This window comes from Mesorhizobium amorphae (assembly GCF_014843845.1).
Lineage (GTDB): Bacteria > Pseudomonadota > Alphaproteobacteria > Rhizobiales > Rhizobiaceae > Mesorhizobium > Mesorhizobium amorphae_A.
In genome coordinates, this window is record NZ_JHQS01000005.1 from 1 (window position 1) to 54,633 (window position 54,633).

General features: G+C 60.8%; 63 protein-coding genes, 2 tRNA genes and 4 pseudogenes (1 of these 69 only partly in view). 48 read left to right on the forward strand and 21 right to left on the reverse strand.

Annotation, left to right across the window (positions count from 1 at the left end; all coding sequences use genetic code 11):
* The 4 genes from DH08_RS00745 to DH08_RS00760 all read left to right on the forward strand — a co-directional run.
* On the forward strand, positions 1–911 hold a 911-nt coding region (locus DH08_RS00745), incomplete at its 5' end, for a catalase-related domain-containing protein (protein WP_282595002.1).
* Between the two features lie 39 nt (positions 912–950).
* Positions 951–1,553, forward strand: a complete 603-nt coding sequence (locus DH08_RS00750; protein WP_192177435.1) for a cupin domain-containing protein — start codon at positions 951–953, stop codon at positions 1,551–1,553.
* Positions 1,554–1,725: 172 nt separating this feature from the next.
* Complete coding sequence (locus DH08_RS00755) at positions 1,726–2,133, forward strand: DUF427 domain-containing protein (RefSeq protein ID WP_192177436.1); 408 nt, start codon at positions 1,726–1,728, stop codon at positions 2,131–2,133.
* A gap of 212 nt (positions 2,134–2,345) precedes the next feature.
* Positions 2,346–2,954, forward strand: a complete 609-nt coding sequence (locus DH08_RS00760; protein WP_192177437.1) for a cysteine hydrolase family protein — start codon at positions 2,346–2,348, stop codon at positions 2,952–2,954.
* A gap of 70 nt (positions 2,955–3,024) precedes the next feature.
* Here DH08_RS00760 and DH08_RS00765 read toward each other — a convergent pair whose 3' ends face one another.
* The gene (locus DH08_RS00765) at positions 3,025–3,354 is read right to left on the reverse strand and encodes a low affinity iron permease family protein (protein ID WP_192177438.1); all 330 of its coding nucleotides are present in this window, start codon (positions 3,352–3,354) and stop codon (positions 3,025–3,027) included.
* 443 nt (positions 3,355–3,797) lie between these two features.
* Between DH08_RS00765 and DH08_RS00770 the strand changes: the two genes are divergently transcribed.
* The 6 genes from DH08_RS00770 (at position 3,798) to DH08_RS35995 (ending at position 7,587) form a co-directional block, all read left to right on the forward strand.
* The gene (locus DH08_RS00770) at positions 3,798–4,712 is read left to right on the forward strand and encodes a hypothetical protein (protein WP_192177439.1); all 915 of its coding nucleotides are present in this window, start codon (positions 3,798–3,800) and stop codon (positions 4,710–4,712) included.
* 317 nt (positions 4,713–5,029) lie between these two features.
* Positions 5,030–5,230, forward strand: a complete 201-nt coding sequence (locus DH08_RS00775; protein WP_192177440.1) for a hypothetical protein — start codon at positions 5,030–5,032, stop codon at positions 5,228–5,230.
* 196 nt (positions 5,231–5,426) lie between these two features.
* Positions 5,427–5,873, forward strand: coding sequence for a GFA family protein (locus tag DH08_RS00780; RefSeq protein WP_192177441.1), 447 nt, complete (start codon positions 5,427–5,429; stop codon positions 5,871–5,873).
* A gap of 283 nt (positions 5,874–6,156) precedes the next feature.
* The gene (locus tag DH08_RS00785) at positions 6,157–7,245 is read left to right on the forward strand and encodes an AI-2E family transporter (protein WP_192177442.1); all 1,089 of its coding nucleotides are present in this window, start codon (positions 6,157–6,159) and stop codon (positions 7,243–7,245) included.
* A complete protein-coding gene (locus DH08_RS35990) occupies positions 7,235–7,420 on the forward strand; it encodes an ATP-dependent DNA ligase (RefSeq protein WP_246800639.1) in 186 nt (61 codons plus the stop codon). The genes DH08_RS00785 and DH08_RS35990 overlap by 11 nt, the downstream gene beginning before the upstream one ends.
* On the forward strand, positions 7,417–7,587 hold the full coding sequence (locus DH08_RS35995) for a hypothetical protein (protein WP_246800640.1): 171 nt from the start codon (positions 7,417–7,419) through the stop codon (positions 7,585–7,587). The genes DH08_RS35990 and DH08_RS35995 overlap by 4 nt, the downstream gene beginning before the upstream one ends.
* 163 nt (positions 7,588–7,750) lie before the next feature.
* Here DH08_RS35995 and DH08_RS00795 read toward each other — a convergent pair whose 3' ends face one another.
* Entirely contained in the window at positions 7,751–7,963 is a 213-nt protein-coding gene (locus DH08_RS00795; RefSeq protein ID WP_192177443.1) for an RNA-binding protein, read from the reverse strand.
* A 165-nt stretch (positions 7,964–8,128) separates the two neighbouring features.
* Here DH08_RS00795 and DH08_RS00800 point away from each other — a divergent pair, with 165 nt between their 5' ends.
* On the forward strand, positions 8,129–8,338 hold the full coding sequence (locus DH08_RS00800; protein ID WP_192177444.1) for a hypothetical protein: 210 nt from the start codon (positions 8,129–8,131) through the stop codon (positions 8,336–8,338).
* 3 nt (positions 8,339–8,341) lie between these two features.
* Positions 8,342–8,562, forward strand: a pseudogene (locus DH08_RS00805) (DUF768 domain-containing protein).
* Positions 8,563–8,942: 380 nt separating this feature from the next.
* On the opposite strand, the gene DH08_RS00810 reads toward DH08_RS00805, so the two are convergent.
* Complete coding sequence (locus DH08_RS00810) at positions 8,943–9,341, reverse strand: nuclear transport factor 2 family protein (RefSeq protein ID WP_192177445.1); 399 nt, start codon at positions 9,339–9,341, stop codon at positions 8,943–8,945.
* Between the two features lie 142 nt (positions 9,342–9,483).
* Here DH08_RS00810 and DH08_RS00815 point away from each other — a divergent pair.
* From DH08_RS00815 to DH08_RS00835, 5 genes and pseudogenes are all read left to right on the forward strand, one after another.
* Positions 9,484–10,337, forward strand: a pseudogene (locus DH08_RS00815) (ATP-dependent DNA ligase); the annotation flags it as partial.
* Between the two features lie 34 nt (positions 10,338–10,371).
* The gene (locus DH08_RS00820) at positions 10,372–10,587 is read left to right on the forward strand and encodes a DUF768 domain-containing protein (protein ID WP_192177446.1); all 216 of its coding nucleotides are present in this window, start codon (positions 10,372–10,374) and stop codon (positions 10,585–10,587) included.
* A gap of 23 nt (positions 10,588–10,610) precedes the next feature.
* Positions 10,611–10,862, forward strand: a complete 252-nt coding sequence (locus tag DH08_RS00825; protein ID WP_192177447.1) for a hypothetical protein — start codon at positions 10,611–10,613, stop codon at positions 10,860–10,862.
* Between the two features lie 459 nt (positions 10,863–11,321).
* Positions 11,322–11,621 (forward strand): DUF1236 domain-containing protein, encoded by a 300-nt coding sequence (locus DH08_RS00830; RefSeq protein ID WP_192177448.1) that lies wholly within the window; start codon positions 11,322–11,324, stop codon positions 11,619–11,621.
* 863 nt (positions 11,622–12,484) lie between these two features.
* The gene (locus DH08_RS00835; protein ID WP_192177449.1) at positions 12,485–12,760 is read left to right on the forward strand and encodes a hypothetical protein; all 276 of its coding nucleotides are present in this window, start codon (positions 12,485–12,487) and stop codon (positions 12,758–12,760) included.
* Between the two features lie 390 nt (positions 12,761–13,150).
* Here the strand turns inward: DH08_RS00835 and DH08_RS37035 are convergent, their stop codons facing one another.
* Positions 13,151–13,549 (reverse strand): helix-turn-helix domain-containing protein, encoded by a 399-nt coding sequence (locus DH08_RS37035; RefSeq protein ID WP_345892326.1) that lies wholly within the window; start codon positions 13,547–13,549, stop codon positions 13,151–13,153.
* Positions 13,550–13,675: 126 nt separating this feature from the next.
* Between DH08_RS37035 and DH08_RS36000 the strand changes: the two genes are divergently transcribed.
* Genes DH08_RS36000 through DH08_RS00850 form a run of 3 tightly spaced genes read left to right on the forward strand, consistent with a single transcriptional unit; the run spans position 13,676 to position 14,807 of the window.
* On the forward strand, positions 13,676–14,248 hold the full coding sequence (locus tag DH08_RS36000; protein WP_246800641.1) for an ATP-dependent DNA ligase: 573 nt from the start codon (positions 13,676–13,678) through the stop codon (positions 14,246–14,248).
* Positions 14,249–14,255: 7 nt separating this feature from the next.
* The gene (locus DH08_RS36005) at positions 14,256–14,561 is read left to right on the forward strand and encodes a hypothetical protein (RefSeq protein WP_246800642.1); all 306 of its coding nucleotides are present in this window, start codon (positions 14,256–14,258) and stop codon (positions 14,559–14,561) included.
* A gap of 24 nt (positions 14,562–14,585) precedes the next feature.
* A complete protein-coding gene (locus tag DH08_RS00850; RefSeq protein ID WP_192177450.1) occupies positions 14,586–14,807 on the forward strand; it encodes a DUF768 domain-containing protein in 222 nt (73 codons plus the stop codon).
* 58 nt (positions 14,808–14,865) lie between these two features.
* On the opposite strand, the gene DH08_RS00855 is transcribed toward DH08_RS00850, so the two are convergent.
* From DH08_RS00855 to DH08_RS00865, 3 genes are all read right to left on the reverse strand, one after another.
* On the reverse strand, positions 14,866–15,066 hold the full coding sequence (locus tag DH08_RS00855) for a hypothetical protein (protein ID WP_192177451.1): 201 nt from the start codon (positions 15,064–15,066) through the stop codon (positions 14,866–14,868).
* A gap of 305 nt (positions 15,067–15,371) precedes the next feature.
* The gene (locus DH08_RS00860) at positions 15,372–15,683 is read right to left on the reverse strand and encodes a hypothetical protein (protein WP_192177452.1); all 312 of its coding nucleotides are present in this window, start codon (positions 15,681–15,683) and stop codon (positions 15,372–15,374) included.
* 272 nt (positions 15,684–15,955) lie between these two features.
* Positions 15,956–16,354, reverse strand: coding sequence for a hypothetical protein (locus DH08_RS00865; RefSeq protein ID WP_192177453.1), 399 nt, complete (start codon positions 16,352–16,354; stop codon positions 15,956–15,958).
* Between the two features lie 815 nt (positions 16,355–17,169).
* Between DH08_RS00865 and DH08_RS00870 the strand changes: the two genes are divergently transcribed.
* Positions 17,170–17,370 (forward strand): hypothetical protein, encoded by a 201-nt coding sequence (locus DH08_RS00870; RefSeq protein WP_210328492.1) that lies wholly within the window; start codon positions 17,170–17,172, stop codon positions 17,368–17,370.
* A 284-nt stretch (positions 17,371–17,654) separates the two neighbouring features.
* Positions 17,655–18,613, forward strand: a pseudogene (locus tag DH08_RS00875) (IS1595 family transposase).
* A 153-nt stretch (positions 18,614–18,766) separates the two neighbouring features.
* Here DH08_RS00875 and DH08_RS00880 read toward each other — a convergent pair.
* Positions 18,767–19,579 (reverse strand): DUF3800 domain-containing protein, encoded by an 813-nt coding sequence (locus DH08_RS00880; protein WP_345892328.1) that lies wholly within the window; start codon positions 19,577–19,579, stop codon positions 18,767–18,769.
* Between the two features lie 180 nt (positions 19,580–19,759).
* Between DH08_RS00880 and DH08_RS00885 the strand changes: the two genes are divergently transcribed.
* Positions 19,760–20,029 carry a hypothetical protein gene (locus tag DH08_RS00885; RefSeq protein ID WP_192177455.1) on the forward strand — a complete coding sequence of 90 codons (270 nt, stop codon included), beginning with the start codon at positions 19,760–19,762 and terminating at the stop codon, positions 20,027–20,029.
* Here the strand turns inward: DH08_RS00885 and DH08_RS00890 are convergent.
* Positions 20,026–20,331, reverse strand: a complete 306-nt coding sequence (locus tag DH08_RS00890; protein WP_192177456.1) for a hypothetical protein — start codon at positions 20,329–20,331, stop codon at positions 20,026–20,028. The genes DH08_RS00885 and DH08_RS00890 overlap by 4 nt on opposite strands.
* A gap of 249 nt (positions 20,332–20,580) precedes the next feature.
* On the opposite strand from DH08_RS00890, the gene DH08_RS00895 reads away from it, so the two are divergent.
* A complete protein-coding gene (locus tag DH08_RS00895) occupies positions 20,581–20,871 on the forward strand; it encodes a hypothetical protein (protein ID WP_192177457.1) in 291 nt (96 codons plus the stop codon).
* A gap of 59 nt (positions 20,872–20,930) precedes the next feature.
* Here DH08_RS00895 and DH08_RS00900 read toward each other — a convergent pair whose 3' ends face one another.
* Together DH08_RS00900 and DH08_RS00905 are read right to left on the reverse strand one after the other, a co-directional pair.
* Complete coding sequence (locus DH08_RS00900; protein ID WP_192177490.1) at positions 20,931–21,113, reverse strand: hypothetical protein; 183 nt, start codon at positions 21,111–21,113, stop codon at positions 20,931–20,933.
* Between the two features lie 27 nt (positions 21,114–21,140).
* Positions 21,141–21,455 (reverse strand): hypothetical protein, encoded by a 315-nt coding sequence (locus DH08_RS00905; RefSeq protein ID WP_246800643.1) that lies wholly within the window; start codon positions 21,453–21,455, stop codon positions 21,141–21,143.
* A gap of 226 nt (positions 21,456–21,681) precedes the next feature.
* On the opposite strand from DH08_RS00905, the gene DH08_RS00910 reads away from it, so the two are divergent.
* Entirely contained in the window at positions 21,682–22,149 is a 468-nt protein-coding gene (locus DH08_RS00910; protein ID WP_192177458.1) for a hypothetical protein, read from the forward strand.
* A gap of 125 nt (positions 22,150–22,274) precedes the next feature.
* Here DH08_RS00910 and DH08_RS00915 read toward each other — a convergent pair whose 3' ends face one another.
* The 3 genes and pseudogenes from DH08_RS00915 to DH08_RS00920 form a co-directional block, all read right to left on the reverse strand.
* A complete protein-coding gene (locus DH08_RS00915; RefSeq protein WP_192177459.1) occupies positions 22,275–22,913 on the reverse strand; it encodes an outer-membrane lipoprotein carrier protein LolA in 639 nt (212 codons plus the stop codon).
* A 14-nt stretch (positions 22,914–22,927) separates the two neighbouring features.
* Positions 22,928–23,153, reverse strand: a pseudogene (locus tag DH08_RS36010) (hypothetical protein).
* A 174-nt stretch (positions 23,154–23,327) separates the two neighbouring features.
* The gene (locus DH08_RS00920; RefSeq protein WP_192177488.1) at positions 23,328–23,579 is read right to left on the reverse strand and encodes a GlsB/YeaQ/YmgE family stress response membrane protein; all 252 of its coding nucleotides are present in this window, start codon (positions 23,577–23,579) and stop codon (positions 23,328–23,330) included.
* A 342-nt stretch (positions 23,580–23,921) separates the two neighbouring features.
* On the opposite strand from DH08_RS00920, the gene DH08_RS00925 reads away from it, so the two are divergent.
* A complete protein-coding gene (locus DH08_RS00925; protein WP_192177460.1) occupies positions 23,922–24,785 on the forward strand; it encodes a PRC-barrel domain-containing protein in 864 nt (287 codons plus the stop codon).
* A 638-nt stretch (positions 24,786–25,423) separates the two neighbouring features.
* Here the strand turns inward: DH08_RS00925 and DH08_RS36750 are convergent.
* On the reverse strand, positions 25,424–25,972 hold the full coding sequence (locus DH08_RS36750) for an alpha-hydroxy-acid oxidizing protein (protein ID WP_345892327.1): 549 nt from the start codon (positions 25,970–25,972) through the stop codon (positions 25,424–25,426).
* Between DH08_RS36750 and DH08_RS00935 the strand changes: the two genes are divergently transcribed.
* The gene (locus DH08_RS00935) at positions 25,965–26,183 is read left to right on the forward strand and encodes a DUF768 domain-containing protein (RefSeq protein WP_192177461.1); all 219 of its coding nucleotides are present in this window, start codon (positions 25,965–25,967) and stop codon (positions 26,181–26,183) included. The two genes, DH08_RS36750 and DH08_RS00935, sit on opposite strands and share 8 nt — an antisense overlap.
* A 193-nt stretch (positions 26,184–26,376) precedes the next feature.
* Positions 26,377–26,568 (forward strand): hypothetical protein, encoded by a 192-nt coding sequence (locus tag DH08_RS00940; protein WP_192177462.1) that lies wholly within the window; start codon positions 26,377–26,379, stop codon positions 26,566–26,568.
* Between the two features lie 453 nt (positions 26,569–27,021).
* Here DH08_RS00940 and DH08_RS00945 read toward each other — a convergent pair whose 3' ends face one another.
* Together DH08_RS00945 and DH08_RS00950 are read right to left on the reverse strand one after the other, a co-directional pair.
* The gene (locus DH08_RS00945) at positions 27,022–27,165 is read right to left on the reverse strand and encodes a DUF1330 domain-containing protein (protein ID WP_192177463.1); all 144 of its coding nucleotides are present in this window, start codon (positions 27,163–27,165) and stop codon (positions 27,022–27,024) included.
* A 646-nt stretch (positions 27,166–27,811) separates the two neighbouring features.
* Positions 27,812–27,886: transfer RNA gene (locus tag DH08_RS00950), tRNA-Asn, on the reverse strand.
* Between the two features lie 220 nt (positions 27,887–28,106).
* Between DH08_RS00950 and DH08_RS00955 the strand changes: the two genes are divergently transcribed.
* From DH08_RS00955 to DH08_RS00995, 9 genes are all read left to right on the forward strand, one after another.
* Complete coding sequence (locus DH08_RS00955) at positions 28,107–28,364, forward strand: hypothetical protein (RefSeq protein ID WP_192177464.1); 258 nt, start codon at positions 28,107–28,109, stop codon at positions 28,362–28,364.
* Positions 28,365–28,501: 137 nt separating this feature from the next.
* Positions 28,502–28,575, forward strand: a tRNA-Cys gene (locus tag DH08_RS00960).
* 107 nt (positions 28,576–28,682) lie between these two features.
* Positions 28,683–29,354: a protein-L-isoaspartate O-methyltransferase family protein gene (locus DH08_RS00965; RefSeq protein WP_192177465.1), complete on the forward strand. Its 672-nt coding sequence runs from the start codon at positions 28,683–28,685 to the stop codon at positions 29,352–29,354.
* A 184-nt stretch (positions 29,355–29,538) separates the two neighbouring features.
* Positions 29,539–30,927, forward strand: coding sequence for a TolC family outer membrane protein (locus tag DH08_RS00970; protein ID WP_192177466.1), 1,389 nt, complete (start codon positions 29,539–29,541; stop codon positions 30,925–30,927).
* A 247-nt stretch (positions 30,928–31,174) separates the two neighbouring features.
* Complete coding sequence (locus tag DH08_RS00975) at positions 31,175–32,023, forward strand: PopZ family protein (RefSeq protein ID WP_192177467.1); 849 nt, start codon at positions 31,175–31,177, stop codon at positions 32,021–32,023.
* A 281-nt stretch (positions 32,024–32,304) separates the two neighbouring features.
* Positions 32,305–35,088, forward strand: coding sequence for a valine--tRNA ligase (locus tag DH08_RS00980; RefSeq protein WP_192177468.1), 2,784 nt, complete (start codon positions 32,305–32,307; stop codon positions 35,086–35,088).
* 361 nt (positions 35,089–35,449) lie between these two features.
* Positions 35,450–36,715, forward strand: coding sequence for an OmpP1/FadL family transporter (locus DH08_RS00985; RefSeq protein ID WP_192177469.1), 1,266 nt, complete (start codon positions 35,450–35,452; stop codon positions 36,713–36,715).
* A gap of 302 nt (positions 36,716–37,017) precedes the next feature.
* Entirely contained in the window at positions 37,018–38,742 is a 1,725-nt protein-coding gene (ilvD, locus tag DH08_RS00990; RefSeq protein WP_192177470.1) for a dihydroxy-acid dehydratase, read from the forward strand.
* On the forward strand, positions 38,729–39,553 hold the full coding sequence (locus DH08_RS00995) for a tetratricopeptide repeat protein (protein WP_192177471.1): 825 nt from the start codon (positions 38,729–38,731) through the stop codon (positions 39,551–39,553). The genes ilvD and DH08_RS00995 overlap by 14 nt, the downstream gene beginning before the upstream one ends.
* Before the next feature lie 46 nt (positions 39,554–39,599).
* On the opposite strand, the gene DH08_RS01000 is transcribed toward DH08_RS00995, so the two are convergent.
* The 4 genes from DH08_RS01000 to erpA all read right to left on the reverse strand — a co-directional run bounded on the left by DH08_RS01000 (position 39,600) and on the right by erpA (position 41,566).
* The gene (locus tag DH08_RS01000; protein ID WP_192177472.1) at positions 39,600–39,935 is read right to left on the reverse strand and encodes a hypothetical protein; all 336 of its coding nucleotides are present in this window, start codon (positions 39,933–39,935) and stop codon (positions 39,600–39,602) included.
* An 80-nt stretch (positions 39,936–40,015) separates the two neighbouring features.
* Positions 40,016–40,810, reverse strand: a complete 795-nt coding sequence (xth, locus tag DH08_RS01005; protein ID WP_192177473.1) for an exodeoxyribonuclease III — start codon at positions 40,808–40,810, stop codon at positions 40,016–40,018.
* 7 nt (positions 40,811–40,817) lie between these two features.
* Entirely contained in the window at positions 40,818–41,207 is a 390-nt protein-coding gene (locus tag DH08_RS01010) for a VOC family protein (RefSeq protein WP_192177474.1), read from the reverse strand.
* Between the two features lie 11 nt (positions 41,208–41,218).
* Positions 41,219–41,566, reverse strand: coding sequence for an iron-sulfur cluster insertion protein ErpA (gene erpA / locus DH08_RS01015; RefSeq protein WP_192177475.1), 348 nt, complete (start codon positions 41,564–41,566; stop codon positions 41,219–41,221).
* Between the two features lie 71 nt (positions 41,567–41,637).
* On the opposite strand from erpA, the gene DH08_RS01020 reads away from it, so the two are divergent.
* From DH08_RS01020 to surE, 11 genes are all read left to right on the forward strand, one after another.
* Entirely contained in the window at positions 41,638–42,864 is a 1,227-nt protein-coding gene (locus DH08_RS01020) for a deoxyguanosinetriphosphate triphosphohydrolase (protein WP_192177476.1), read from the forward strand.
* A gap of 62 nt (positions 42,865–42,926) precedes the next feature.
* Entirely contained in the window at positions 42,927–44,684 is a 1,758-nt protein-coding gene (gene argS / locus DH08_RS01025) for an arginine--tRNA ligase (RefSeq protein WP_192177477.1), read from the forward strand.
* A gap of 103 nt (positions 44,685–44,787) precedes the next feature.
* Complete coding sequence (locus DH08_RS01030; RefSeq protein ID WP_192177478.1) at positions 44,788–48,336, forward strand: SPOR domain-containing protein; 3,549 nt, start codon at positions 44,788–44,790, stop codon at positions 48,334–48,336.
* 134 nt (positions 48,337–48,470) lie between these two features.
* The gene (gene nagZ, locus DH08_RS01035) at positions 48,471–49,490 is read left to right on the forward strand and encodes a beta-N-acetylhexosaminidase (RefSeq protein ID WP_192177479.1); all 1,020 of its coding nucleotides are present in this window, start codon (positions 48,471–48,473) and stop codon (positions 49,488–49,490) included.
* 63 nt (positions 49,491–49,553) lie between these two features.
* Positions 49,554–50,354 (forward strand): segregation and condensation protein A, encoded by an 801-nt coding sequence (locus tag DH08_RS01040; RefSeq protein ID WP_192177489.1) that lies wholly within the window; start codon positions 49,554–49,556, stop codon positions 50,352–50,354.
* Entirely contained in the window at positions 50,351–51,106 is a 756-nt protein-coding gene (gene scpB / locus DH08_RS01045; RefSeq protein WP_192177480.1) for an SMC-Scp complex subunit ScpB, read from the forward strand. The genes DH08_RS01040 and scpB overlap by 4 nt, the downstream gene beginning before the upstream one ends.
* A 179-nt stretch (positions 51,107–51,285) precedes the next feature.
* Positions 51,286–51,507, forward strand: a complete 222-nt coding sequence (locus DH08_RS01050) for a twin-arginine translocase TatA/TatE family subunit (RefSeq protein ID WP_006203465.1) — start codon at positions 51,286–51,288, stop codon at positions 51,505–51,507.
* Positions 51,508–51,592: 85 nt separating this feature from the next.
* Positions 51,593–52,258 carry a Sec-independent protein translocase protein TatB gene (tatB, locus tag DH08_RS01055; RefSeq protein WP_192177481.1) on the forward strand — a complete coding sequence of 222 codons (666 nt, stop codon included), beginning with the start codon at positions 51,593–51,595 and terminating at the stop codon, positions 52,256–52,258.
* The gene (gene tatC, locus DH08_RS01060; RefSeq protein ID WP_192177482.1) at positions 52,255–53,130 is read left to right on the forward strand and encodes a twin-arginine translocase subunit TatC; all 876 of its coding nucleotides are present in this window, start codon (positions 52,255–52,257) and stop codon (positions 53,128–53,130) included. Before tatB ends, tatC begins: the two co-directional genes overlap by 4 nt.
* A gap of 87 nt (positions 53,131–53,217) precedes the next feature.
* Positions 53,218–54,522 (forward strand): serine--tRNA ligase, encoded by a 1,305-nt coding sequence (serS, locus tag DH08_RS01065; RefSeq protein ID WP_192177483.1) that lies wholly within the window; start codon positions 53,218–53,220, stop codon positions 54,520–54,522.
* On the forward strand, positions 54,522–54,633 hold the beginning of the coding sequence (surE, locus tag DH08_RS01070; protein ID WP_192177484.1) for a 5'/3'-nucleotidase SurE. It continues 647 nt past the right edge of the window; 112 of the gene's 759 nt are visible here — the first part of the coding sequence; the start codon lies at positions 54,522–54,524; its stop codon lies beyond the right edge, outside the window. The genes serS and surE overlap by 1 nt, the downstream gene beginning before the upstream one ends.

Below are 54,633 nucleotides of genomic sequence, written 5' to 3' on the forward strand. Positions count from 1 at the left end.
ATTTCCAGCAGGATGGCCACATGGCCATGCGCAATCCAGTCGGACGGGTGAACTACCAGCCGAATTCGTTCGGCGAAGGTCCAAGGGAGTCGCCGCAGCGCGGGTTTCGGTCGTTCGCTGATGCTGAGGACGGACAGAAGGTCCGGCTGCGCGCGGAAAGCTTTGCCGACCACTACAGCCAGGCGCGCCAATTCTTCAACAGCCAGACGCCGCCCGAGCAGCGCCATATCGCTATGGCATTGACCTTCGAGTTGAGCAAGGTGGAGACCCCGGTCATCCGCGAGCGGATGGTCGCGCATCTCCTCAACATCGATGAAGGTTTGGCTGTCACCGTCGCGGACAAGCTCGGCATCAAGAAATTGCCGTATCCGGCGGATGCTGCTGTCGCGCCAAGAGGCGATCTCGAACCGTCGCCAGCGCTCAGCATCATCGAGAATGGACCGGATAGCTTCGAGGGGCGCAAGGTCGGCGTGCTGGTCAGCGAGGGCACCGATGCAGCGCTGCTGAAGAAGCTGCAATCTGCGATCGAGACAGAAGGCGCAACGATGGAGGTGGTTGCCCCAAAGGTCGGTGGCGTCGAGGCCGCAGATGGAAGCTGGATCGAGGCCCGGCACATGATCGACGGAGGACCCTCAGTCCTGTTCGATGCCGTGGCTGTCCTGCTGTCGGAAGAGGGAGCGGACCGGCTCACTCAAGAGGCGGCAGCGCGAGATTTCGTCGCGGACGCTTTCGCGCATCTCAAGTTCATAGCGTTTGTGCCTTCGGCCTTCCCGCTCTTCGTCAAAGCCGGCGTTTCAGTTGATGCGGACGAGGGGCTGATACCGCTCGACGGGGCCGAGGGAGTAGACGCCTTCGTGCAATCCTGTCGGAAGCTACGGCTCTGGGCAAGAGAACCGGCGGTGAAGCTTTGAGATAAGTTTGAATATCTGGCACGACACAAAGGCTGCGTCATGAGCTTCCTGCAGAGTGTGAAGAAAGCTGTCGAGGAGGTCACCGGTGTCGCAAGCCCAGGGAGGCAAGAGGTCATCGATCTTGTAAGGCTGCGAAAACCGGATGAGTTCCACTTCAAAGGCGATGGGTTGGTGCCCAACCATCCGTTTTGGTCGCTTGTCGTCTACCGAGGCGCCGTGAAACTGCCCGAAGCATTCGATTCCGCGGCCGTGATGGAAGGGCTTTTTAACGCAAATGGCTGGGGTGATAGCTGGCGCAATGGCATCTACGAATACGTTCACTATCATTCGCGGATACACGAGGTGCTCGGCGTCGCACGCGGGACGGCCAAGGTCCGCTTTGGCGGAAACAAGGGGCGAACGCTTTCCCTGAAGGCCGGCGACGTCACGGTTCTTCCGGCCGGCACAGGTCACCAATGCATTACCGCATCCAGCGACTTTCTGGTCGTCGGCGCATATCCACCCTTCGGCACATATGACGAATGCACGACTGCCGAGCAGCATAAAGGCGCGCTGCTGACGATCCCCCAGGTTGACCGTCCAGGCAAGGATCCCGTCTATGGGAGCAAAGGCCCGCTTCTACAAAAATGGAAGAAGGTTTGAAGGGAGGCCGCCGACGCGGTGGCACGATACCCTCCATCTACCGGAGTTATTTCCGGTCAAGTGTCGATCATCCGACAATCCTTTCGAAAAGGTTTGCGCCAATTGCGCCCCCAGCCGGAACTGCCGTCGCTGCTCGACGTTTCCGAGAAACCTGCAGTCAAGGAGTACGAGAATGCAAACCTCTGCCGCAAGTTCCGCACCTCCTCCCGCCACCCTTGCCATCGTGCCCTTTGACGGCACGCTAACGGTCTGGTTTTCAGACGCCATCGTCGCGTCCAGCAGGCGGGCGAAGTTGCTCCATGAAGATGGGCGAGATCCGGTCTTCTACATCCCGTTCGAGGATATCTATTTCGAACTCTTCGAGAAGACGAACACAACCACAGACTCCCCATGGGGCACGGCCAGCTACTGGCGCGTTCATGCCGTCGGCGCATCGGCGGATGATTTCATGTGGGCCTATGAGACGCCTGAAACAGCCGCTTTGGCCATCGCCAAGCACGGCGCATTCGATCCTGATAAGGCGCGCATCGATGCCGACCCGGCTGAGGACAAGCGACATACGCCGCACGTGCCCGAATAGAGCAGCGGACGATGGAAGCGAGACCTCAACCCGCTAACTTCTTCGGCGGACGCGCAGACCTTCGTGATATTTCGACGTCGAGATCTGTGGGCCTGCCATAGTTGTCGGTAAATAGGAACGCTTCACCGGATCGAACGCATGCAAGGCAAGCTCAGCGTGGTCCCCGATTTCAGCCGTGGACGCGGGTAAGGGACCGGATCGATGAGGTCCTGATGTCAGCGCATGGATTGACCTACGGCCCGCTGGGCGACAGCTGCATCCATCTCTGTGTCGATATGCAGCGTCTGTTCGCAGAGCCGTCGCCTTGGGCTACGCCGTGGATAGCCCGGGTCCTTCCTTTGATAGAAGCGCTAGTCGAAAGGCGCGCCGCGCAAACCGTTTTTACCCGCTTCCTGCCTGCCCAGAGGCCGGGTCAGGGGGTGGGGACGTGGAAGCGCTATTATGAGCGGTGGGCTTCGATGACCTTGTCGGAACTCGAACCGGAGATGATTCAACTCCTGCCTTCTCTGATGCAGCATTCTCCTCCGGCAACTGTTATCGACAAGCACATCTATTCACCCTGGTTCGAGAGCGGGCTCAGGAGTTTTCTCTCGCAGCATGGCATTGACACGCTGGTGATCACCGGCGGCGAGACCGACGTCTGTGTGCTGGCGACGGTGCTGGGGGCGATCGACTTCGGCTACCGGGTGGTGCTGGTGACGGACGCGCTGTGCAGCACTTCGGATGCCACTCATGACGCGCTCCTGACGGTCTATCATCAACGGTTTGCGCAGCAGGTCGAGACCGTGGAGATGGACACTATTCTCTCGGAGTGGTCCTAGCTAGTCAGCCAGGGACGGTCACTGAGAAAACGCAGGATAGCGCTTGCCTTCAGCGCACCAGACAAATCCGCTAGCCTGCCTTTGCCTCGGCCTCGATCTCAGCGAGCTTCTCGTCGATTTCGTGCGGTTGGCCATGTTCCAGGCCAACGACGTCGTTTCTGGTCTCTTCAAGCGCAACAATGATCTCATCGAGCTTGGCGTGGATGGCCGAGGTGTCGCGATAGCCTTGGATCAGAACTACGCCGGTTATGATGATTGCGGCGACCGATAAGCCATAGGTCACGATGTTCGTCAGCCCGAACGGGACAAGCAACGTGCAAAGGACCATGGCCGCCAAAACGAAATAAAACCCCGGAGGGCGCGCCAAAAAATCGGCGATGAGAAAGAGGAACCGGTTCACCGGGAACCTCGCTGCCGGCGCCTGAAATCATCCAGTTTCCCCTCAACCGGATCGGCAGCTGTGGACGTCTCTGGCCGCGGCCGTCTGCCTAGCCTCGACCGCGGACAATTCTCGTAGCCGTGATTGCGGGCTCCGCAGCACAAACAGCACATGGTTGGATCGTTTAGCATCCACTGAAATGCACGGTTTGAAATCTGGTTGCAGCGGTCTCCACAAATCTGTTGCCGCAAACGTTGCGTTCGCTGCGGAACAAAGCTGACGGGTCAGGCTCTTGGGAGGCCAGCTTCGGAGCCAACGGAACAGAACCCCTCCCGCCACATTGTTAGTCAGTCACTACTAACAAACAGGAGGTTTCCATGGGTCGCGGTATCTTGCTCTGGCTGCTCGGTATCCCAATTCCGATCATCATTCTCATCATGCTGTTTGCGCGGTAGGGGGCTGACATGCAGGCAACACTTGTGACTTCCGAGGACTCTGCACCAACAGAATCCTCATCTTCAGCCGTGAGCTGGGGGCCGATCGTTGCGGGCGCATTCGCGGCTTCGACGCTTACATTCATCCTAATGTTGCTGGGCTCCGGGCTTGGTCTCAGCATGGTCTCGCCCTGGTCCGGCGCCGGCGCATCGGCCACGACCTTTGCGGTGACCACCGCCGTCTGGCTGGTGATTGTGCAATGGCTTTCATCAGGCGTGGGTGGCTATCTCACCGGTCGACTCCGCACCAAATGGGTCGGGGTTCATACCGATGAAACTTACTTCCGCGACACGGCCCACGGTTTCCTGGCGTGGGCGCTTGCTACTCTTCTTGTTGCGGGCGTCCTCGGTTCCGCGCTTTCCGCGGCACTGAGTACTGGAGTGCAGGCCGTTTCGACCGTAGCCGCAGGGGCCGCGACAGGCGCTTCGGCTGGCGCCGCGACCAAGGATGGTGGAGCATTCGACAGCACGTCCTATTACGTGGATGCGCTGTTTCGCCCTGCCGACCCAACCAAGCTTGCCGCCGCCAATACCGATAGCGATGCGGCGGCAACGGCGCAGGCTTCGCGCATCCTGCTCGCCAGCGCGGCGAACGGGGGCGAATTCACGGCCGACGACAGCGCCTATCTCGCGCAACTTGTGGCCGCTCGCACCGGGCTTTCGCAAGCCGATGCCAAGGCGCGGGTCGATACCATGATCGCCAAAGTGAAGGACGCGAAGGTCAAGGCTCAGCAAGCTGCCGACACCGCCAGGAAGGCCAGCGCGACTTTTGCCCTGCTCGGTGCATTATCTTTGGTCGTCGGTGCCTTTATCGCCAGTGTAGCAGCCGCATTAGGGGGCAGGCAGCGGGACGACGAGGAAGCGATCTTTCTTACTGGCCAATAAGGCTGCCAATTCCCGACGTCCGATTTAACAGAGGCCCGCCGTTCTATGGCGGGCATTTCTTTTTGTCGGCGCACACTGAGGTAACGCCATCGCCCGTTGGATGCCCTTGGCGCCCAAAACTTGGTGTCGCGCCGTGGCGACAGGCGGGACAACGCAAATTCTCCTTGGCAAAATCGAGAACCGGAACCTCACGTTCACCGGCCACCCGAAGTCACCAGGAGCGGCGCCAGTCCAGACGGACGCCGCAAATCAGAAGGCTGCAAGGTGGAGAGGAACGTTAGGCACTTCTAGCGGTTCTATCTCGATGGAGTGCCCCAATGAAACAAGAACTGATCGATCAAGCGATTGGCTTCCTGGCACAATATCGCGACACGCTGGTCGCCAGCTATTCATCGATAGGGCAGGATGGAAAATTCCGCCTGATGAGCATGGAAGAATGCCGTGATGACTTGGACGTGGTCGCGGTAAAGGACATTGCTTCGCTAAATGGCCTCATTGCCAAAATGACCGCCGGGTAGGTTCCTTTCTTTACGCATGCGCGTAAGCTTCGCCCCCAATGGGCGCGCTTCACGATTTTAGTAGGAGGCCGCTGCCTCAATGCTAGTGGATACCGCCTAACATAAGAGTCCGATTTGGGATTCCGCTTTGCGAGTGCTCGTGCGAGTCTGGCGCATGCGTGCAGGAACAAGCGCGCACTTGGCTGGAGGAACCGGGATGTCGCTCACTGGAGGCTGTTTATGTGGCAACGTGCGCTACAAAACCAATGCCGAGCCTTTGTGGCTCTGTCATTGCCACTGCAATAGGTGTCGCAAACATACCGGATCGCCGATCGGCACGTGGGTCGGCTTCCCCGCCGGTACGGTGACATGGCTTGCCGCCGAGCCAACCCGTTATCGTTCGTCAAGGGACGTAGAGCGTAGCTTTTGTGCGGTCTGCGGAAGCTCAATCGGCTTCCATCGAGTGCACGAAACCAGTTTGCTAGTAGGCAGTTTTGATGCGCCTGAAGCCCTTCCTGTCGCGGATATCTGGACCGTGCATGTTTGGTTCAAGGACCATATACCGTGGTTCGACACCGCTGATGATTGGACTCGTTTCGCGGAATTCCCGCCCCAAAGGGCTGAAGAGTTGAACGCGTTGAGCGGTCGGCAGATCGAAGGCTGACACGCCCCAGCGGGCTAAATGGCAACGGCCACTCCCCACCTTGAGGGACTTCCGAATCCGGTACCAAACGTCAGATTCTGACCACTAGGTATCGCGTGCAATGCTGTCCACCTCGCGAAATGGTGCTCGGCAAGGTCTTTCCTAGACTTTATGCGGAGCTGTATACCCGCACCCCTGTCGGCGGCTCCGTTGTTGCCTAGTTATGGGCCACGGGCCGAGGTGAACTGGAACCGCCACGGACTATGCGCGGGCAATACACCGTCCGACTCGAGGCTGATTGGTCATGATACCCCTCGGCAAGCCAATTGAGCAGATCCTTGGGATCGGCGCCCTCCTGCTGCTGTCGATTGGTTGCGCCATTGTGCTTTGGCCCTTCCTGTCGTCCCTGTTGTGGGCGGCGGTCATATGCTACTCCACGTGGCCCGTCTACACGTGGTGCGAGCGGGCCCTGGGCGGCCACAGAGGGCTGGCGGCTGCTCTGATGACATTGTCGGTGGCCCTTGTTCTGGTCGCTCCCTTCGCCTTCGTAGTGGCCACACTGGCGGACAGCGTAAGCAACCTGATCACGGCGGCGGGCCGCATGCTCGAGCAGGGGCCCCCGGCGCCACCGTATTGGGTGGCAGGGCTCCCGGTGGTTGGCGAGAGCCTCGCCGCCTATTGGGAAAGGTTGGCCCACAACGCGCCCGCCTTCATGATTGAGCTCAAGAAGCTGATCGGACCCGCCGCCGGAATGGCCGTCGCCAGCGGGACTGTGCTCGGCATCGGCCTTCTCGAACTCGGTCTGAGTGTATTCATCGCCTTCTTCTTCTACCGTCACGGCCGGCAGATGGCAGCGTACGTGCGCGAGAGCGCCGAACGATTCGCTGGGTCGCGCGCTCGGCACCTGCTCACGGTCGTGGGCGCGACCGTGCACGGCGTTGTTTACGGCTTGATCGGCACAGCACTCGTCCAGGCTCTATTGGCTGGCATTGGTTTCTGGATCGCCGGTGTGTCTCAGGCGCTATTGCTCGGCTTTCTTACGTTTGTCCTGTCGTTCGTGCCGGCGGGTCCGCCACTAGTGTGGGGCTCGGTGGCGCTGTGGCTATTTGTCCAGGGAGCCGTCTGGTGGGGTATCTTCGTCGCGGTTTGGGGCTTGCTCCTCGTCAGCAGCATTGACAACGTCCTCAGGCCTTATGTCCTCAGCAAGTCCAACAGCTTGCCCGTGGTACTCGGGTTCTTTGGATTCCTCGGCGGCATTCTCGCCTTCGGTTTCATTGGCGTGTTCCTAGGCCCAACGCTGTTGGCGGTCGGCTACAGCCTCTTCCTCGAGTGGCACGCGGCCGAGCTTGAGGACCGCAGGGACTCCAAGTCGGAGCCTGCGGATGCCGCTTGAATTCCGCGCGTTCCTTGGGTGTAAGCAGCCCATTTATTTCGTCGCCTTCGATCTTCTCCACCTAAACGGCTTCGACTTGCGAGATATGCCGCTGGAGGATCGCCGCGAGATCCTGGCCGAGATGATCCCGGAAGGCGGTCGCATCCAATTCAGTCAGGCGCTGCAGCCTGGTTGAAGACAAAGGCTTACAGCATCGATGAATACGATCTGCTCGGCGTCGAGCGCGAACCGGGCAAGCCAGCTTTTGCCCTCATGGCCGAGCGCGGCACCGGGCGCTATGTCGGATCGGCCTTCATCAACTCAAGCCGCGCGATCCGCGAACGCCTCTGGCAGCACGTCTAGGAGCATGCCGGGCCGCCGCCGAAGGGCATGAAGCGGCCGGCCACGCAATGGGTCAAGCCGGGGCTGATCGGCCGTGTGAAGCACCTACCCGGCGAGGAAGACTTGCGCCATGCCTCGCTGCAGGATTTCCGCGAGGAGTGACAAAACGGCGGTCGAAACGGGCCTAGGCCCTGCGGCGCTTAGAAAGCGCCTGCAATAGGTCCGCTTCGTCGACGATCCCGTTGCGGAAAGCGCTGACGATTTCCTCGGCAAGGTCTTCCCTCTGTTCCTTGTCTTTTTGGGCTAGGCGGCGCTCGTCGCACAGTCGGTCGAATACTCGCTGGAGCAAATCCAGATCAGCGGGCTCGAATACTCCGCTGTAGCGTCGCAGTGGCATTTGCCGTCCCTCAAACACGGCTGACACGGGACTATCTCACAAACGACGAATGACAGCTACCAGCGGCCCAGCGGCCGGGCGGGCTTTTTTTGTTTTCTGCTGGAACATCGGTTCGAACGCGCCGTTGCTTTTTCCAGGTCTTACAATGGATAACGGACGCGCCCTATGTTGCTCTTTAGATCATTGCATGAAATTGCCGCAGCGCGCGGCGATGGCTTGCACCCCGCTTTATTGAAGATGATGACGCGGTCGAAAGCCTGGGTCGATATTGAAAGCGCGCTACAACCCGCTCCGGCTTACAGGCCTTCAGACATTGATTTCCCTGCCAACGATGCCGTGCCTAAGGGTGTTGCGTTTCGGGCCGACGAGCGCTGAGGGGTGAGCACACGCGGCGTCGACTTCCTGCACAAGTGGATTTCAACAACGTCCCGGAGACAGTCGGCGCCGACATCATCTCCGTCGCTGAATTGACCCAAAAGCTATTTGCAGACGCCAAAGCGATCGGGATCGGCAGCGTCGAGATCGAGGAAGACACTGGGAGCGTCTATGAGGTGATCCTCGACGCGATCGTTCATCAAGAGGCCGGCGTGGCGGATTGATCCGCCCTAACCAAGATGACAGTGAGCGATGAAAACCCTCAGCTCTCATACGTGGTCTATAGCCCCCCTACTTCTATAGCCCGCCTACTTCCCGTTCCTCGCCGTCATTCTCGCATCTGATGGTACGTCGGCTACCGCCCGTCCGTTCGATACGGCTGAGGAGGCCGCTGCATTCAACAGACAGATGGCTGCGGCTGGGCATCCCGGTAAGGTCAGGAATTGACCGCCCAAGGTCGCCAGGACGCGCGCGGGACGCTTCGGTGGCGTAGGACAGCGGCCAGCCGAAACGCGCGCTGGTGGGCTTGCCAGGGCCTCTGAGTCAACAGGCGGCCCGGCTACCTCGTCGTCGGGACTAGCCAGCTCTGGGTCGCTTTCGAGGCTTATGCCCAGAAATTGTCCCAGGCGTAGAGGTCGTAGAAGTGGTCCCTGGCGTCCATCAACTTGCCGTTCTTGATGTCGAAGACGATGCAACAGAGCACGTCCAGCCGTTTGCCGTTGCGCTCCCCGGTATTCTGATGGACGCCCACCACGAGCCCGTCCTCGCTCTCCGTCACGTGCAAAAGTTTGGCCTTGAAGGTCCCGTGGGTTTCGCTGCCCAACTGGCCGAACTGGCCAAAGATTGCTTCGTGGCCTTTATGGTCTCCGGCCACGGGACTCTTGCCCGGAGTATGCCACGTGCAGGTCTCGTCGATGATTAGCGCCAGCGTGTCCATGTCGCCAGTATTGAACGCGGCATAACCGCGCCGAACGATCTCGGAGTTCTGATTCACGTCTGCCATAACTTCCTCCCTAGCGGGCGAACGGGGTAGGTTTGCCGGCTGGTAAATTATAGGCCGTTCATTCGAATATTCAATTTTGCTAAAATGCTTCGGAACTAAGGTTAGGCGCCACGCCTTGAATCGCGTTCCGTGAGCTCTGTGCATGCGTTTGAAGTTCATCCCTCCGCTGATGCCGATCTTGGTGGAGAAGCCGCCCGAGGGCGATGGCTGGATTCACGAGGTCAAGTTCGATGGCTACCGTTCCCAGATCGTCAGGGATATCGACGGCGTGCGCATCTTCACCCGCCGCGGACTGGACTGGACGTCGAAATACCGTGACCTCGCAGCCGCCGCGGCCTCGCTCGAGGTGGAAAGCGCCATCATTGACGGCGAGATCATCGTCACCAACGAGGCGGGGATCTCCGACTTCGCAGCACTTCGGAAAGCGATCACCCGGCGCCAGCATGATCTGTACTTCGTCGCCTTCGATCTGCTGCACCTTAATGGCCACGATCTGTGCGACATGGTTCTAGAAGACCGTCGCGAGATCCTAGCCGAAATGATCCCGGAAGGCGGGCGCATTCAATACAGCCGGGCGTTGCCGGGCGATGCCAAGGCGATTTTCCATCTCGTCGACCAGGCCGGCCTCGAAGGCGTCGTCTCGAAGCGGAAGGAGAGCAAGTATCGATCCGGCCCATCCACAAACTGGCTAAAGGCGAAATGCTACAGCATTGACGAATACGAACTGCTCGGCGTCGAGCGAGAGGCCGGCAAGCCAGCTTTCGCTCTGATGGCCGAGCGGGGCACAGGCCGCTATGTCGGATCTGCGTTCATCACCCTGAACCGGGAAATGCGGAAACGGCTCTGGGAGCGCGTCCGGGACCATGTAGGGCCACCGCCGAAGGGCATAAGGCGGCCGGCGACACAATGGGTCAAGCCGGGTCTGATAGGCCGTGTGAAGACCTACGCGGCGAGGAGGATCTGCGGCATGCGTCGCTGCAGGATTTTCGGGAGGAAAGGAACTTAATGCCACTCGCCAGCTTATGGCGAGATGAGCACCCGCGGCGTCAACTTCCTGCACAAGTGGATTGCCAACAACGTCCCCGAGACCGTGGGCGCGGAGGTGATTTCAGTCGCCGAGTTGACGCAACAGCTATTCGCCGATGCCAAGGCGGTAGGAATTAGCAGCGTCGAGATCGAGGAAGATACCGGCAGCGTCTACGAGGTGATCCTGGACGTCATAGTTCATCACGGCTTCACGGATTGAGGTAGTGAGAGAGGGCTGACAAAATGGATGCCCTCAAGCGAACATATCGTCTGCAGATCATGGTCAATGCCGAGGAACTCGCTGTCCTGGATGCTTGGCGATTTGAGAAAAGACTTCCGAACCGTGCTGAGGCAGTGCGGGCGTTGCTTCAACGCGGTCTCATGGCCAAGGGCTATGAGACAGATCGGGGCGCACGTTCGGTCGAATTCGGCGTTCTTCATCTTACCATTCGCACTATCGGCGGCCCCAAACCAATAGGCTTAAAAGGGAAGTGAAAAGAAGTAGCCGGCTAGCTACGTCCAGCCGTAGCGACACGCGACCCCCGTTGCCGGCTGTTTGCGAGGTCAGCCGGATGATTAGGTGCCCGCCGCCGCGAGAACAGTAGCGGGCACCTAGGTTTGCCGCCGATGAAGGGACTTTGCTCGGCAGCCCGATACCAATGTGTAGTCAACGCCTTGGTTGCCCCATCGGTCCTCTGCCTTTGATGCTTGGACTTCGGTCCGGCGCCCTATCGGACCATGGCCCATCGGGGGAACGAACCCATTGTGGCCTCGTTGTGCACCAGTGAAGTCGGCATGAGGAGCAAGGAAATGGACGATCGAGATAACAGCGTTATGGAGGCTGGATGGCTTCTTGCTGTCCCCGCTTCGCTTGCCCTTACCGTCCTTTTGGCTGGCCTCTTGCTAACGTAACCAGCCCAAGTTTTGGCTCACAGCCCAACACAGGAGAAAACTATGAGAAGGCATCTTACCGCAGCTGCTGCAGGGTTTTTGCTGGTTGCCGGCATTGGTGCGGCCGCAGCCGACACTGTGGTCATCCAACCGGAACAGGAAACGGTCATTAGGGAATATGTGAAGAAACAGCCTCTGGCGTCAGTGAAGCTTCCTGGTGTGGAACTCAACATCGGAACGGCTCTCCCCGATACGGTCGAGCTTCATGAAGTTCCCAATGTGAAATACCGGTACACTGTGATCGACAACCGCACAGTCGTCGTGGATCCGGACACCCGTACGGTCATCAAAGTCTACGACTGAACCAAGAGCTTCGGCTGAAGGCCCGCCGCCCCGAAATGGGTGGCGGGCTTACAAACAAAAGCAGGGACGTCGCAAATGAAAAAGGGCTACCAAAAGCCCACGCTTGTGAAGCGCGAGAAGCTCGGCGACTTGACGGTCAGATTGCTATTTCGGGCCGAAACTATGTCAGTGATTCTGAAATCGAGATGGCCCCTGTCACGTCATCCATCTCATTGCCTGCCTTATATGACCCCTGGAATTTGCCCTTCAAGCACTGAACCGACTGAATTGCCGATAGCTGCTTCCAGCGGCCCAGCGGCCGGGGCTGCTGGGGGCGGGGTTCGGCCGCCGGGCCTAACCGGAAAACGGAGAGATGGTTCGCCGGCTGGCAAGATCATAAGCCGGTATAACGCGATATAGAATGGACCTCCTTCCGTTCCCGAAACGTGCAAGCGACGTTCTTTACGTTAGGTAATGCTAAACAACTGCGGTGGCGGCCTAAAGCCCATGCGGCGCTTAGAAAGGGCCAGCAATAGGTCCGTTTCGTCCATGATCCCGCTCTGGAAAACACCCGCGCCCGCTGGATGACGACGAACGGCTACATATATCTTGTCGCTGGGCGCGCCGCGCTAGCGGAACATTCGCGATTTCTAGCGGTTTAACTAGGCGATGCCGCTTCCTCGGTGTCCGGCGCAGGCTGCGCCGGCTCAAGGTTTGATGCTGGTGGCGCACTAGTAAGTTCCTAGGGCGCCGCCTCGGTTTGCTGGGATACGCGCGAAAAGGGCAGCAATCTCGCGATGCCAAACGTTGGAACTTTTCACCACTTCGCACCTTCTTTGAGCAGGTCGTTGCTGCAACGACTTGTGAATCAGGAGGAACTTTCTATGAAGCTCAAGATGCTATGCATGGGCGCGATGGCGCTTTCGATGATGACCGCTGCGGCACTTGCAGGGGCACTCGACGATCCGGCGAAAATGTCGCCCTTCTTCACCGATGCCGGTATGAAAACGATGAGGTCGGCCGACGAGTTCAAGGCCGCCTGGATGGCGATGAAGGAAGAAGATCGCGCCGCGATGATGAAGGAATGCGGCGACGAGGCCATTGCCAAGGAGCACGACAATTTCTGCAAGATGACCAAACAGCTCGGCGGCGCCAACTGAGCAGACACTACTCTCAATCTTGCGAGAGCCCGCGGAGGCCGCGGGCTCCTAAAGACTTAATTGACGATCAGACGCTGCTTGTCCCGGTCGCGCTGCGGCGGGGGACGATGCGCGCGCACACTGGCTTTTAGATCCCGATGCCTACCATGGGTGCGGGCCTTTCTGGTTTCAGCTGGAACAATCCGCCCGCCTCAACATTTTGATGCTGGTGGCGCACAAATCTTTGCGCGCCGCCTCGGGTCGCACAACCCGACAATAGAGCCCGCTCCGGCCCCTCACCGGAGCGGGCTTTTTACCAACGTCCCCGAGACGGCGGGTGCCAACGACCAAAAACTGTTCGCGGGTGCCAAGGTACTCTCCCGATGGAACAGGCATACATGACGCAGGGCGCTACATTTGGCTGCTGCCGATTATTCCGACTTCACCCTCCGAGAGGTTAGTCCGCGACGGTCCCGCGGCCGTGAACACGACACCAGCTGATTCAAGCACATCACATACGGCGGCCAGCTTCGCGGGACGCAAGGTCCTAAGCCCGTTTTCGAAGTCGCGTATTGTCCCCTCGCTAAAACCGCACTTGGCAGCGAGCCGCACCTGAGACCAGTTCAATAGCGCCCGTGCCGCCCGCGACTGCTCTGGTGTCATCACCAACCTGCAAGCGCTTTCGCCTCGCGCTCTAGCGTCGCGCTGGTCGATGCCATGGTTCCTGATGAAATCGGCGACCTCATATTCCTTGTCGCCCGACACCCGGTCGCGGTCGCGGAAATCTCGTTTGGTGTTGTCGTCGGACATCGCTGCTACCTCCTGTTAGAGAACCGCGGCTGGCAGCGATTGTTCCGCCTTGCTTATTAAGTGTCTGCTAATGGAACGGAAACAGCTCTGCGATATTGAATCAAATTCGAGTTGCGGGGAGTTCCGATGCGTAACGGGGCCGGCGAAGCCAGGCTGAAGTTCATCAAGCCGCTCGAGCCGGTCCTGGTGCTCGAGCCGCCGGTTAGCGACGACTGGCTGCACGAAATCAAATTCGACGGATTCCGCGTCCAACTCATCCTCGACTGGGCCGGCGCTCGTGCCTTCACCAAGAACGGGCACGATTGGTCGAAGCGTTTTTGGCCAGTGATCGGCGCGGCCGAAAAGCTGCCGGCCAAATCGTTCATCCTCGATGGCAAAATGATAGCGCCTGATCCGGACGGCAGGCCTAATTTCCATCAGATGCACTCACGCATGGCCTGGAACGCGGAGTTGCTCGCCTTTGTGGCCTTCGACATCCTGCACCTTGACGGTTGGGATTTGCGGTCGCTGCCGGCGATCGAGCGCAAGGCTATGCTTTGGGATCTCGTGAAGCCTGCCGATGGCATCATCAATATAGCCAACACGTCGAAGGTGGTGGCGCCGAGTTCTATGCAGCCATCGACAAGATGGGACTGGAGGGCATGGTGTCGAAGCGACGCGGCAGCCCGTACCCCAGCGGTCCGTCCGACATTTGGGTGAAGACCAAGTGTTGGGAGAGGTCGGCGACTTCGAACTGCTGGGCATCAGGCGGGAGCCTGGCAAGCCGCCGCAGGGCATTATGGCGCGCGGCGGGAAATATGCCGGCTCGGCCACGGTCGCCCTGACCAAGGAGATGCGCGAGCGTCTATGGCACCGAGTGCGCAAGGGACGGGCGCCACCACCAGGGCTGCCGAAAGCCATATCGAAGGCGGAGTGGCTGAATCCCGGCATCACCGCCCGCGTTAGATATCTTCGCGGCGAGCCGAAGCTGCGCCATGCCTCGCTACAGGATTTCAGCGACGAAGGAACCTAATGCCCGGCCGGCGCTTGTCGCGAGATGAGCACCCACGGCATCAACTTCCTGGACAAATGGATGGCAGAGCATCTGCCGAACGCGATCACCGACGATCCGTTGGCCATCATCTATTTGACAGAGGAAGCCATCAAGGCCGCTGAGCGTGAAGGCATCCCGCACGAGGAGATCAGCGAGGAGGTCGGCAGCCTGTTTGAGGTGATCCTCCAGGCGATGCAGCACAGGGAAGGCGGATTGGCGGATTGAGGCCATGTCGAAGCAATCTACAGGCGGGCCGCTGCTGACCTTTACGTCCGGTTCGGTTTTAGGGCTTCTTCCGCTTCTTTAGGAGGGTTACTAGCACGGTCCGCATTGATGAATGCTCTGGGCTATCGAGTTCCACGTCCCAATCACCGTTAAGCTGGTGCTGCCAGGGGAACTGCGCGTCTCCCAAAGCCCGTCGAAACGCTTTCGGATCAACGCCCACCGACCGGGCCATTTCTGCGGCGCTTGTCAGCTTGGTCATGACGCCTCCTATGCTTTCCGCTAAAGCATACAGGAGTCTATACCGTCGCGCGACCGTCGCCGTAGGCAACGACCGGTGCAGCGGGGTATCACTTCGGGGTACTGCACCGGTCGGTGGTGGCAACCATTCTCCCGCGATGCCTAAGTTATAGGCACATTAGAAATCGCTCAACTACGACTGAGGGCCTAAATCGCTCGGGGGGATGGCCGATGACCTCATTCCGAAGCTGAAATGCGCCAAGTGCGGCAGCAAGCGAGTCGCGGTGATCTATACGCCAGACACCAGACCGAATGCCTACGGGAAGTCTAAGGGCAACTAGTCGGACGCAGCCGCGTCCTACGCTTTGGCGACCGGTATGTTTCCACCAGCCTGACCTTGTCGAGTGCGACGGTCACAAGCGGACCTAGGGCGATTGTAACAGTCTCGTTATCGATGCGTGTGACCTCACCGGTAAGCTCGACCTGCTGGCCGCGCATTCTCATTTTCGACGAATCGCGGATCGAATAGGGAAAGTTGTAGCCGGGGATGGCAACGCTGACATGACTTTGATTGATCCGCCAGCGCACGGTCACGGTTACCGCCACCCGATCTCCAACGCCAATTTTTCCCGTCGCCATGCGGAAGATTTCTGGAGCGAGCGCGGGCTTATTCAAGAGGTTGCTAATATATTCGAATGACGCGGGAACAAATGTTCACCTCCCTCGTTAAAAATGCTGGCCGGATACCCTTTCGCCCCACACCCTTTCCGGCCAAGCCTTGAAGATAGGCCCGCTGCTTTTCCCGGCAGCGGGCCATTTAGCGAAACAACAAGTAGGCGCCAAAGCCGGCCATCAGCAGGCAAGCGGCCATGCCGATCATGTCACGCTGCCGGAAGCGCGCTCCGGGACCTTTAGTGACGAGTCTTCGGGTCCGCCAACTTCGCAGCCTCGTCGATCTGTTCGCGCAGTCTGACAAGGTCCTTTGCCTGGAATTCGAGTGGCAGTTCAGCGCCGGTTTCCAATCTCAACAGAATGGTGACGGTGCCGTCGTCTTTCATCGCCAACTGCGTCCCGGTCCCACGGATGCCCTGCAGGATTGGCGTCTCATCTGCCGGGAGCTTAGCAACCAGTTTTCCCATCTCGGCCGCAAGGGCAGCGATCGCCAGCGGCACACATCTGGGAGAGAAATCGAGTTGGAATTTCTTTTTGTCAACGGAGCCAAAAGTCACCGAAATCGTGCCCGCAGATTCGTCAACTGCCGACGCCAGAACTACCTCCAAAACAGGCGCTTTCATTACGACCTCCGGCATGGCTCCTCTCCTTCATGACGGGAGGCAGCAAATCACTGTCGCAGCGCCGGCACAAGGACTCGCCAGGACGCGCGGGGCGGTTCGGCGGTGTAGGACAGCGGCCAGCCGAAACGCGCGCTGGCGAGGCTCTTAAGCGCGATAGTCCAATCATCCAAGTTGAAGACTAGCGATTTCTAACTATTCTGCCTGAGCGGCAGGCATCGCCCTCCGATGTTTGCCGAAGATCGGGCCTCCGATCGGCCCGCGCTCACCGGCAAAGTGGCGCGGGGCTTCTTACCGGCCTGGCGGAAACGCGCTGTTAACCTCTCCAGCAAGTCCATCGGGAACCTGTCAGGCGTGCACGCCATTGATTTGTGGAACGAGGCACGAGTTAATGGACAATCAGCACAACAGCATTTTGGAAGCTCGTTGGCTTCTTGCTGTACCCCTCTCACTTATCCTGACGGTCCTTTTGGCCGGCTTCGTCCTTACCTGAATGGACCCGCACGGCCGGCCCGGCGATCAAATTCGTGTGACTCGCGAAATGCGCAAGTGAGCGTATAATTCCCAAGCCGTCCGTATTGAATTGAGGGCATTGCGGGCGCTCGGAAGATGACAGCGCTTCCGCCCTTGAGGCAGGAGGCTGAAAGCCAAGGTGTTGGCCTTTGATGGGGAAATCCTAAAGAGCACCTTTCACAAAGCGGTGCTCGAAGACGAAATCCCCGAAGATCGATGGCGGGACTGCGCCGCGCGATTGATCAGAGACTTCACCGGTAGCTCGAACGTCGATCCCGAGTTGTTGGAGTGGATCGTGCGGAAGTAGAGGAGTTCACATCGTGAAAGCGGCCAAGAGGCAGGCGATTGCCGACACGCTCACGCGTGTTGTGACGCCAGCGATGACCCCCAAGCAATTGATCAGGGCGGCGCGGAAAAAGCACCCGAACGCGTCAAAGAAAAACATCGCCCGCGCGGCGCTCTTTTCGATCATCGCCGACGCTGATCAGGATCACGACAAAACCTCCAAGCGTTCACGATAACCGAGCGTTGAGCGAATTCTCCGAGCACAGTTCCTGTGTCCCATTCCGGGAAGCAAATCCTGGCATCCATCTTGCAGCCGCCAGCTTGCCGGTTGATCCCGGTCCTGATCGCATACTCTGATCAGGTTAGGCTCGCCGCGCTCGAGGTGGTTGGGGTCTTCGCCCGGCGAGTTTCCATCGCAATATGCCTTGCCAGCACCCTCGATATCAGGAATATAATCCGCATATTATACTTGACGTACCCAAACAATCGGAATAGGTTGATTCCATAAGGAGTTAGACCGATGTCCGTGCTTTCAGACCGCCACTTTCACGACGAAGCAGCCGCCTACAAGTTCGTAGAAGCCAGGATTTGGCCGAACGGCCCTGTTTGCCCACATTGCGGCGGCTTTGAGCGCATCTCGAAGATGGAAGGCAAGAGCACCCGCATTGGCACCTACAAGTGCTACCAGTGCCGCAAGCCCTTTACCGTGAAGATCGGCACCATCTTCGAAGCCAGTCACGTCAAGCTCAACCATTGGCTACAGGCGATCTTCCTTATCGCTTCGTCCAAGAAGGGCATTTCGAGCAACCAGCTTCACCGCACCCTTGGCGTGACCCTGAAAACCGCTTGGTTCATCTCGCATCGCATCCGTGAAGCTATGCGCGACGGCAAGCTTGGCCCGCTCGGCGGCAACGGCATGATCGTAGAGGCAGATGAGACCTACTACGGCCCGACCAAAGAGAAGCGCACCCTGACCACCAAGGGACGGCCCTTCACCAAGAGCGGAAGACTGGCCCGTCGAACAAGCGCGCCATCCTTGGTCTTGTCGAGCGCGGCGGTTCGGTTCGCACCTTCCATGTAGTGCAGGCGACCAAAGTCAACGTTGCGGCGCTGGTGACTGAGAACGTCCACCACGAAAGCACCCTCTACACCGACGAGAGCAAGCTCTACGGCGGGATGATCGATCACTTCGCGGCACATGAGAGCGTCAAGCACACTGGCGGCGAATACGTTCGCTACGAAGCCGGCGCTGTCATCCATTCGAACACCATCGAAAGCTATTTCAGCGTCTTCAAGCGCGGCATGCGCGGTACCTACCAGCATTGCGCAGAGAAGCACCTTCACCGCTACCTTGCCGAATTTGACTTCCGCCATAATTCGCGCGTAGCCCTTGGCGTGAACGATGAAGCGCGGGCCGGTCGCATCCTTGATGGTGTCGTCGGTAAGCGCCTCACCTATGAAACAACTAAAGCAAGGTGAGGCACCCTATGGCGTCTGGCGACCGTCCAAATACCGCCCGAAAGCCAAGCGGCAAAAAGGCGACAAAGCTTAGTCAGAAAGAGCAATCCGAGCGGTTCAAGGAAGCCGCTCGGGATATTGAGGCTGACGAAAGCGGGCAAGCATTCGAGCGTGCTATTTCCTCAATTTTGTCCGAAGCTCACGGAAGTCCCAAGCGTCGTCAGGAATAGCGTCCCGAAGGTGAATATCCGTTGGGTCTGCTTCCCAAATCTGCCGGATGTATTCGCGCTTAACGTCCAATAGGCGACGCTTTATCGTCCCTTCTCCAGCCATGACCACGAAGGACTCGAAAGTGCGCTTTGGTTTCCATGGGTAGGGATAATTCATATCCCCCTTGGCGCCGTCCTTTTCAAGCCAGAGCCGGCGCAACCACCAAGCTGACAGGTCGGCCGCCTGCAACGGTAACTCGTCCTCATCCGTCTCGAAACGAGGAAGGCTCCCCACCCGGTCGCGCAGCCCCTCTGGGATGGTATCGCGATACTCTGGCCACCCGACAGTTATGGCGTCTTCAATGCCGCTCTGCTTGTCGAAGATTATATCGATCGGATCCATCAATCCCATTCGGTCCTGGATTTGGAGCAAGCCATCCATGACCAGAGAATGAACCATGTAATACGGATTCTTGTGGAACGCCGGCATCTGCAAATCGTCTACGACTTTCGCCAAAAGTCTTTCGTCTATCGCGACGGCGAACCAGCCCTGTACGTGCTTCTCTGCAATACGGTAGAACCATTCTGCTTGTTCAGTCGCTATCGATTGGCCCTTAGTCCATTGCTTGGACATTTTGAAAACAGGCAGTTCAAGGCGCTGGAGAAGCGCATGCCATTCATCCGAGTGAGATAGCCAGCTTTCGACGTTGGAAATGAAGCCAGACATGAACAGCACCTTGCCGTCCGTTCTGCTGTCATCAAGGAAGGCTTGCAGCACCAATAGAAGACGCCTTTCGCGAACGGCCTTGGGCCGACCGCTCACGAACTTCAGTATGTGCTCAGCGTATGGAGGTAGTGAGCCGGTCACGGTTCACCTACCACACTGGGTACGCGAAGTACAATATGCGGAATATAATCCTTCGTTGCGGCGACCCCTTCAACGGAGATCGCCTTTCCCATGACCATGAAATATCCCTTTGTCGAGGACACGCTCGGCAAGAAAGTCGCGATCGGTTCGGGCCTATCGGTCGATTGCATGACGTGCCGCCATCGTGCCGTGCTCGACGTCGCAGCGCTGGCTCGACGCCTGGGCGATGACTACGGCTGCATGCACTGGGATCTGATCAAAGTGCTGTATTGCCAGCCCTGCCGCGATGCCGGCCGCCCTGATCGCAACCTTCATTTCACAAACCACGCTGTCACACCGGAGAAGAGGCGAAAGGACTAGTCGGCCTTGTCGATGAGGGGCTTCTTTCTCATTGGCGGCACGTAGCTGGTGACGAGCCTCACCGCGCCGATGTCCACCGTCACCGGTGGCGACAAGTTCACAGTAACCGTCTTCTCATCGACACGTAGGACATCGCCAGTCAGTTCGATCGACTGCCCCTTCTTCAGGGTTGACGTCCTATCCACTATCGAATGTGGAAAGCCATAGCTCGGAATCGAGACGCTGACCCGATCTTCGGTCACGCGTTGACGAACCGTCGCCATGATCGCCACCTCGTCACCAACTTTGATGCCCTTCGCCATGCCCTTGATTCTGGCGCGGCGGCGGCTGTCGTCAAGCGACTGCTAATATTCGAAAACGGCGCGGGAACAAAAATTCGGCACCCTCGTTGGAAACGCTGGCCGGATGCCTTCTGTCCCCATATCCCTCAACCGGCCTGCCTTGAAGGCCCGCTGCTGTCCCCTCGGCAGCGGGCCAATTTGCGCCGTCGCCTTGCCAGCATATGAATATATTCCTAAGTTGAGGCGAACCCGTCAACGGAGGATCGCGTCGTGCCCCAAAAGACCCTCGCCGACACCCTTGCCGCCAATGAAAACCTCTATGTCAATTGCGCGCATCCGATGTGCGGCAGATCCACAAGGCTAGATATCCAGACGCTTATCGACAGGCTCGGCACCGAGCACGGCTCAATGCATGACGATGTGGTCGGCCTCTTTGGCTGCTCGAAATGCAAGGCCGAAGGCCGCAACCGCAGCCCGGTTTTCTTCACATGCATACCCGACTACGAAGGTCAGCAGCGGGCCCGCAACCGCGACTGGAAACCGACTTTCGAGAAGCGTTAGCGAAACAGGGAACGTTAGCTTAGGTTACTTCTTCGGCAATCCGTAGCAGGCTGGTGGGGTCATCGGTCCCTCCGTCGCGCGGGCTTTTTTTCGTCTTCAGACAACTGGTCGCTGGCCTCCAGATAGGCCATGTCGATCAGGTACGTCAGCAAATCTTCGCCATCCTCGTTCATCCGACGGCGGAGAGCGCTCAGCAGATCTGCAATAACGCGCAGGTTCTCCAGCTTGCTCGGCGAATCCATGACACGCCTCCTAAGTAGACGATTCGCCTAGAATATTAGCGTACTCTTGCGAGAACCATCGTATGGAATTGCCTTTGGGCGGGAGGCCTTTTTGTTAAGAGCAAATTTACTGATCGGCGGCATCCTGTCTGCGCGGATTTGGTTAGATAGTACCGCCAACAAGAGCCCGAACCCGCCTCGGCACGCCGGGGCGGGCTTTTGCTGCGCCAGAGGCTGTTTCTTCACATATTCCCTAATGACCGTTTCCTGTTCCGGTTGGATGACCACAGTGTCGGCTGCGGCCGCACCAATGCCGGCAACCAGCAAAAACCCTGCAGCAGCTGCGGTGAGATGCATTCTCATAGTTTCCTCCTAGTGGTGTCAGTTGCGTCGCCGGGCCTAACCGGAAAACGGAGAGATGGTTCGCCGGCTGGCGAGGTATAGGCCGGCTCGCGCCGCTGCTCCCGGCCAGCGGGCCGCTTCTTTCGGGCACGAGGCTGACATCAGCGACAAGTCGTCTGCGACTTTTTCTTTGTCGCCAATCTTGTCCGGTCTGGACGGTATGTGACGCAACGCTAATCTAATGCCAATGGCACGTTTTCTGTTGAGCCTCGTTTCGATTTTATTTTGCAGCACGCTTCTCCAAGCGCAAGCGTGGCAGCCTTTCGGCGTCAGGCAGTTTGGCTTTATATTCAATGTTCCCCCTGGCTTTGTCCTGACGCAGCGTTCGGACCAGGGCGCGCAATTTCGGGGCGAAAACGATGCCCTTCTTACCGTGTGGGGCACAAGGCTCGGCAAGCACAGTTTTCGCGCCGAGATCGAGCACCGCATGGTCGAGGATGAAAAGGACGGCTGGAAGCTGACCTATAGGCGCGTCATGCCTAGATGGGCCAGCTTCTCGGGTATCAAGGACGAACAGATCCGATATGTCCGCGCCATTGCGGTCTGCAACGACCGTGCCGCACTCTTTACCATCAATTACAGCAGCGACGAAAAAATCCAGTACGACCCGGTTGTGGTGCGTATGGTGCGATCCCTGAGGGCGGAAGGCTGCTGAAACCGTAAACAGCCCATCCATCTGAAACCCGGAGCGCAAGGTCATGGCGCTTTCCGCGGTCGCTTCGAAGCCACAGATCCACCACCTACGGACGCGATCTGCGCCAGCGATTCAAAACTACGGCTTCAACGCGGCTTAGTGGTGTTGTACTCCCGGTTTGCCGCGTAATCGATAGTGAAGGTTCCCCCAGCAACGCGAACGCCCTGCTTCACGTTGAAAATAGTAACCGTTGTGGTCAGTCCTTTCTCGTCGGTAAGGCTCCATTTGCGTAAATCGAGCGTTTTCCTGTCGAACATCATAGAAATATTTGAATTGCCGAAGGCTGACTTGTCAGCTAGCTTAATAATTACGAGATCGCCTTGTTCTCTGATGCTTTTGAGGCGGCTGCCAGAGAAGTCGACCTTATTGTCGAGTAGCACCTTGAGCGGTGTCTTCGAGAGCGAATAAAGCCGCGATGTCTTAAGCTTCTTGTTATGAACGACTAGCGATTTGCCATCGGCAATTACGCTGAGCCCTGATTGGCCGGCATAGTTGAATCTGATCTTTCCCGGGCGTTGTAGAAAAAACCTGCCGCTAGACTTTTCCGCCTTCGGGCCGGACTGAACGAAGTCCCCGGACATGGATTTTACCGATGAGAAGTGATCGGCAATCGTCTGCGCTTCCATAGGTGCGGCCGAAAGCGAGGGCGAAAGTTCGACACTTGTCGCGACAGCGCTGACGAGGACCAGCCAAAAACCAAGCAGTCTTTTCGCCCTAGAGACCATACAATTATCCTTGCTCAATAGCCGTCCGGGCACCGTGCAATGTAAACGCGGCCATGACGATCGCGATACCTGCATGGGCCGGCCTCGCTGGCGTGCCCGATCACCGCACTGGCTATGCGCCGACTGCACCGCCAACAACAGCCCCTTGCACCGGATCGCCGGCCACTGCAGCTCCTATTGCTGGCCTTGTTCGGTGCGAGAGCATGCCCCGAGCGGGATGAGCAAGCTCAAAATGAGCAGTGTTCTTTCATTAGTTCTCTCCTGAGGCCGTTATTAGCCGGAGAATAAATGCGCCACTGAGTTTTTCGATCCGATGATGCCAACTGCCATTCCGGGGGGCTGCCGAAGCGATTGGCTACTGAACCCTCGTCAGTCCGAGGGTTCAGCTTGAGTGAGGTAACAGAAGTTCGCTGCTCAGCGTTTAATTAGTCGGGCCACTGCAATCAAAATACACGCGCCAATGAAGCCGGCGACCAGATAGCCGAGCCAGCCAGCCAACGATATGCCAAGCAGCCCAAGGAGGAGGTTGGCAACAATGGCGCCCACAATCCCCAATACGATGTTCATGAGCAGGCCCATGTTGCTTTTCATAAACATCTCGGCGAGCCATCCGGCGATACCGCCGATGATGATGGCAGCGATCCAACCGACGCCAGGATTCTCCATATTTTCCCCTTTGCTCGAACCGCAATTGGTTCGGCGGAGGAACGTTTCATAAGCCAACTAGGTTCCGCAGCAAGGTGCCGTCCGTCCTTGAAAAAACGCGCTATTGCGGCTGATCAATCGAAGGGATGTTGCCGGAGGCGTTTTGTAGGCGACAGAACTCCGCTGTCGCGTGGGGTTGCTGTGCCAAAACTTGTTCGGGCCATCCAGCCGGAACACAACATTCCTCTGGAACTTCGGATCATACGGCCCGTTGTGACGTGGCAAAGATGCCGCGTTCAGCCACCCTTGCAATGGTTAAGCCGAACGCGGCGTGCATCAACGTAACGCACAAGGAAACGTATCATGATCCGCAAACTTTTGGCTACCACAGCAATGGCTACGCTTCTGACGTCTGGACTGTGGGTCACCGGCGCCATAGCCGAAGACGCTACCAAACCTGCCAGCGCTACTCAGACTGCAGCGCCGGCGTCCGTGGCTGACGGCAGCCTCGTCACCAAGATCATCGGTGCTGACGTCTATGACAGCGCCGCAGACAATGCCCAGAAGATCGGCGATGTAAAAGACATCGTGCTCTCCAAAGATGGCAACGCCAAGTATATCATCATCGGCGTAGGCGGGTTTTTGGGTATAGGCGAAAAGAACGTCGCCTATGATTTCAGCAAGGCCGAATGGGTCGAGAAGAAGGGTGACCGCTGGTTGGTCGCAAAGACCACCAAGGGAGACCTTGAGGCGCAGGCCGATTTTGACTTGAAGGCCTACGACACCGCATCGGCAACGAACACCAACGATGTCGCCGCTACCGCTGCAAACAACGAACCGGCGGCAGCCACTACCGACCAGACGGCCACCGCCGCCATCGACAAGTCTTCCCTGACCGAGATGCCGATGGACAAAATCAGCACCAAGGATTTCATCGGCACCACCGTCTACGGTGCAGATGATGCAAAAGTCGGAGAGATTGGAGACGTGGTCCTAGGCGACGACAAGAAGGTGGATGCCGTAGTCGTTGACGTCGGCGGGTTCCTCGGCATGGGCGAAAAAGAGGTGGCCGTAGGTTTGGAGAAATTGAAGTTCCTGTCCGACAAGGACGGAAACCGGTATCTCTACACCAATTTTACCAAAGCCCAGCTTGAAGCGCAGACTGCTTATGACAAGGGCACGTACGCCCAGAATCGCGACAAACAGCGGATCGTTATTGGTCAGTAACTCGAATAGCCCGCGCTGGCGGCACTGTGGGCCGGCGCGGGTCACACTCCTATGTTTTTCGATGAGCGATCTTTCGTGAGCAAGAGAGCGGCTGGCAAACATCATGGTTGGTAAACCAGCATCAGACGAGAGGGCGAGGTTTCGTCTAGGACGGGCGACTCGCGTGGCGGTGCCGCGGCACGAGTTAGACTTCATCTGCAAGGTCGGTCGCATAGAGAGGCGGTCTTTTCGGAACTGGTGTCTCGGCAGAAGCGCTAGTCGTTCACTCGGTTTGCGTTTCCCCGCCGCCCCCCGCCCAGCATTGAGCGCTTGAGCCTGTGCCATCGCTGGCAGCGGGCTTTCTGTGGCCAGCGCCGGAACATTAATGGCGGCTAATGTTCTCTCATCCGCAACAGACACATCGCCCTCCGGTGGCTGTTGAAGATCGGGCCTCCGATCGGCCCGCGTTCTCCGCAAGGGCCCGGGCTTTCTGCACCCTCGGCAACCAAAGCCCATCCGCCTCGTTATTTTTACCAGGATGGCTCCTGGCTACTCCAGACCAATGCGCCCGCTGGCTCGCGCCGGCGGGCTTTTTTCGTTTCAGGTTAGGGTCTGTTGAGATTCATCTCGAATGAATCACCGAGGAATAGGTTCGGGCTTCACCAGATTACCGACCGGTCGATCTCGCCGATGCGCGCCCGGCCGGTTAGCGCCATCGCCGCCGCGAAGTCCCGGTGAAGCAGGCTGACACAATGGGCTACGCCCTCAGCGCCAGCCGTCGCCAGTGCGTAGACATAGGGGCGGCCAATCATGACTGCGCTTGCCCCCAGGGAAATCGCTTTCAAAACGTCGGTGCCACGCCTCACGCCGCCGTCGAGGATGATGGGAATCCGCCCGGCCACCCGCTCCGCGATGGCAGGCAGGGCGTCGATGGTCGCCGGCAGGGTGTCGAGGTTACGCGAACCGTGGTTCGAGACGACGATGGCATCGGCACCGGTTCCGATCGCCTGCTCGGCGTCGTCAGGATCGAGTATGCCCTTCAGGATAAGTGGCAGGGTTGTCAGCGAACGCAGCCAGGCAATATCCGCCCAGATGCGGAAAAGCGGGGATTGAAGGCGCAGAAATCGTGGAAGAGACCGGCACGGGTAGCGTCTATGAAGCGATCCTCGACGCCGTAGTTCACCACCACGGCCGGGCCTAATGAGCACACGCGCCGTCAACTTCCTGCACAAATGGATTTCCAACAATGTCCCCGAGACCGTCGCCGCCGACATCATCTCAGTCGCTGAATTGAGCCAGAAGCTATTTGCCGACGCCAAGGCGATCGGCATCGGCAGCGTCGAGATCGAGGAAGAGTTTGGAAGCGTCTACGAGGTGATCCTTGCCGCGATCGTTCATCAAGAGGCCGGCTTTGGATGAGATCTGCAAGAGCGTACAGGAGCAACGCACCCATGCCCGCCGGACCTAACAGGCCCACCGACGTCCGCCCGCTTGGGTACGGGTTTTACCAATCATGGCGCAGCCACGTTCGGTATGTCTTTTTTAATTGAAAGCCGATTGGCGGCGGTCATAAAAATTGACGTTTACCATTGCGTCTAAAGGGAGTGCTGCGATGGATGACGTGACGCTAAACGGCAAAATTTGCCCCTGTGTTGAAGTGGTCGAAGCCTGCGGCGAATGGTTCGTCCGGGTGGTCGAGGAAGACCAAGAATTATCCCGATCATTCGAGATTGAATCCTTCGCCTTGGCCTATGCTGAAGGCCAGCGACGGCGATTAGGGCTTGACGATTTCACGCGACTGTAAAGGGGGTGAGGTGGCCGGTGCAGGTTGGGGTAATTGAGGTTGGGGTAATTGGGGTTACCTGCACCGGCCATTTGCGGTTAGCGGCAAATACCCTCGAGTGCGTGGGAACAAAAATTCGCGTCCTTCGTTGAAAATGCTGGCCGTATGCCCTTGTGCCCCACCCCTTTCCGGCCCTGATAGGCCCGCTGCTGTCCCTCGGCAGCGGGCAATTTCGCCGGAACCAAACCACTGCGGCCCCGTTGTCAGTCCGACCGGAGGTTCCCCCCCTTTAGCTCACCGGTTGACTGACTACTCCACCACCCCGTGGATAATTAAGGCCCGTTGCTCCCCGCAGCGGGCCTTCCTTTTTGCACCATGTGGTCGCTAGAAGCGCGAGATTGCCTGGCGGCTATACGCCTTCGACGATAACGGAATCGTAATTCGGGGCCGAAGAGCCGCGCGTATGCCGCAAGGCTAAGTACCCGCTGCCGCCGCGCGTGCCGCTTCGATGCTCTCGAACTCAATGACTACGATGCGGTTATGGAGCGTGCCTTCGATGGCTTCAGTCCGGCCGCCGTTCACCAGCAACGTGCCGCCGGCCTCCTGCCTAACTTTCACTGCCGCGTTCTAGTATTCTTCGAAACCGTCTGGATCGGTGACGTTGATACTCGCGACGATGTATGCCTTGGGCATTGCTCGCTCCCCGCCCGCGTGATTTTGGGCGAATTGTAGCATGGGCAGCACCAGCTACAACTAGGCGACGCGCAAGTCGCACGCAGGCCCATGGTGACGTCCCGCTGCCTTTAGCGCCAGACTGCGCCGGCGAGCATCGAGGCGGTTATCGCGGCGATGTAGGGTGGATGGCTGACGATCATCCCGACTGGAGCGGCTTGCCTGCTGACCAATACGCCGCTCGATCCGCGGGTTGTCGCCTAGACCTCCAGACGAAAAAAACCCGCTGCCGAGGGGAGGAGTGGCAGCGGGTTTGATTTCAAGCTCTGCCGCGGCCGGGGGGAGGATGCGTGGCTAGCTTGGCATCGGCCATGCCGTGGGGGAGGAGTAGATGGCCGATCGCTAACAAAGTACCGGCGGCAATGCGGCGCCGCAATTTGCACGAGGGTGTTACTGCCCTAAGCGAAGGTGGCATATACAAGGCCCGTTCCGGCGTGGTTTTTCTTGTTGCCTAAAGCGGGGAGAAAAAGAGGGGAAGGCGCTCTGCGCGTTTTGTAAAATCTAACGAAAACAATGCGCTAGACAAGAAAGATGGCTCCCCGGGCCGGATTCGAACCAGCGACCAACCGGTTAACAGCCGGTTGCTCTACCACTGAGCTACCGGGGAACAGCGCTCTCATGTGAGTGGCGCAGCCTATAGCAAACCCGTTTCGCCTTTGCAAAGAAGCATTTCGTATTTTTTCCGGGCTTTTTTGCATGACGATTTCTGGCAATCGCCGGCGGGGGCCCTCATATGAGCGGTTCTGCTCACCGCCGTGGAGCGAAAAGGCGGTTGCGGCATTTACCAGCGGGTGTCTTTAATGACTGGAACTGGGTCTGGCTTCGACATGACTGCAGCAGGCGAACACGCACCGGCGCGGAAAATCACGGTCTTTGGCCGCGAATTCACCATGCCGCGCTCGCGCGCTCTCAGAATCGCCATCGGCGTCGTCCTGATCCTGGGCGGCATCCTCGGCTTCCTGCCTATCCTGGGCTTCTGGATGATTCCGATCGGATTGCTGGTGCTTTCCTATGAATTTGCGCTGGTGCGCCGCCACCGGCGCCGGCTTGTCGTGTGGTGGGAGCGCCGGCGCCGGCCGGATTGACCTGGCCGGCGGACCTTTCCAGATCAGCAGGAGGCGTATCGAGCCTCGACGAGGAAAGCGTCGGGAATGATGTGCGAGCGCTTGACGACTTTCTGCCGCCAACATATTGAGTCCGCTCGGAACGCCGGGAGCAACGAGGCCTCGTGGCGGAGTGGTTACGCAGAGGACTGCAAATCCTTGCACCCCGGTTCGATTCCGGGCGAGGCCTCCAGTTGCCTGGGCTCCCTTGGGAGCAGGGGTTCCGGTCGATGAGCCGCAGTCCTGGCGCGGCAAGCGCATTGGTTTTGGGCGGATTGGTTTGGGCGGATTGGTGGGAACATGAGCGCTGATTTCTCCGAACGACGCGTGAAGATGGTCGATGGCCAGATCCGCACCACGGACGTGACCAGCGCGCCGCTGCTCGATGCCATGCTTTCCGTGCCGCGCGAGGCCTTTGTCGGGCCGAACCAGCGCGATCTCGCCTATATCGACGGGGACATCCGCATTTCCGACGACGCCAATGGCGGCGCGCGCTACCTGATGGAGCCTTCGCCGCTCGCCAAGCTGCTGCAGCTGGCCGAAATCGGCGCCGGCGAATCGGTGCTCGATGTCGGCTGCGGCACCGGCTATTCCTCGGCCTTGCTATCGCGGCTGGCGCGATCGGTGGTCGCTCTGGAAAGCGATCCGGCGCTGGCGGAAGCCGCCGGGTCGACGCTGTCGGCACTGGGCTGCGACAATGTGGCCGTGGTCACCGCGCCATTGGCGCAAGGTCATGCCGCCAAAGCACCGTACGACGTGATCTTCGTCGGCGGCAGTGTCGAGGACGTGCCGGCCTCGCTGTTTGACCAGCTTTCCGAGGGCGGGCGTCTTGTCGCAGTCGAGGGACAGGGCAATTCGGGTGTAGCCCGGTTATTTTTCAAAACCGGGGGTGTTGTAACCGGAAGACGGGCCTTTAATGCGGCAATTAAGCCACTACCCGGATTTGAACGTATTCATGCGTTTGAATTCTGAGCGGTTTTGCCTTGCAGCGAAGGCGATGTCATGATCGCTTGCATTTGAACAATCGTTGCTGATTTGCATAACCGGGTATTTTGGGGGCAGTCAGCGGGGGAACGATAAAAACGCGGCGCCAGTTGATCGGTAAAGAGAGGCTGGTGTGGCGCAGTTCCCATGCAAAACGAATGAGGGATATCACGTGCCGTCCGTACGCAAGAGTGTTCTAGCCGCCATACTGGTTTCCGCGACAGCGCTTTCGCCGCTGAATGCTTCCGCCGAAACCATGACTGGCGCGCTTGCCAAGGCTTACCAGAACAATTCGCAGTTGAACTCCGCCCGCGCGGGCGTCCGCGTCACCGACGAAGGCGTGGCCATCGCCAAGTCGGGCTGGCGCCCGACCATCGACGGTTCTGCTGATATCGATTACTCCAGCAGCCATGTCGCCGGCACGAACCAGACCGCGCGCATAACCACCGGCAATTTTGGAGTCCAGATCAACCAGATGCTGTTCGACGGCTTCCAGACCAAGAACAATGTCGCGGCCGCAGAAGCCCAGGTTCGCGCTTCTGTCGAAAGCCTGCGCAACACCGAAGAAAACATCCTGTTCAATGCGGCAAGCGCCTACATGGATGTGATCCGCGACCGCCAGGTGGCGGTGCTGACCGAGCAGAACCTGCAGTTCCTGACCGAGCAGGCGCGCGCGGCGCGCTCACGCTTCGAGGTCGGCGAAGGTACGCGCACCGACGTCGCCCAGGCCGACGCTTCGCGCTCTTCGGCCGTGGCGCAGTTGAGCGCGGCCCGCGCGCAGGCGCTGGCCAGTGCCGCGACCTACCGCCAGATCGTCGGCGACGAGCCGGGCAAGCTCAAGGCGGCATCGCCGCTGGGCAGGCTTTTGCCGTCGAGCCTCGATGCGGCGATCACCATCGCATCGGTTGAGCACCCGGCCATCCTTGCTACCCAGCATCTGGTCGACGCGGCGTCGTTTTCGGTGAAGTCGCAAGAAGGCGCACTGTTGCCGCAGCTTTCCGCCAATGCAGGCGTTTCCAGCGCCTATCGCAATTCGGTTCCCGGTGTCCTGTCGTCGTCGGATGGTACAACCAATTCGGCCAGCATCGGCGCGACGCTCAGCATACCGATCTATTCGGGCGGCCGCACCTCGGCGCTGGTTCGCCAATCGAAGGAGTCGCTCAGCCAGGCCCGCATCGAAGTCGATGTCAGCCGCGACCAGGTGCGCCAGGCCGTGACATCGGCATGGACGCAGTACACCGCCGCGCAGCAAAGTGTGGCCGCCAACAGGGAGGTGATCGCCGCCGCGCAACTGGCGCTCAACGGCGTCATCGAGGAGCGCAATGTCGGCCAGCGCACCACGCTCGACGTGCTGAATGCGCAGAACGCCGTTATCAGTGCCAAGATCAACCTTGCCAGCTCCGAGCGCGACGTGGTGGTGGCAAGCTACGCCATCCTATCGGCAATGGGCCGCCTGTCGGTCGAGCGCCTGGCGCTGAATGTGGTGAAGTACAAGCCGGAAGAGCACTACAACGCCGTCAAGGACAAGTGGATCGGCCTGCGCACCCCGGACGGCCGCTGACGCCGCCACAGCCTGGATTCGAGGAGCGCCGCGTGTCCATGGATGCGCGGCGTTTTTTCATTATTGAGCCTCTGCTCAGCCCGCGGTCTTTCCAGTTGGGCGCTCGAGCTAATCTGTTGAAATCCAACATCTCCCCAGTTTGGGGATTCTCGGATGACGATCCGTCGGTTAACCTGTCGCCATGATTCGAATCCGGCTTTGCCGGAACGGAAATCGAGAACGGGTCACAAGGGCGGCGGATGTGACGATGGCAACGGCAAGCAGCGCTCAGCGCGAACCTTCCATGGAAGAAATACTGGCTTCCATCAGAAGGATCATCGAAGACAGCGACACCGGTCGCAAGCAGCCCGGTGATGCCGGCGAGTTGCGACAGGATCTCCAGCCTGCGCCAGCTCCGCCGCCGGCGCCGGAAGTGGATGCATTCCGCGCCGAGCTGCGCGCCGAAGCAGACACCAGGAAGCCCGTTTCGCTGGCTGAGGTGCAGGCACAGCTGGCGGCCGAGCCGGTCATAGCCCGCATGGAAACGGCCCGCATGGAAACGAAGGTGCGCCCGGAAGCGGCTCCGCCGGTCACGCCAAAGGCGCCCACGACGCTTGCCGAAGTGAGCGCCAGCATCGCCGCTGAGCCGAGTTCGGCCGAGCCGGCGGCTGCCGCCGAAACCAGCGATGCCATCGTAGCCGACTGGCGGCGCGAAATCGCGGCCGTGGGCGAAACGGCGAAAGCTGCGGGTACGGCCAGACCGGACAAGGTCGAGGCGCGGACGTTTGATGCCGCACCGGAGGTCGAGATCGCCGAAGACGAACTCGCAGATGAACCTTTTTTCGAACCTGCCGCTTCCAGCGGCGGCATGGCCCGCCAGCCCGATGCCGTTGCCGCCCGTCCGGCGATCCTTTCCGAACATGCGGGCCGGCAGGTCGCCGCCGCCTTCGGCGAGCTTTCCGATGCCTTTGCCAGCCGCAGCAAGAAGACCTTCGACGAGATGGCCGAGGACATGCTGCGGCCGATGCTGCAGGACTGGCTGGACAACAATCTGCCGACGCTGGTCGAGCGGCTGGTGCGCGAGGAAATCGAGCGCGTAGCGCGCGGCGCGCAATAGCGTTGTAGACCGATCCCCGGATCAAGGCGCCGCCCTCGGGCGGCGCTTTTTTTTCGAGGGTTCTTCCGCGATCGAGCGATTGAGACGGTGTATCGAAAAGCCGCGCCGACGACGATGCTGACGATCGCGGGACGCAGTCAGATCGTCTTTGCGAGTTGCCTTGAGTTGCTCAGCCACTATCTATTGGTCGTCGCCGTCTGTCGGTTGCCCGCGGTTGACTTGCCAACTGCCTTCCGATTTACACCGGACCCAGCAAATCCCGACAGCCCGGACCTCTTTCCATGCTTGAAAAAACCTACGACGCCAAAACCGTCGAGCCGAAGATCGCTAAAATCTGGGAAGAGGCCGACGCCTTTCGCGCCGGCGCAGGCGCGGAGGAGGGGGCGGAGGCCTTCACCATCGTCATCCCGCCGCCAAACGTCACCGGCTCGCTGCATATGGGCCACGCGCTCAACAACACGCTGCAGGACATATTGGTGCGCTTCGAGCGCATGCGCGGCAAGAACGTGCTGTGGCAGCCCGGCATGGACCATGCCGGCATCGCCACGCAGATGGTGGTCGAGCGCCAGCTGATGGAAAAGCAGATCCACCGCCGCGATCTTTCGCGCGAGGACTTCATCGAGAAGGTTTGGGAGTGGAAGGCCGAATCCGGTGGCGCGATCTTCAACCAGCTGAAGCGGCTCGGCGCTTCCGCCGACTGGTCGCGCGAACGCTTCACCATGGACGAGGGCCTGTCCAAGGCTGTGCTCGAAGTGTTCGTGACGCTCTACAAGGAAGGGCTGATCTACAAGGACAAGCGCCTTGTGAACTGGGATCCGAAGCTGCTTACGGCGATTTCCGACCTCGAGGTCGAGCAGCAGGAGGTCAACGGCAACCTCTGGCATTTCCGTTATCCGATCGAGGGCGAGGCGTTCGATCCGGAAAACCCGATGACCTTCATCACCGTGGCGACGACGCGTCCGGAGACCATGCTTGGCGACACGGCAGTGGCAGTGCATCCGGACGACGAGCGCTTCCGGCACCTGGTCGGGAAAAAAGTCGTGCTGCCGATCGTCGGCCGCAAGATACCGGTGGTGGCGGACGAGTATTCCGATCCGGAAAAGGGCTCGGGCGCGGTCAAGATCACGCCGGCGCATGATTTCAACGACTTCGAGGTCGGCAAGCGCCATAAGCTGCCAGCGATCAACATCCTGACCGCCGAGGCGGCTGTTACGCTCAAGGACAATGAGGATTTCCTCGCTGGCCTCGACGTGACGCCGGAGCGCCAGGCCGTCTGGGACGAACTCGACGGCCTCGACCGTTTCGTCGCGCGCAAGAAGGTCGTCGAACTGATAGAGGCCGGCGGCTTCCTCGACAAGATCGAGCCGCACCGCCACACCGTGCCACATGGCGACCGCGGCGGCGTGCCGATCGAGCCGTTCCTGACCGAGCAGTGGTATGCAAACGCGGCCGAACTCGCCAAGCCTGCGATCGCTTCGGTGCGCGAGGGCCGCACCAATTTCGTCCCTAAGAACTGGGAAAAGACCTATTTCGACTGGATGGAGAACATCCAGCCCTGGTGCATCTCGCGCCAGCTGTGGTGGGGCCACCAGATACCGGCCTGGTACGGGCCGGACGGGCGCGTCTTCGTCGAGAAGACCGAAGAGGAAGCGCTCGCCGCGGCAATCGAATATTACCTGGCGCTGGAAGGACCGTGGAAAGCCTGGGTCGAGGACAAGCTCGAGAACTTCAAGCCGGGCGAGATCCTGACCCGCGACGAGGATGTGCTCGACACCTGGTTTTCCTCGGCGCTGTGGCCGTTCTCGACGCTCGGCTGGCCCGATCAGACGCCGGAGCTCAAAACCTACTACCAGACCGACGTGCTGGTCACCGGCTTCGATATCATCTTCTTCTGGGTCGCCCGCATGATGATGATGGGCCTGCATTTCATGGACGAGGAGCCGTTCCACACCGTCTATGTCCATGCGCTGGTGCGCGACAAGAACGGGCAGAAGATGTCGAAGTCGAAAGGCAACGTCATCGATCCGCTCGACCTCATCGACGAGTATGGCGCCGATGCGCTGCGCTTCACCTTGACGGTGATGGCCGCGCAAGGCCGCGACGTGAAGCTCAATCCGGCCCGCATCGCCGGCTACCGCAACTTCGGCACCAAGCTGTGGAACGCGACCCGCTTTGCCGAGATGAACGAGGTCGCGCGCAATGACGATTTCTGGCTGAACGACGCCAAGCTGGCGGTCAATCGCTGGATCTTGACCGAGCTGACGCGTGCCGCGCGTGAGGTCACCGACGGCATCGCCTCATACCGCTTCAACGAGGCGGCGGGCGCTGCCTATCGTTTCGTCTGGAATCTGTTCTGCGACTGGTATCTGGAACTGCTGAAGCCGGTGTTCATGGGCACGGACGAGGCCGCCAAGGCCGAGAGCCGGGCCTGCGTCGCTTTCGTGCTCGACGAGATCTACAAGCTCCTGCATCCGATGATGCCGTTCATGACCGAGGAACTGTGGGCCGAGACCGCGGGCGAGGGCAAGGAGCGCGCTTCGCTACTTTGCCACGCCGCCTGGCCGTCGCCGGACTTCGAGGACGTGGCCGCGGCCGCCGACATCAACTGGCTGGTCGATCTCGTCTCGGGCATCCGCTCTGTGCGTTCGGAGATGAATGTGCCGCCGGCGGCGATCGCGCCGCTGGTGGTGGTCGGCGCCAGCGAGGAAACGCACCAGAGGCTCGACCGCCACGCCTCCGCTATCCAGCGGCTGGCGCGGGTCGGCGAGATTTCGCTGCAGGATGTCGCCCCCAAGGGCTCGGCGCAGATCGTGCTCAACGAGGCGACGATCTGCCTGCCGCTTGGCAACCTGATCAACCTGACCGCCGAGGCGGCGCGGCTGGAGAAGGAACTGGCCAAGGTGACCGAGGAGATCGCCCGCCTGCACAAGAAGCTGTCCAACGACAGATTCGTGGCCAGTGCACCTGTGGAGATCGTGGAAGCCGAGCGTGAAAAACTCGCCGAATATCGCGAGGCGCAGGAGAAGCTTTCGGTGGCCCTGACGCGGGTGCGCGACGCCGGCTGACTGGCAGATTCGTGACCTGTCCGAACGGCCCTGGTCGGCCGTTCCGCTGCTTAAAAACAGGCATTCCGCTGCGTTAATGTTGACGTAAACGGAATGTTTTAGCCTCATTGTTGCCATAATGTAACAACGGGGCCAAACACCCGCAAAACCACCTGTTTTTGGGTCTTTTGGGACCGATTTTCCAAGTTTTTTCGATCGATCTGCGTCGGTGAGGCCATTTTAGGCCCATGCCGTAACGTCCATCACTTTGACGAAAATGCGCTTGGCAAGGGTGTACATGTACGCCCCGCGAATTCGTTGTTGCGCCGTTAACCCGAATTGGTTCTAGCTTGACGCACCAGTATTTTCGGGGAGGGAATTTATGAATTGTTTGCGTCTCAAAGCACTGCTGGGGGCAGGGTGCTTTTCGATGGCTTTGATCGGCTCGGCGCACGCCGGCGGCTTGGAGCGCGGCGGCAACGATATCGACCTGCTGTTTGATCCGGCGCCGGTCACGGGTGAGGTTTCTGCCACTTACGTGATGCCTCAGCGAGACCTGAAAAATGTTCAGGATATTGACCCGACGAATGGTCCGCTCAATTTATTGGGCAGCCCCAACAGTGCTCGCGATACCGAAAGCTATTGGGTGCCGAGTGCTGGGATCAAGATCGGCATGGGACCCGTCGATTGCCTTGGCGATTACTCCCAACCGATCGGAGCGTCCAGCAATCCCGGCGTCAATTGGGCCGGCGCGAACGGCAATGTCGAGACCCAGGTAGAAAGCGACGCCTTTGGCGCAACGTGTTCATACAAAATGGACCTTGGCAAAGGACAGTTTCGTTTCATCGGCGGCGTGTTTCACGAGGATGTTTCGGGCTTCAAGGAACAGTTGGTAGCCCCCATTCCTGCCATACTGGGTACTGGCATCGGGCGCCTTGATCTCGAAGGGGACGGATGGGGATGGCGGACCGGCGTCGCCTATGAGATTCCGGAAATCGCCCTGCGCGCGAGCCTGGTCTACAATTCCGCAGTCAAGCTCGACAACCTCGCTGGAACGCTTGACCTGACCCAGGTTCCTGGTTTCCTCAATCCGGCGAATCCGCTTTTGGGTAGCGTAACTGACGTCTACGGATCCGCCGAGGTGCCGGACTCTGTGGAACTGAAGCTGCAGTCCGGCATAGCGCCGGGGTGGCTCGCCTTCGGTTCCATCAAGTGGATGAACTGGAGCGAATTGCAGAGCATTCCTTTCTGTCCGACTGCGACGAAGGGCTTGGTTGCCTGTACGACGACCAGTGCGGTCCGCGCCACTTCATTGGATTTGCTCTACAGGGACGGTTGGACCGTTTCTGGCGGCATTGGCCACAAGTTCAATGATCAATGGAGCGGCGCCGCAGCTCTCACCTGGGATCGTGGCACGACCACCGGCCTCAGCGCTCAGACAGATACCTGGACAGTGAGTGGCGGTGTGGCTTACACGCCGACCCAGAACATCGAGCTTCGTTTCGGTGGGGCGCTGGGCGTACTCACCAGCGGATCTATACACCCGGTCGTGGGCAGCGATGGTGTTACCTACGGCACCGACTACACTGCCGACTTCGGCAATGATCTTGTTTCGGCCCTCTCGACTTCGTTGAAGGTCAGGTGGTAAGTCTTTCAAATTGAAAGACAAAAAGGCCTGGCAATGCCCGGCCTTTTTTGTTGGGTCGGCGTCTTGTGTGGCGACACCGTCGCTGCGGTACCCAAGCTGCGTTGCAAATGCGCCGCACCATCGCCGCCTCCTGCGATTGTGACGTTTTAGCAACAGTTTATGAACAACCCCCGCGCTACAGTTCCGCTCAGACGCATTGCCCATTTCCCGCCATAAACCCGGCGCACCTCGAATATGTCTCGGGACACGCGCCAAAAGGCTCGGCGATGGGGCAGGCCGCGCCGCCCGCGGCAAGGACGAGTATGGACGCCAAGGTAATCTCCAAGGCCAAGCTTCCCAGTCGCCACGTGACCGTCGGTCCGGAGCGTGCGCCGCATCGTTCCTATCTCTACGCGATGGGGCTGTCGGCGGCGGAGATCGCGCAGCCTCTGGTCGGCGTCGCGTCTTGCTGGAACGAGGCGGCGCCCTGCAACATCTCGCTGATGCGCCAGGCGCAGGTGGTCAAGAAGGGCGTGGCGGCCGCCAACGGCACGCCGCGCGAATTCTGCACCATCACCGTCACCGACGGCATCGCCATGGGCCACCAGGGCATGAAGTCGTCGCTGGTGTCGCGCGAGGTCATCGCCGATTCCGTCGAACTCACCATGCGCGGCCATTGCTACGATGCGCTGGTTGGGTTGGCCGGCTGCGACAAGTCGCTGCCCGGCATGATGATGGCCATGGTGCGGCTCAACGTGCCGTCGATCTTCATCTATGGCGGCTCGATCCTGCCCGGCAGCTATCGCGGCCGGCAGATCACCGTGCAGGATGTTTTCGAGGCCGTCGGCCAGCATTCGGTCGGCGCGATCAGTGACGCAGAGCTTCTCGAGATCGAACAGGTTGCCTGCCCTTCGGCTGGCTCCTGCGGCGCCCAGTTCACCGCCAACACCATGGCCACCGTCGCCGAGGCGATCGGCTTGGCACTGCCCTATTCCTGCGGCGCGCCGGCGCCTTACGAGATGCGCGACCGCTTCAATTTCGCTTCCGGCGAAAAGATCGTGGAGCTGATCGCCAAAAACATCCGGCCGCGCGACATCGTCACGCTGAAGGCGCTGGAGAACGCGGCGACCGTGGTGTCTGCCACCGGCGGTTCGACCAATGCGGCGCTACACCTGCCGGCGATCGCGCATGAGGCCGGGATCAAGTTCGACCTGTTCGACGTCGCCGCGATCTTCGAGAAGACGCCCTATATCGCCGACCTCAAGCCGGGCGGCAAATATGTCGCCAAGGACATGTTCGAGGCCGGCGGCATTCCGCTCTTGATGAAGACGCTGCTCGACCACGGCTATCTGCATGGCGATTGCCTGACGGTGACTGGCCGCACTTTGGCCGAAAATATGGAGCATGTTGCCTGGAATGACAGCCAGGATGTGGTCCGTCCCGCCAACCGGCCAATCACCCAGACGGGCGGTGTTGTGGGCTTGAAGGGCAACCTTGCCCCCGAAGGCGCGATCGTGAAGGTCGCGGGCATGTCGGAACTGAAATTCTCGGGTCCGGCGCGTTGCTTCGATTCGGAAGAGGAGTGCTTCGAAGCGGTCACGCAGCGCAACTACAAGGAAGGCGAGGTTCTCGTCATCCGCTACGAGGGGCCGCGCGGCGGTCCGGGCATGCGCGAGATGCTGTCGACGACGGCGGCTCTCTACGGCCAGGGCATGGGCGGCAAGGTGGCCCTGATCACCGACGGACGCTTTTCGGGCGCGACGCGTGGTTTCTGCATCGGCCATGTCGGGCCGGAAGCGGCCGTGGGCGGACCGATCGGGTTGCTGAAGGACGGCGACGTGATCTCGATCGATGCGGTCAACGGCACGATCGAGGTCGATCTGTCCGATGCGGAACTGGAGACGAGGGCGAAGGGTTGGAAGGCGCGCACGACCGACTATCAGTCGGGCGCGATCTGGAAGTATGCGCAGACGGTTGGGTCGGCCCGCGACGGCGCGGTCACCCATCCCGGCGGTGCGAAAGAAACACATTGCTATGCGGATATCTGAGGTGTTGAGGTCGTCTGTCTTTTCGGCACTGGTCGCGGTAGCGACCTTTGGCGCCGTGGGCCAGGCCATGGCCTTCGACGACAAGGTGTTCGACGACAAGACCGGCGTGAAGCCGCAATCCAGCCCATGGGCGGTGTTCCAGTTCGGCTTCTCCGCCTACAAGAGCGGCCACAAGGAGCAGGCGGTCGAGGCCTATAAGTACGCTGCCGAGAACGGCCAGATCGGCGCCACCTGGAAGCTCGCACGCATGTATGCCGAGGGCGACGGCGTGACGCGCGACGACTATGCGGCCTTCAAGTTCTTCTCAGAGATCGTCGACCAGGATGTCGAGCCGGGCTCGCCCGAGGAAAGCTACGTGTCGGACGCCCTGGTGGCGCTGGGCGACTATTTGCGGAAAGGCATTCCCGGCAGCCCGGTCGAGGAAAACGAAGTAGCGGCGCAGGAATATTACATGCGCGCGGCCGCCAATTACCGCAATCCGAACGCCCAGTTCGAGATGGGCCAGATGTTCCTGAAAGGCGAGGGCGGCGTCAAGGCCAGCGTCAAGCAGGCCGGACGCTGGTTCCAGCTCGCCGCCGAAAAAGGCCATGCCGGCGCCCAGGCGACGCTCGGTAACCTCCTGTTCCAGAGCGGCAAGATCGTGCGTGGGCTGGCGATGATGACGGCGGCACTCGAACGCGCGGCACCGGCCGACCAGCCCTGGATCCGCAACATGCAGGAAGAGGCGTTTGCGGCGGCCGGCGAGGCCGACCGCCGCACGGCCATCTCGCTGGCCGACGACATCCTCACCAAGGGCGGCGGCGACCAGTAAGCGGGCTGCCGCTGGTCCAGGACGTCCACTTCTCACTCGCTGGAAATCAGTTCTCTGTCGGCTCCGCCGGCACCCGGCCTGGCGCCGGTGTCGAGATCGACGTGGGGTGCACCGGCGGCGGCTTGGTTGCCGGGCAATCATCGTGGATCTTGGTCCACGAGGTGTTGTTGAGCACCATCTCGCAGCGGGCGAGGTGGCTCTCGTCACCCAGTGTCAGGCAGGCGACCTGACCGACCTGGAACGATTTGCCGTTGGCGAGGCATTCCTGCGCGGCGAGAACCGGCGTGGCTGTCGCCATCGCAAGAGTGGCACTTGCCAGCACGAGCCCGCAGGCGATCGGGCAGAGATCGGATCGGATAGTCATGGGAACCCCGGCCACCATGATGATTTCGCATCAAACGCGCGATTTGTGGCGACAAGAGGTCCGCTTGGCTCGTACTGGCGGGCGCCCGGCCGGGCCGCTCAGGCCGGCTGCAGCGCCAGGTCGATCGCCACCGGCACATGGTCGGATGGCTTTTCCCAGGCGCGGACGTGTTTCTCGATCGAGGCCGAGGAAAAGCGATCGGCGGCTTCGGGCGACAGGAGCAGATGGTCGATCCGGATGCCGTTGTTCTTCTGCCAGGCGCCGGCCTGATAATCCCAGAAGGTGTAGACATCCGCATTGTCGGTGACGGTGCGCACCGCTTCGGTGAAGCCGAGGTTCTTCAGCCGGCGGAAGGCCTGCCGGGTCTCGGGCTGGAACAGTGCGTCGCCTAGCCAGTTTTCCGGGAATTTTGCGTCGATCGGCTCAGGGATGACGTTGTAGTCTCCGGCCAGCACCAGCGCCTCTTCCAGCAAAAGCCGCTGCTCGGCCCAGCGTTCCAGCCGCGCCATCCAGGACAGCTTGTAGGGAAACTTCTTCTCGTCATCGATCGGGTTGCCGTTCGGCAGATAGAGCGAGGCAACGCGCAAAGCGCCCTTGTCGGTCGAGAACACGCCTTCGATGAAACGCGCCTGCTCGTCCGCATCGTCGCCCGGCAGGCCTCTGATGACCTCGTCGAAACGCAGCTTCGACAGGATGGCGACGCCGTTAAAACCCTTCTGGCCATGGGTCTCGACATTGTAGCCCAGCGCCTCGATCTCGGCGCGCGGGAACTGTTCGTCGACCGTCTTGATCTCCTGCAGGCAGACGATGTCGGGCGCGCTTTCCGTGAGCCAATGGGTGAGGTTGCCGATGCGGGCGCGAACGCCGTTAATGTTCCAGGTGACGATTTTCATGGCAGCCTCAGGAATCCGGCGGAAGACGTTCGACGAGGCCGATCGTATTGCCTGCCGGATCCTTTAGAAAGGCCATCCATTCGCTTTCCCCTGCCGGCCCGAATTGGCCCTCCGTATCGCGATGGACAAGTGACGGTGGCGCGGTGAAGGGGACGCCGGCGGCCTTTGCCTCGGCGTGAAAGGCATCGAGTCCCACTATGTCGAGATAGACGATCCCCGCCGGCACACCGTCGGTGAAGAACAGACGCACGTCGCCGGCCATGATGAAGGCGATGCCCGGCGGGTCGTAGCGGGCGTGCAGGCTCATGCCGAGCACGTCGCGCCAGAAGGCGAGCGTGACGTCGAGATCGCGCCCGGCCGAGAGCGCGACCTGACGGACCGCGCCGATGGCAGGCATCGCGATTGTCGCTAGACTGAGAAACTGGTGCCGCAGCCGCAGGAGGCGACCGCGTTCGGGTTCCTGATCTGGAACGACTGGCCCATCAAGTCGTCGACGAAATCGATCACCGAGCCGCCCATATAGACCAGCGACAGGTCGTCGATCAGCACGGTGGCACCGTCCTTCTCGATGGCAACGTCGTCGTCGTTGCGGGTCTCGACTAGGTCGAACTTGTAGGAAAAGCCGGAGCAGCCGCCGCCTTCGACGGAAACCCGCAACGCCGTCTTGCCGGCTTCGCCCGAAACAATCTTGGCGATCCGCATTGCGGCGGCGTCGGTCATCTCGACTTTCATGGCAGTCTTGGCATCCGCGCCCATGGGCGTCACCTTGCTTTCGGTTTCATATGATAGGTATGAAGCGCGGGAGGCCAAGTCAACTGGTGGGGTGAATGGGCGAGCGGCAAGACAGGGATGCTCTCGGCGACATCGGATTCGGCTATCGGCCGCGCGCGGCCTATGCCAGCGACCCGGCACAGTCGCGCGGGCGGCTGTTCGACGAGGTCGAGAGCCCGACCCGCACGCCGTTCCAGCGCGACCGCGACCGCATCATCCATTCGACGGCCTTTCGTCGGCTGCACAAGACGCAGGTATTCGTCGCCCATGAAGGCGACCACTATCGCACAAGGCTTACGCATTCGATCGAGGTGGCGCAGATCGCACGCGCTCTGGCGCGGGCGCTACGCGGCGACGAGGATCTCGCCGAGGCGGTGGCGCTGGTGCACGATTTCGGCCACACGCCCTTCGGCCACACCGGCGAGGAGGCGCTGAACGAGAAGATGGCCGCCTGGGGCGGCTTCGACCACAATGCGCAGTCGCTGCGCGTGGTGACGCGGCTCGAGCGACGCTATGCCGAATTCGACGGGCTGAACCTGACCTGGGAAACGCTGGAAGGGCTGGTCAAGCACAATGGCCCGCTGACGGATGCCAAGGGGCAGGGCCGCAAGGGCCTGGTGCCGCAAGCGATCCGCGACTATTCGGAGTTGCATGACTTGGAACTCGACCGCTTCGCAGGCATCGAGGCGCAATGCGCGGCGATCGCCGACGACATTGCCTACAACACCCATGACATCGACGATGGGCTGAGATCGGGCTTCCTGACGCTGAACATGCTGGAAGACGTAACCCTGCCGGGCTCGATCCTGAAAAGCGTGCGAGCACGCTATCCGGCGCTCGATGACGTGCGCACCGGGCACGAGCTGATGCGCCGACAGATCACCATGATGGTCGAGGACGTGATTGCCTCCACCACCGCCAACCTCAAGCGCCTGAAGCCGGAAAGCGCCGATGCGGTACGGGCGGCGGGTGAGACGATGGTGACCTTCTCGGCCGATATGGCCGCGACCGAGAAGGAACTGAAGGCCTTCCTCTACAAGCACCTCTACCGGCACAGCGAGGTGATGCGCGTGCGCGGCGACGCCGAACAGATCGTCAGGGACCTGTTCGACGTCTATTTCGCCAACCCGCGCGCCATGCCCGATGGCTGGCGCGAAGGGCTCGATAGGGCACAGGATCGCATCAAGGCGCGCAGCGTCGCCGATTTCCTGGCGGGCATGACCGACACCTATGCCTTGAAGGAACACCGCCGTTTGTTTGACCATACGCCGGATTTAAGCTAGGGCGGGCGCGATTTTGCCGGCCAACGAGCCGGTCACCCCGCAAAGCCGCCAGAGCCATACCCATGAACATCTTCGCCGATTTCACCGCGCGAATCATCAAAGCTGTCGAAGCGCTTGATCTGAAAGACAAGGAGGGCGCATCGCCCGACCTGTCGCGTATCGCCGTCGAGCCGCCGCGCGACCCCAGCCATGGCGATCTCGCGACCAATGCGGCGATGGTGCTGGCGAAGCCCACCGGGCAGAACCCGCGCGCGCTGGCCGAAAGACTGGCCGAGGCGCTGCGCACCGATGCCGACGTCTCGGCTGCCGACGTCGCCGGTCCCGGCTTTGTCAATCTCCGGCTCAAGGACGGATTCTGGCAGGCGCATCTCATGGCCTTGCTCGGCGAAGGCCGCAACTATGGCCGCTCGACCATCGGCGGCAACAGGAAGGCCAATGTCGAGTATGTCTCGGCCAACCCGACCGGCCCGATGCATGTCGGCCACTGCCGCGGCGCCGTTGTCGGCGATACGCTGGCCAATCTGATGGCCTTCGCCGGCTACGACGTGACCAAGGAATATGTCATCAACGATGCCGGCTCGCAGATCGACGTGCTCGGCCGTTCGGTCTTCATGCGCTACCGCGAAGCGCTGGGCGACGATATTGGCGAGATACCGGCCGGTCTCTATCCCGGCGACTACCTGGTACCGGTCGGTCAGGCGCTGGTAGCGGAATTCGGCCGCAAGCTGCTGCAGATGCCGGACGACGAGGCGCTGGCCATCGTCATGGACCGCACGATCGACGCCATGATGGCGATGATCCGCTCGGATCTGGCGTTGCTCAACGTGCATCACGACGTATTCTTCTCCGAGCGCACGCTGCATGCCGACAATGCCAGGAAGATCCGCGCGGCGATCAGCGACCTGACACTCAAGGGGCATATCTACAAGGGCAAACTGCCGCCGCCCAAGGGCGAGAAGCCGGACGAGTGGGAAGACCGCGAGCAGACGCTGTTCCGCTCGACCGCGGTCGGCGACGACATGGACCGGGCGCTGGTCAAGTCCGACGGCTCGTTCACCTATTTCGCCGCCGACGTCGCCTACCTCAAGGACAAGGTCGACCGCGGCTTCGTCGACCTGATCTACGTGCTCGGCGCCGACCATGGCGGCTATGTCAAGCGGCTCGAAGCGCTGGCGCGCGCGGTTGCCGGCGACGAGGTCAAGCTCACCGTGCTCTTGTGCCAGCTGGTGAAGCTGTTCCGCGACGGCGAACCGGTGCGCATGTCGAAGCGGTCGGGCGATTTCGTGACGCTGCGCGAAGTGGTGGAGGAGGTCGGCCGCGACCCGATCCGCTTCATGATGCTCTACCGCAAGAACGATGCACCGCTCGATTTTGATTTCGCCAAGGTGACCGAGCAGTCCAAGGACAATCCGGTGTTCTACGTGCAGTACGCCTCGGCGCGCTGCCATTCGGTCTTCCGGCAGGCGAGCGAGCAGCTGGGCGAGGCCAATTTCGACCGCAACCGGCTGGCTGCGGCAGTGGCGTCGCTGACCGACGAGGGCGAAATCGGCCTGATCCGGAAGCTGGCTGAATATCCCCGGCTAATCGAATCCGCGGCCCTTGCGCTGGAGCCGCACAGGCTGGCATTCTACCTCTACGATCTGGCGTCCAGCTTCCATGGACATTGGAACCGGGGCACAGACAATCCCGACTTACGTTTTGTTAAGGTTAACGACCGACAATTGACGTATGCCAGACTAGGGCTGGTGCAGGCTGTATCGGACGTTTTGACGTCCGGCCTGACGCTTATTGGGGCTGATGCGCCCACTGAAATGCGTTAGGTTTGACTAAAAAACCTGTCACCTTTTGCCCACATTGCGCTGGTATGGGCCAACCCTGCGCGACGTCCATGGCGTCCGAATGTGTGCGAGTTCGGGAACAATAATGGCAGACAGAACCCAGCTGAGAACAGCCGACCATAACGACATCGCTGACGATGATCCGTTCGCGGAACTGACCCGGATCATGGGTTTCGACCCGCGCCAGCCGGTAAAGCCGCAGGCGCCTGCCGCGCCGAAGGCTGCTCCGGCCGACCAGCTTGCCGAAGAGGGCGATTTCGATATCGACCTCGAGAAGGAGCTGATGGGCGAATTCGGCGCCGATGAGGGTGTCGCGCAGCGCCAGGAGCCGGCTTTCGAATCTGTTGCCGCCAGGATGAACGACGAGCTTGCGGCTTCGCTCGAACAGGATTTCGTATTCGACGACCCTGCGGATCACTTTGCGCCCGTCGCCGAGGTTGCCGCGCCGCAGGTCGAGGCTGCCTTCGGTGATGATTTCGATCAGGCGGTTGCCAGCTCGCTGGAAGGCGTGTCGCCTCTCGACGACGATCTGCCGATGGACGCCGAGCTTGCCGCTTCGCTTGATCAGTCATTCCAGCTCGACGATCATCCCACGACCGACACGGCCGAACATGAAGCAGAGCACGCCACCGCGGAGCACGCCGTGCCGGCGGTCGAAGCCGCATTCGACGACGATTTGGACAATGCCGTTTCCCTGTCGCTTGAGGACGAGCTGACACTCGACGATCACGCGCCGTTCGACGATGAAGTACCGGCGGAAGATCATCACGCAACTGCTGCCGCTGTCGAACATCCGGCGCCGGTCCAGATTGCCGAGGAAGCCGACCGTCAGATTCCCGAAGCGGAGTTTTCCGACCATTTCGACGAGGCGATGGCCGACGTCGATATGGATTTCGATGTCCGTGCCGAAGAACCGACCGAAATCGATGAGCCTCTGGCTGTCGAAGCGCCTGTCGAGGCTGTCGAAGCACCTGTCGAGGCGGCTTATGTCGCCGAAGCTGACAATGACGATGTTCCCGAGATTGATGCTCGCGAGGTTGCCGCGCAGGGCGCGTTTGACGACGATTTCGACCTCGGCATCGACGAGGGGCCGGCCGAGGCGGCCGAAGAGCAGGTTGCCCAAAGCGCCGCCGCGGAGCCGACGGCGCCCGCATCGGTTGCGGCCGAGCCGGCAAAACCGGTTGCCGCAGACGATCGGAGCCTGGAAGACGAACTGAACGCGCTGCTTGGCGCCATGACCGCGCGGCCGGTTCCCGTCGCCGCGAAGGAGCCGGAGCCGGTTCAACAGCCAGCAGTCGTGGCGGAAACGACCGCTGTCCAGCAGGCCGATCCCATCGAAGAACTCGATTGGGATCTTGACGAACATGAGCCTGCAGAGACGCAGCAGCATCATGAGGCGGCCCAGGCTGCCAACGCCGATCTCGACATTGATCCCGCCGGCGAGCTCGATGGCGAGGATTTCAGGGCTGAGACTGTGGCAGCTGCCGACGTCGCGTTCGACGACGAGGCGTTCGATGCCGCCTTTGCCAAGGGTATCAACCTTGGCCACGAATCGGACCGTGGTCACGATGTGTCGGACCCTGGTCACGATGTATCGGACCTTGGCCACGACGGATCGGACCGTGGTCACGATAAATCGGACCTTGGTCACGATGTATCGGACCTTGGCCACGACGGATCGGACCGTGGTTACGATAAATCGGACCTTGGTCACGATGAAGCGGGACGCGCCGCTATCGGGGAAGGCTTTGCCCATTCGGCGGACTGGATGCGCTCGACGCCGCCAGAACCGGCCCGTTCGTGGAGCCGGGTGACTCCGGTCGCTGCGCCTCCGGTGCAGGCCTCGTTCTCGGCCCAGCCCATGGCCTCGGCGCCACCTGTTGCTTCAGCGCCGGTTTCCGCGGCGCCCGCGTACCAGCAGGAGCCGGTCGAAGAGGTCGCCGCCCAAGTCGAGCCCGAACCGGTGCGGCACGAACAGCCTCGTTATGACGAGATGCCCGATGTCGAGACGGTCGATGTACCGGAGCGCGTCGTCGCGCTGGCCGACGACCTCGATATTCCCGAGCTCAATTTCGAGGAAGATCAGCCGGCTGCGTCCGCCTATGACGACCTCGAAGCCGAATTCGCCGGTCTGCTGACCGAGATGAACGCCCCCGAGGTGGCCGCGACGCCGGCGCGCAGCACGGCCTATGAAGACGACACCTACAGTGCCGGGTTCAAGCCGGGCTATGACCGCGACGAGGCACCCGCCTATGCGGCGAAGCCGGCCGAAGTGCTTGCCGCGACGGCGACCGCTTCCCATGCTGCTGCCGCGAGCAGCTTCGACATGGACAATCTGCCCGGTAGCAAGCCGGTTTCGCAGACTGACGATTTCGCCATCGACGAGCTCGACTACGATCCTGAACTGGACGAGGCGATGTCGGTGCCCGGTCTGGCCGAGCGCGAGGCTGCAAAGCCGCGCAGCCGCGGCCTGATGGTGGTCGCGATCGTCGGCGCGGTGGCGATCGCCGGTGGCCTCGGCGCCTTTGCCTTGTCGCTCGGCGGCAAGGGCGGCAGCGAAGCGCCCGTGATCGTCAAGGCCGACAACGCGCCGATCAAGGTCAAGCCGGAAAACCCGGGCGGCGCCGTGGTGCCGAACCAGGACAACAAGGTCTATGACGCGGTGGCCAAGGGCACCAAGCCGGCTGAGCCTGTGCAGGAGAAGCTGGTCACCAACACCGAAGAGCCGGTGGACGTGAAAGCCAAGGAACCGGAAAGCCGCGTCGTCGATCTTTCACCCGACGATACCGATATGGCTCCCGGCACGGATGCAGCGGGTAATGCCCCCGCGGCCGCGATGCCAGGCGTGGACACGTCCGGGAATGCCGATGCCGCGCCGGCGCCGAAATCCGAGGACCGCATCGCGCAGGTTCTTCAGGAGGCCGACAAGGGTACCAACCCGGAAGTCGCCGCCGTTGCGCCGCGCAAGGTCAGGACCATGATGGTCAAGCCCGACGGCTCGCTGGTTCCGCGTGAGGATTCGGCGCAGGCGGCGCCGCAGGTTGCCGCAGCCGAGCCGACCGATCCAGCACCACAACTTGTCGCTCCGGCGGCGCAGTCCGACGCGGAGCAGACCGGCACCGTGGCGCCCGCGACCGATCAGGCAAGCAACCAGCCGACCGATCAGGTTGCAACCGATCAGGCTGAGACCGCCAAGCCGCTCGAGCCGGCGGCAGCCCCCACGCCGAAGGCCGAAGCCAAGGCCCCGTCCGCCAGCACGCAATCGGCGAATACATCGGCCACGGTTCCGGTGCCGCCGCAGCGCCCGTCCGACCAGCCGGTCGACGTGGTCGGCGAGGTCAAGCCCGACCAGGTCGCCTCCATATCGCCGACGGCAGCAGCGACAGGCGGTGGTTCGTGGTCGATGCAGATCGCTTCGCAGCCGACGGTCGAGAGCGCCCAGTCGACCTATCAGGACCTGCAGCGCCGCTATGGCAGCGTGCTTTCCGGCCGCACCGCCAACATCGTCAAGGCCGAGATCGCCGGCAAGGGAACCTTCTACCGGGTTCGCGTTCCGGCGCAGTCGCGCAACGATGCGATCAATCTGTGCACCAGCTATAAGGCGGCCGGCGGCAACTGCTTCGTGTCGCGCTGATCAGTTGAAACCACACGAAAACCGGCGCAGCCGAATGGCCGCGCCGGTTTTTTCATGTGGAATCTCCCGGGCATTCCGAGGCGGGCGATCCGGGGCGATTCCCTTTGTCCGCATGAAGCTCTAAGCTTGTTGTCATGACCGAATCAAAATCCATGATCCTCGGCTGTGCCGGGAAATCGCTGACCCCAGACGAAATCCGCTTCTACCGCGGCGAGCGGCCCTGGGGTTTCATCCTGTTTGCCCGCAACATCGGCGAGCCCGAACAGATCCGCGATCTGGTCGCCTCGATGCGCGACTGCATCGGGCGTCCGGACGCGCCGGTGTTCATCGACCAGGAAGGCGGCCGGGTGCAGCGCCTGCGGCCGCCGCTGGCGCCGAACTATCCGGCCGGCGGCGCGCTTGGCGCACTGTGGCGGAACGACCGTGACGCGGGCACGCGCGCAGCCTGGCTGATGGCGCGGCTGCATGCTTTCGATCTGCTGCGCCTCGGCATCACCGCCGACTGCCTGCCGGTGCTCGACGTGCCGATCGAGGGCGCCAGCGACGTTATCGGGGCGCGCGCCTATGGCAAGGAGCCAGGCGCCGTCATCGAGCTTGGCCGCGCGGCCGCCGAAGGCCTGATGTCGGGCGGCGTGCTGCCGGTGATGAAGCACATTCCCGGGCACGGGCGGGCCTTTGCCGACACGCATTTCGAACTGCCGACCGTCGATACGCCCATGGACGAGTTGCGGCGGCATGATTTCGCCCCGTTCAAGGCGCTCAACCATCTGCCGATGGCGATGACGGCGCATGTCGTCTACAGCGCCATCGATCCGAGCAATCCGGCGACGACCTCGGGCAAGGTCGTCAACGACATTATCCGCGGCGACATCGGCTTCGACGGGCTGTTGATGAGCGACGACACCTCGATGAAGGCACTTTCTGGGGATTTCCCGACAAAGGCGGCCGCGATCCTTGCGGCGGGCTGCGATCTCGTCCTTCACTGCAATGGTGTTTTCGAAGAGATGTCCGGCATTGCATCGCGGACGACGGGGCTTCAAGGAAGGTCGCTTGCGCGCGCGGAGCGGGCACTGACCTATATAAAGGACCGCGACGCGGCCGAAGAAACCGCGATACGCGCCGAGTTTGCCACCTATTTCGATGCGGTGGCCTAAGCAGAGGAAGAGACAAAGGCAGTGGCGGAAACATTGGACAGCAAGGCCGCGAAGGCCGCACCGATGGACCGTCTGTGGGCCGAGAACGACGATTCCCGGCTGACCGGCGATCCGTCGCTGGTCGTCGACGTTGCCGGCTTCGAAGGCCCGCTCGATCTGCTTCTGCATCTGGCGCGCAACCAGAAGGTCGACCTGGCACGCATCTCGATCCTGGCGCTGGCCGAGCAATATATGGCCTTCGTCGAGAAGGTGAGGGCGCTGCGGCTGGAGCTTGCCGCCGACTATCTGGTGATGGCGGCATGGCTTGCCTTCCTCAAGTCGAAGCTTCTGATCCCCAAGCAGCCGGGCGAGGAAGGCGAAAGCGGCGAGGAACTGGCGGCGGTGCTGCAGTTCCGGCTGAAGCGGCTGGAAGCCATGCGCGACGCCTCGGCGAGGCTAGTCAACCGCAACCGGCTCGGCCGCGACGTGTTTGCGCGCGGCATGCCGGAAATGGTCATCATCGAGAAGCGCAACGCATATTCGGCCTCGCTTTACGATCTCTTGACCGCCTATGCGCAGCAGCGCCAGAAGCAGGCGATCAACAATGTGACGATCGCCAGGCGCGGCGTGTGGTCACTCAAAGACGCGCGCGACATCCTGATCAGACTGGTCGGGACGCTGCGTGACTGGACCGCGCTGGACTCCTTCCTGATCGAGTATCTGTCCACCACGGAAGATCGGCGCACGGCGGTCGCCAGTTCGTTTGCCGCGACGCTCGAACTGGTGCGTGAAGGCAAGATGGAGATGCGGCAGGACCAGGTGTTCGCGCCGCTCTATCTGCGCAGCCGCGCGCAAGGCATCAAGGCAGTCGAGGTGGTAGCATGAGCGAACGCGCCAACGCTTCGGTCATTCCGTTCAAGGTCGACGACGAGACCGAGGAAGGCGCCGTCGAGCAGGGGACGGTCGAGAACCCGGCCGAGCGGCTGCTTCTGTCGGAAGCGGTGCGCATGGCCGAGGCGATCATCTTCGCCAGCGCCCAGCCGGTCAGCGAAAAACAACTGGCCGCGCGCCTGCCGGACGGCATCAGCATTGCCGCGGCGATGGCCGATCTGCAGCAGATCTACGCCAAGCGCGGCGTCAATCTGGTGCGCGTCGGCGATGCCTGGGCCTTCCGCACCGCCGGCGACCTCGCCTTCCTGATGAGCCGCGATACCGTTCAGCAGAGGAAGCTTTCGCGCGCGGCGCTCGAAGTGCTGGCGATCATCGCCTACCACCAGCCGGTGACGCGCGCCGAGATCGAGGACATCAGAGGCGTCGAAACGTCAAAGGGCACGCTGGACACGCTGATGGAGACGGAGTGGGTACGGATGCGCGGCCGGCGCAAGACGCCCGGCCGTCCCGTCACCTACGGCACCACCGAGAGCTTCCTCGACCATTTCGCGCTGGAGGAGATCCGCGATCTTCCCGGCATGGAGGAACTGAAGGGCGCCGGGCTGCTTTCCACCCGTATGCCGTCGAATTTCTCGGTGCCGCTGCCGCCGGCGGACCCGGATGCGCTGACCGAGGACGAGGATCCGCTGACCGACATCGACCTCGAGGAACTCGGCCTGCTGACGCCGCGCGTCACGGAAGATTGACCGCAAGCCGCTGTCAAAAGCCGCTTTCCGCCTGTAGATGCGCCGATTGGTAGCGGGCCGCACCGCCGAAAATGCGTGACATCCGGCGCGCCTTCATAAACTTTGTCGCGGTTCTGTTTGAATCCCAACGCGAATGCGCATAGATCATCGCCAGGGAAAACGTTCGAGAGAGATTTGCAATGGGTTCATTTTCGATTTGGCACTGGCTGATCGTGCTGGTGATCGTGCTGCTGGTGTTCGGCCGCGGCAAGATTCCGGAGCTGATGGGCGACATGGCCAAGGGCATCAAGAGCTTCAAGAAGGGCATGGCCGACGACGAAGTCGCCGACGACAAGCGCACCGTCGAGCACCGGGCCGACGAAACCGTTTCGGCGGCGAAGGAAAAAGCCAGCAAGAGCTGAGCCTAAGGTTGTTGCTTTGTGCATGTCGTTGTCCCAAAACCGCGTCGCACTTTTGAGCGACATGCATTAGTCGGAACAGATTGCCATGTTTGAAGTCGGCTGGACCGAGATGCTGGTGATCGCGATCGTCATGATCGTGGTCGTCGGGCCGAAGGATTTGCCCAATATGCTGCGCACTTTCGGCCGCACGACGGCAAAGCTGCGCGCCATGGCCGCCGACTTCCAGAAGCAGTTCAATGAGGCGCTGAAGGAAGCCGAACTCGACGACGTCAAGAAGTCGGTCGATTCCCTTCGAGGCCTCAATCCGGCGGCCGAGATCCGCAAGCAGCTCAACCCGTTCGAGCAGGCGGCAGCCGATGTCCGCGCCGGCGTCGACGCGGCAATGAAGCCGAAGCCGTCCGTCGATCCCGCAGCGCCGGCGGCAGAGACGCCGCAGGCCGCCGAGCCGCTGAAGAACGGCGCCACCGTGATGCCCGGTGTCAACGGACCGGAAACGGTGCCGGCCGCTCCGATCTTTCCGGCGATGACCGACGATGCGGTGGTGACACCGGCAGTGGCTGCAACGCCAGCGCCGCAAAAGGCGCCGGTGAAGAAGGCGGCGGCATCGAAGCAAGCCAAAGCCCCGGCGGCCAAGGCAGCACCGGCAAAGCCAGCGCTTGCAAAAGTTACCAAGCCTGCAGCCGCCAAGGCGGCGGCAAAGGCTGAGCCGAAGCCTGCGCAGGCGAAAAAGCCGGCGGGAGCCGCCAAGTGAGCGTTTCGGATACGGAAAAGGACGAGATCGAAAAGTCGTCGGCTCCGCTGATGGAGCATCTGATCGAGTTGCGCCGGCGGCTGATCTGGTCGATCGGCGGCTTCTTCATCGCCTTCCTCGTTTGCTTCTTCTTCGCCAAGCGGCTGTTCAACCTTCTGGTCGTCCCGTTCAAATGGGCGACACAATGGGCGGGGCTCGACCCGCACAAGGTCGAGCTGATCTACACGGCGCCGCAGGAATTCTTCTTCACCCAGGTCAAGCTCGCCATGTTTGGCGGCATGGTCATCGCCTTTCCACTGATCGCCACGCAGATCTACAAATTCATCGCGCCCGGCCTCTACAAGAACGAGCGCAACGCCTTCCTGCCGTTCCTGATCGCCTCGCCGATCCTGTTCCTGATGGGCGCGTCGCTGGTCTACTTCTTCTTCACGCCGATGGTGATGTGGTTCTTCCTCGCCATGCAGCAGGCCGGCACCAACGACCAGGTGCAGATATCGCTGCTGCCGAAAGTGTCGGAATATCTCAGCCTGATCATGACGCTGATCTTCTCCTTCGGCCTGGTGTTCCAGCTGCCGGTGGTGACCAGCCTGATGACGCGCGTCGGCATGCTGTCGTCCAAGGCGTTGGTCGAGAAGCGCAGATGGGCGATCGTCATCGCCTTCGTGGTGGCGGCCGTGCTGACGCCGCCGGATCCGATGAGCCAGATCGGCCTCGCCATTCCGACCATCCTGCTCTACGAGGTCGCCATCTGGTCGGCGCGGCTGATCGAGCGCAGCAAGGAACGGGACCGTCTGGCGCGCGAGAAGCAGGACGCCGCGGCGGACGCGGCGGAGAAGGCGGCGGACGCGTCCTCGACGCAGGCTCCCTCCTAGGCTTCCGGAAAAAGACGCCAAGCCCGATCTTGCATCGATCAAGGATGCGGTTTACGCCCACGAGCCTAGCTCAGGAGCGTTCAGACCATGCTTGACATCAAATGGATTCGCGACAACCCGAAGACCCTTGTCGAGGCGCTGGTGAAGCGCTCGTGGTCGGGTGATGACGCGCAATCCACCGTCGACGACCTGATCGCCAGGGACGAGGCTCGGCGCGAGCATCTGACAGAACTGCAGACCAGGCAGGAACGCCGCAACGCCGCCTCGAAAGAGATCGGCAACGCGATGCGTTCGGGCGACGCTGCCCTTGCCGAAAAACTGAAAGCGGAAGTCGGCGAGATCAAGGCCTTCATCCAGAATGGCGAGGCACGCGAGCGCGAACTCGACAAGGCGCTGAACGATGTGTTGGCGGTGCTGCCCAATGTGCCGCTCGACGACGTGCCGGTCGGCAAGGACGAGCACGACAATGTCGTCAAGCGCACTGTCGGCGAGGTGCCGACGCGGCCGAACTGGGTGAAGGAGCATTTCGAGATCGGCGAAGCGCTCGGCATGATGGATTTCGAGCGCGCGGCAAAGCTGTCCGGTTCGCGTTTCACGGTGCTGAAGAGTGGGCTGGCGCGCATGGAGCGTGCGCTTGGCCAGTTCATGCTCGACCTGCACACGACCGAGCACGGCTATGAGGAAGTGATCCCGCCGCTGATGGTGCGCGACGAGGTTCTCTATGGCACCGGGCAGCTGCCGAAATTTGAGGATGACCTCTTCTTTACGCCGCACGGAGACGGCAGGCTGGGCTTGATCCCCACCGCCGAAGTCCCGCTCACCAACCTCGTACGCGAGGACATAACCGCGCATGAAAAGCTGCCGCTGCGCTATACGGCGCTGACGCCGTGCTTCCGTTCAGAAGCAGGCTCGGCTGGGCGTGATACGCGCGGCATGCTGCGCCAGCATCAGTTCTACAAGGTCGAACTGGTTTCGATCACCGATCAAGAGTCGTCGATCGCCGAGCACGAGCGGATGACCGCGTGCGCCGAGGAGGTGCTGAAGCGGCTCGGCCTGCCGTTCCGCACCATGACGCTGTGCACCGGCGACATGGGTTTTGGCGCGCGTAAGACCTACGACATCGAGGTCTGGCTGCCCGGCCAGAACGCCTATCGCGAAATCTCGTCCTGCTCGGTCTGCGGCGATTTCCAGGCCAGGCGCATGGACGCCCGCTACAAGGACAGGGACGGCAAGGGCAACCGCTTCGTCCACACGCTGAACGGCTCGGGCACCGCCGTTGGCCGCGCTCTTATTGCTGTCATCGAGAACTACCAGAATGAGGATGGCAGCGTAACCATTCCTGAAGCGCTTCGGCCTTACATGGGCGGTCTGGCAAAGATCGAATCGAAATAATGCGCATCCTGCTTACCAATGATGACGGCATCCATGCCGAGGGCCTGGCGTCGCTCGAGCGCATTGCCCGCACGCTGTCGGACGATGTCTGGGTGGTGGCGCCGGAGCAGG

Bases quoted from the DNA above. Each gene is read 5' to 3' on its own strand.
- DH08_RS00775 (WP_192177440.1), top strand. From the start codon at position 5,030: ATGAAACAAGAACTGATCGATCAAGCGATTGGCTTCCTGGCACAATAT.
- DH08_RS01050 (WP_006203465.1), top strand. From the start codon at position 51,286: ATGGGTTCATTTTCGATTTGGCACTGGCTGATCGTGCTGGTGATCGTG.
- DH08_RS01020 (WP_192177476.1), top strand. From the start codon at position 41,638: ATGGGCGAGCGGCAAGACAGGGATGCTCTCGGCGACATCGGATTCGGC.
- DH08_RS00750 (WP_192177435.1), top strand. From the start codon at position 951: ATGAGCTTCCTGCAGAGTGTGAAGAAAGCTGTCGAGGAGGTCACCGGT.
- tatB (WP_192177481.1), top strand. From the start codon at position 51,593: ATGTTTGAAGTCGGCTGGACCGAGATGCTGGTGATCGCGATCGTCATG.
- DH08_RS00940 (WP_192177462.1), top strand. From the start codon at position 26,377: ATGGATGACGTGACGCTAAACGGCAAAATTTGCCCCTGTGTTGAAGTG.
- DH08_RS00890 (WP_192177456.1), bottom strand. From the start codon at position 20,331: ATGGCGAAGGGCATCAAAGTTGGTGACGAGGTGGCGATCATGGCGACG.
- DH08_RS00885 (WP_192177455.1), top strand. From the start codon at position 19,760: ATGACCATGAAATATCCCTTTGTCGAGGACACGCTCGGCAAGAAAGTC.
- DH08_RS01030 (WP_192177478.1), top strand. From the start codon at position 44,788: ATGGCAGACAGAACCCAGCTGAGAACAGCCGACCATAACGACATCGCT.
- DH08_RS00995 (WP_192177471.1), top strand. From the start codon at position 38,729: ATGCGGATATCTGAGGTGTTGAGGTCGTCTGTCTTTTCGGCACTGGTC.
- DH08_RS00780 (WP_192177441.1), top strand. From the start codon at position 5,427: ATGTCGCTCACTGGAGGCTGTTTATGTGGCAACGTGCGCTACAAAACC.
- DH08_RS00915 (WP_192177459.1), bottom strand. From the start codon at position 22,913: ATGGTCTCTAGGGCGAAAAGACTGCTTGGTTTTTGGCTGGTCCTCGTC.
- DH08_RS00835 (WP_192177449.1), top strand. From the start codon at position 12,485: ATGAAGCTCAAGATGCTATGCATGGGCGCGATGGCGCTTTCGATGATG.
- DH08_RS00800 (WP_192177444.1), top strand. From the start codon at position 8,129: ATGTTGCTCTTTAGATCATTGCATGAAATTGCCGCAGCGCGCGGCGAT.
- DH08_RS00900 (WP_192177490.1), bottom strand. From the start codon at position 21,113: ATGGATTCGCCGAGCAAGCTGGAGAACCTGCGCGTTATTGCAGATCTG.
- argS (WP_192177477.1), top strand. From the start codon at position 42,927: ATGAACATCTTCGCCGATTTCACCGCGCGAATCATCAAAGCTGTCGAA.
- DH08_RS00795 (WP_192177443.1), bottom strand. From the start codon at position 7,963: ATGCCACTGCGACGCTACAGCGGAGTATTCGAGCCCGCTGATCTGGAT.
- ilvD (WP_192177470.1), top strand. From the start codon at position 37,018: ATGGACGCCAAGGTAATCTCCAAGGCCAAGCTTCCCAGTCGCCACGTG.
- DH08_RS00920 (WP_192177488.1), bottom strand. From the start codon at position 23,579: ATGGAGAATCCTGGCGTCGGTTGGATCGCTGCCATCATCATCGGCGGT.
- xth (WP_192177473.1), bottom strand. From the start codon at position 40,810: ATGAAAATCGTCACCTGGAACATTAACGGCGTTCGCGCCCGCATCGGC.
- DH08_RS35990 (WP_246800639.1), top strand. From the start codon at position 7,235: ATGCCGCTTGAATTCCGCGCGTTCCTTGGGTGTAAGCAGCCCATTTAT.
- DH08_RS00785 (WP_192177442.1), top strand. From the start codon at position 6,157: ATGATACCCCTCGGCAAGCCAATTGAGCAGATCCTTGGGATCGGCGCC.
- DH08_RS00865 (WP_192177453.1), bottom strand. From the start codon at position 16,354: ATGCCGGAGGTCGTAATGAAAGCGCCTGTTTTGGAGGTAGTTCTGGCG.
- DH08_RS00855 (WP_192177451.1), bottom strand. From the start codon at position 15,066: ATGACCAAGCTGACAAGCGCCGCAGAAATGGCCCGGTCGGTGGGCGTT.
- serS (WP_192177483.1), top strand. From the start codon at position 53,218: ATGCTTGACATCAAATGGATTCGCGACAACCCGAAGACCCTTGTCGAG.
- DH08_RS00975 (WP_192177467.1), top strand. From the start codon at position 31,175: ATGGCAACGGCAAGCAGCGCTCAGCGCGAACCTTCCATGGAAGAAATA.
- DH08_RS00755 (WP_192177436.1), top strand. From the start codon at position 1,726: ATGCAAACCTCTGCCGCAAGTTCCGCACCTCCTCCCGCCACCCTTGCC.
- erpA (WP_192177475.1), bottom strand. From the start codon at position 41,566: ATGGGCGCGGATGCCAAGACTGCCATGAAAGTCGAGATGACCGACGCC.
- DH08_RS01000 (WP_192177472.1), bottom strand. From the start codon at position 39,935: ATGGTGGCCGGGGTTCCCATGACTATCCGATCCGATCTCTGCCCGATC.
- DH08_RS01040 (WP_192177489.1), top strand. From the start codon at position 49,554: ATGGACCGTCTGTGGGCCGAGAACGACGATTCCCGGCTGACCGGCGAT.
- DH08_RS00955 (WP_192177464.1), top strand. From the start codon at position 28,107: ATGACTGCAGCAGGCGAACACGCACCGGCGCGGAAAATCACGGTCTTT.
- DH08_RS00905 (WP_246800643.1), bottom strand. From the start codon at position 21,455: ATGAGAATGCATCTCACCGCAGCTGCTGCAGGGTTTTTGCTGGTTGCC.
- DH08_RS00935 (WP_192177461.1), top strand. From the start codon at position 25,965: ATGAGCACACGCGCCGTCAACTTCCTGCACAAATGGATTTCCAACAAT.
- DH08_RS00965 (WP_192177465.1), top strand. From the start codon at position 28,683: ATGAGCGCTGATTTCTCCGAACGACGCGTGAAGATGGTCGATGGCCAG.
- DH08_RS00820 (WP_192177446.1), top strand. From the start codon at position 10,372: ATGAGCACCCGCGGCGTCAACTTCCTGCACAAGTGGATTGCCAACAAC.
- DH08_RS01010 (WP_192177474.1), bottom strand. From the start codon at position 41,207: ATGCCTGCCATCGGCGCGGTCCGTCAGGTCGCGCTCTCGGCCGGGCGC.
- DH08_RS00985 (WP_192177469.1), top strand. From the start codon at position 35,450: ATGAATTGTTTGCGTCTCAAAGCACTGCTGGGGGCAGGGTGCTTTTCG.
- DH08_RS00980 (WP_192177468.1), top strand. From the start codon at position 32,305: ATGCTTGAAAAAACCTACGACGCCAAAACCGTCGAGCCGAAGATCGCT.
- DH08_RS00760 (WP_192177437.1), top strand. From the start codon at position 2,346: ATGTCAGCGCATGGATTGACCTACGGCCCGCTGGGCGACAGCTGCATC.
- DH08_RS00925 (WP_192177460.1), top strand. From the start codon at position 23,922: ATGATCCGCAAACTTTTGGCTACCACAGCAATGGCTACGCTTCTGACG.
- DH08_RS00850 (WP_192177450.1), top strand. From the start codon at position 14,586: ATGAGCACCCACGGCATCAACTTCCTGGACAAATGGATGGCAGAGCAT.
- DH08_RS37035 (WP_345892326.1), bottom strand. From the start codon at position 13,549: ATGTCCGACGACAACACCAAACGAGATTTCCGCGACCGCGACCGGGTG.
- DH08_RS00860 (WP_192177452.1), bottom strand. From the start codon at position 15,683: ATGGCGACGGGAAAAATTGGCGTTGGAGATCGGGTGGCGGTAACCGTG.
- nagZ (WP_192177479.1), top strand. From the start codon at position 48,471: ATGACCGAATCAAAATCCATGATCCTCGGCTGTGCCGGGAAATCGCTG.
- DH08_RS00770 (WP_192177439.1), top strand. From the start codon at position 3,798: ATGCAGGCAACACTTGTGACTTCCGAGGACTCTGCACCAACAGAATCC.
- DH08_RS36000 (WP_246800641.1), top strand. From the start codon at position 13,676: ATGCGTAACGGGGCCGGCGAAGCCAGGCTGAAGTTCATCAAGCCGCTC.
- scpB (WP_192177480.1), top strand. From the start codon at position 50,351: ATGAGCGAACGCGCCAACGCTTCGGTCATTCCGTTCAAGGTCGACGAC.
- DH08_RS00910 (WP_192177458.1), top strand. From the start codon at position 21,682: ATGGCACGTTTTCTGTTGAGCCTCGTTTCGATTTTATTTTGCAGCACG.
- DH08_RS00830 (WP_192177448.1), top strand. From the start codon at position 11,322: ATGAGAAGGCATCTTACCGCAGCTGCTGCAGGGTTTTTGCTGGTTGCC.
- DH08_RS00825 (WP_192177447.1), top strand. From the start codon at position 10,611: ATGGATGCCCTCAAGCGAACATATCGTCTGCAGATCATGGTCAATGCC.
- DH08_RS00810 (WP_192177445.1), bottom strand. From the start codon at position 9,341: ATGGCAGACGTGAATCAGAACTCCGAGATCGTTCGGCGCGGTTATGCC.